46 protein-coding genes and 1 other RNA gene (1 of these 47 only partly in view) are annotated in these 57,671 nt (G+C 34.0%); 45 read left to right on the forward strand and 2 right to left on the reverse strand.

The window, feature by feature from the left end; genetic code table 11:
- From licT to rnpB, 34 genes are all read left to right on the forward strand, one after another.
- A protein-coding gene (gene licT / locus EDD66_RS13385; protein ID WP_123610098.1) for a BglG family transcription antiterminator LicT crosses the window boundary here: on the forward strand, nucleotides 1-480 show its 3' portion. The gene continues 357 nt to the left of window position 1, outside the view; only the last 480 of its 837 coding nucleotides appear in the window; its start codon lies off the left edge, out of view; the stop codon is at nucleotides 478-480.
- Between the two features lie 33 nt (nucleotides 481-513).
- Complete coding sequence (locus tag EDD66_RS13390; protein WP_123610099.1) at nucleotides 514-1,002, forward strand: PTS sugar transporter subunit IIA; 489 nt, start codon at nucleotides 514-516, stop codon at nucleotides 1,000-1,002.
- 66 nt (nucleotides 1,003-1,068) lie between these two features.
- Nucleotides 1,069-1,326 carry an HPr family phosphocarrier protein gene (locus EDD66_RS13395; protein ID WP_123610100.1) on the forward strand — a complete coding sequence of 86 codons (258 nt, stop codon included), beginning with the start codon at nucleotides 1,069-1,071 and terminating at the stop codon, nucleotides 1,324-1,326.
- Nucleotides 1,327-1,386: 60 nt separating this feature from the next.
- Nucleotides 1,387-2,820: an N-acetylglucosamine-specific PTS transporter subunit IIBC gene (gene nagE, locus EDD66_RS13400; protein ID WP_170164354.1), complete on the forward strand. Its 1,434-nt coding sequence runs from the start codon at nucleotides 1,387-1,389 to the stop codon at nucleotides 2,818-2,820.
- Between the two features lie 144 nt (nucleotides 2,821-2,964).
- Complete coding sequence (locus EDD66_RS13405; protein ID WP_123610101.1) at nucleotides 2,965-3,879, forward strand: DUF2935 domain-containing protein; 915 nt, start codon at nucleotides 2,965-2,967, stop codon at nucleotides 3,877-3,879.
- A 311-nt stretch (nucleotides 3,880-4,190) separates the two neighbouring features.
- Nucleotides 4,191-5,111 carry an ABC transporter permease gene (locus EDD66_RS13410; protein WP_123610102.1) on the forward strand — a complete coding sequence of 307 codons (921 nt, stop codon included), beginning with the start codon at nucleotides 4,191-4,193 and terminating at the stop codon, nucleotides 5,109-5,111.
- Nucleotides 5,112-5,128: 17 nt separating this feature from the next.
- Complete coding sequence (locus tag EDD66_RS13415; RefSeq protein WP_408632114.1) at nucleotides 5,129-6,133, forward strand: ABC transporter permease; 1,005 nt, start codon at nucleotides 5,129-5,131, stop codon at nucleotides 6,131-6,133.
- Between the two features lie 17 nt (nucleotides 6,134-6,150).
- Nucleotides 6,151-7,161 carry an ABC transporter ATP-binding protein gene (locus tag EDD66_RS13420; RefSeq protein WP_123610103.1) on the forward strand — a complete coding sequence of 337 codons (1,011 nt, stop codon included), beginning with the start codon at nucleotides 6,151-6,153 and terminating at the stop codon, nucleotides 7,159-7,161.
- Nucleotides 7,161-8,150, forward strand: a complete 990-nt coding sequence (locus tag EDD66_RS13425; RefSeq protein ID WP_123610104.1) for an ABC transporter ATP-binding protein — start codon at nucleotides 7,161-7,163, stop codon at nucleotides 8,148-8,150. Before EDD66_RS13420 ends, EDD66_RS13425 begins: the two co-directional genes overlap by 1 nt.
- Before the next feature lie 122 nt (nucleotides 8,151-8,272).
- Nucleotides 8,273-9,907 carry a peptide ABC transporter substrate-binding protein gene (locus EDD66_RS13430; protein ID WP_123610105.1) on the forward strand — a complete coding sequence of 545 codons (1,635 nt, stop codon included), beginning with the start codon at nucleotides 8,273-8,275 and terminating at the stop codon, nucleotides 9,905-9,907.
- A 171-nt stretch (nucleotides 9,908-10,078) separates the two neighbouring features.
- A complete protein-coding gene (locus EDD66_RS13435) occupies nucleotides 10,079-10,468 on the forward strand; it encodes a bacteriohemerythrin (protein WP_123610106.1) in 390 nt (129 codons plus the stop codon).
- A gap of 220 nt (nucleotides 10,469-10,688) precedes the next feature.
- The gene (locus EDD66_RS13440) at nucleotides 10,689-11,387 is read left to right on the forward strand and encodes a response regulator transcription factor (protein WP_123610107.1); all 699 of its coding nucleotides are present in this window, start codon (nucleotides 10,689-10,691) and stop codon (nucleotides 11,385-11,387) included.
- Nucleotides 11,388-11,406: 19 nt separating this feature from the next.
- Nucleotides 11,407-12,801, forward strand: a complete 1,395-nt coding sequence (locus EDD66_RS13445) for a sensor histidine kinase (protein ID WP_123610108.1) — start codon at nucleotides 11,407-11,409, stop codon at nucleotides 12,799-12,801.
- Nucleotides 12,802-12,907: 106 nt separating this feature from the next.
- Nucleotides 12,908-13,459: a DUF2318 domain-containing protein gene (locus EDD66_RS18715; RefSeq protein WP_243115364.1), complete on the forward strand. Its 552-nt coding sequence runs from the start codon at nucleotides 12,908-12,910 to the stop codon at nucleotides 13,457-13,459.
- Nucleotides 13,460-13,476: 17 nt separating this feature from the next.
- Nucleotides 13,477-14,232 (forward strand): heparan-alpha-glucosaminide N-acetyltransferase, encoded by a 756-nt coding sequence (locus EDD66_RS13455; protein WP_170164355.1) that lies wholly within the window; start codon nucleotides 13,477-13,479, stop codon nucleotides 14,230-14,232.
- Nucleotides 14,233-14,646: 414 nt separating this feature from the next.
- Nucleotides 14,647-15,927, forward strand: coding sequence for an MFS transporter (locus EDD66_RS13460; RefSeq protein ID WP_123610110.1), 1,281 nt, complete (start codon nucleotides 14,647-14,649; stop codon nucleotides 15,925-15,927).
- A gap of 14 nt (nucleotides 15,928-15,941) precedes the next feature.
- Nucleotides 15,942-16,760: a glycerophosphodiester phosphodiesterase family protein gene (locus tag EDD66_RS13465; RefSeq protein WP_123610111.1), complete on the forward strand. Its 819-nt coding sequence runs from the start codon at nucleotides 15,942-15,944 to the stop codon at nucleotides 16,758-16,760.
- Between the two features lie 41 nt (nucleotides 16,761-16,801).
- Entirely contained in the window at nucleotides 16,802-18,190 is a 1,389-nt protein-coding gene (locus EDD66_RS13470) for an MATE family efflux transporter (RefSeq protein WP_330511220.1), read from the forward strand.
- 314 nt (nucleotides 18,191-18,504) lie between these two features.
- On the forward strand, nucleotides 18,505-20,508 hold the full coding sequence (locus tag EDD66_RS13475) for an LTA synthase family protein (protein WP_123610112.1): 2,004 nt from the start codon (nucleotides 18,505-18,507) through the stop codon (nucleotides 20,506-20,508).
- A gap of 282 nt (nucleotides 20,509-20,790) precedes the next feature.
- Complete coding sequence (locus EDD66_RS13480; protein ID WP_123610113.1) at nucleotides 20,791-21,600, forward strand: amino acid ABC transporter substrate-binding protein; 810 nt, start codon at nucleotides 20,791-20,793, stop codon at nucleotides 21,598-21,600.
- Nucleotides 21,601-21,611: 11 nt separating this feature from the next.
- Nucleotides 21,612-22,262 carry an amino acid ABC transporter permease gene (locus tag EDD66_RS13485; protein WP_123610114.1) on the forward strand — a complete coding sequence of 217 codons (651 nt, stop codon included), beginning with the start codon at nucleotides 21,612-21,614 and terminating at the stop codon, nucleotides 22,260-22,262.
- An 11-nt stretch (nucleotides 22,263-22,273) separates the two neighbouring features.
- Nucleotides 22,274-23,038: an amino acid ABC transporter ATP-binding protein gene (locus EDD66_RS13490; protein WP_123610115.1), complete on the forward strand. Its 765-nt coding sequence runs from the start codon at nucleotides 22,274-22,276 to the stop codon at nucleotides 23,036-23,038.
- Nucleotides 23,039-23,186: 148 nt separating this feature from the next.
- The gene (locus EDD66_RS13495) at nucleotides 23,187-23,807 is read left to right on the forward strand and encodes an epoxyqueuosine reductase QueH (protein WP_123610116.1); all 621 of its coding nucleotides are present in this window, start codon (nucleotides 23,187-23,189) and stop codon (nucleotides 23,805-23,807) included.
- A gap of 176 nt (nucleotides 23,808-23,983) precedes the next feature.
- Nucleotides 23,984-24,208 carry a FeoA family protein gene (locus EDD66_RS13500; RefSeq protein ID WP_123610117.1) on the forward strand — a complete coding sequence of 75 codons (225 nt, stop codon included), beginning with the start codon at nucleotides 23,984-23,986 and terminating at the stop codon, nucleotides 24,206-24,208.
- A complete protein-coding gene (gene feoB, locus EDD66_RS13505) occupies nucleotides 24,209-26,203 on the forward strand; it encodes a ferrous iron transport protein B (RefSeq protein ID WP_123610118.1) in 1,995 nt (664 codons plus the stop codon).
- Nucleotides 26,191-26,331: a FeoB-associated Cys-rich membrane protein gene (locus EDD66_RS13510; RefSeq protein WP_123610119.1), complete on the forward strand. Its 141-nt coding sequence runs from the start codon at nucleotides 26,191-26,193 to the stop codon at nucleotides 26,329-26,331. Before feoB ends, EDD66_RS13510 begins: the two co-directional genes overlap by 13 nt.
- 90 nt (nucleotides 26,332-26,421) lie before the next feature.
- On the forward strand, nucleotides 26,422-27,507 hold the full coding sequence (locus EDD66_RS13515; protein ID WP_123610120.1) for a deoxyguanosinetriphosphate triphosphohydrolase: 1,086 nt from the start codon (nucleotides 26,422-26,424) through the stop codon (nucleotides 27,505-27,507).
- 60 nt (nucleotides 27,508-27,567) lie between these two features.
- On the forward strand, nucleotides 27,568-29,343 hold the full coding sequence (dnaG, locus tag EDD66_RS13520) for a DNA primase (RefSeq protein WP_123610121.1): 1,776 nt from the start codon (nucleotides 27,568-27,570) through the stop codon (nucleotides 29,341-29,343).
- Between the two features lie 33 nt (nucleotides 29,344-29,376).
- A complete protein-coding gene (gene rpoD, locus EDD66_RS13525; protein WP_123610122.1) occupies nucleotides 29,377-30,486 on the forward strand; it encodes an RNA polymerase sigma factor RpoD in 1,110 nt (369 codons plus the stop codon).
- 96 nt (nucleotides 30,487-30,582) lie between these two features.
- Nucleotides 30,583-33,705, forward strand: coding sequence for an EAL domain-containing protein (locus EDD66_RS13530; RefSeq protein ID WP_170164356.1), 3,123 nt, complete (start codon nucleotides 30,583-30,585; stop codon nucleotides 33,703-33,705).
- Between the two features lie 127 nt (nucleotides 33,706-33,832).
- The gene (locus EDD66_RS13535; protein WP_123610124.1) at nucleotides 33,833-34,540 is read left to right on the forward strand and encodes a tRNA (adenine(22)-N(1))-methyltransferase; all 708 of its coding nucleotides are present in this window, start codon (nucleotides 33,833-33,835) and stop codon (nucleotides 34,538-34,540) included.
- Complete coding sequence (locus EDD66_RS13540) at nucleotides 34,530-35,324, forward strand: Nif3-like dinuclear metal center hexameric protein (protein WP_123610125.1); 795 nt, start codon at nucleotides 34,530-34,532, stop codon at nucleotides 35,322-35,324. Before EDD66_RS13535 ends, EDD66_RS13540 begins: the two co-directional genes overlap by 11 nt.
- A gap of 81 nt (nucleotides 35,325-35,405) precedes the next feature.
- Nucleotides 35,406-37,070 carry a nucleoside kinase gene (locus tag EDD66_RS13545; protein ID WP_123610126.1) on the forward strand — a complete coding sequence of 555 codons (1,665 nt, stop codon included), beginning with the start codon at nucleotides 35,406-35,408 and terminating at the stop codon, nucleotides 37,068-37,070.
- A 91-nt stretch (nucleotides 37,071-37,161) separates the two neighbouring features.
- Nucleotides 37,162-37,511, forward strand: an RNA gene (rnpB, locus tag EDD66_RS13550) — RNase P RNA component class A.
- 344 nt (nucleotides 37,512-37,855) lie between these two features.
- Here the strand turns inward: rnpB and EDD66_RS13555 are convergent.
- Entirely contained in the window at nucleotides 37,856-40,477 is a 2,622-nt protein-coding gene (locus EDD66_RS13555) for a cation-translocating P-type ATPase (protein WP_123610127.1), read from the reverse strand.
- Nucleotides 40,478-41,211: 734 nt separating this feature from the next.
- On the opposite strand from EDD66_RS13555, the gene gdhA reads away from it, so the two are divergent.
- From gdhA to EDD66_RS13600, 9 genes are all read left to right on the forward strand, one after another.
- Nucleotides 41,212-42,546, forward strand: coding sequence for an NADP-specific glutamate dehydrogenase (gene gdhA / locus EDD66_RS13560; protein WP_123610128.1), 1,335 nt, complete (start codon nucleotides 41,212-41,214; stop codon nucleotides 42,544-42,546).
- Between the two features lie 347 nt (nucleotides 42,547-42,893).
- Nucleotides 42,894-46,670: a chitobiase/beta-hexosaminidase C-terminal domain-containing protein gene (locus tag EDD66_RS13565; RefSeq protein ID WP_170164357.1), complete on the forward strand. Its 3,777-nt coding sequence runs from the start codon at nucleotides 42,894-42,896 to the stop codon at nucleotides 46,668-46,670.
- Nucleotides 46,671-46,951: 281 nt separating this feature from the next.
- A complete protein-coding gene (locus EDD66_RS13570) occupies nucleotides 46,952-47,488 on the forward strand; it encodes a cysteine hydrolase family protein (protein ID WP_123610130.1) in 537 nt (178 codons plus the stop codon).
- Between the two features lie 156 nt (nucleotides 47,489-47,644).
- Nucleotides 47,645-49,723 (forward strand): aminopeptidase, encoded by a 2,079-nt coding sequence (locus tag EDD66_RS13575; protein ID WP_123610160.1) that lies wholly within the window; start codon nucleotides 47,645-47,647, stop codon nucleotides 49,721-49,723.
- 65 nt (nucleotides 49,724-49,788) lie between these two features.
- Nucleotides 49,789-50,916 (forward strand): 5-(carboxyamino)imidazole ribonucleotide synthase, encoded by a 1,128-nt coding sequence (locus tag EDD66_RS13580; protein WP_123610131.1) that lies wholly within the window; start codon nucleotides 49,789-49,791, stop codon nucleotides 50,914-50,916.
- Between the two features lie 61 nt (nucleotides 50,917-50,977).
- Complete coding sequence (purE, locus tag EDD66_RS13585; protein WP_123610161.1) at nucleotides 50,978-51,484, forward strand: 5-(carboxyamino)imidazole ribonucleotide mutase; 507 nt, start codon at nucleotides 50,978-50,980, stop codon at nucleotides 51,482-51,484.
- 274 nt (nucleotides 51,485-51,758) lie between these two features.
- Complete coding sequence (locus EDD66_RS13590; protein WP_123610132.1) at nucleotides 51,759-52,124, forward strand: PadR family transcriptional regulator; 366 nt, start codon at nucleotides 51,759-51,761, stop codon at nucleotides 52,122-52,124.
- Complete coding sequence (locus EDD66_RS13595; RefSeq protein ID WP_123610133.1) at nucleotides 52,105-53,133, forward strand: DUF1700 domain-containing protein; 1,029 nt, start codon at nucleotides 52,105-52,107, stop codon at nucleotides 53,131-53,133. Before EDD66_RS13590 ends, EDD66_RS13595 begins: the two co-directional genes overlap by 20 nt.
- 238 nt (nucleotides 53,134-53,371) lie before the next feature.
- A complete protein-coding gene (locus EDD66_RS13600; RefSeq protein ID WP_123610134.1) occupies nucleotides 53,372-54,625 on the forward strand; it encodes a diaminopimelate decarboxylase family protein in 1,254 nt (417 codons plus the stop codon).
- Nucleotides 54,626-54,690: 65 nt separating this feature from the next.
- Here EDD66_RS13600 and EDD66_RS13605 read toward each other — a convergent pair whose 3' ends face one another.
- Complete coding sequence (locus EDD66_RS13605; protein ID WP_123610135.1) at nucleotides 54,691-55,386, reverse strand: TrmB family transcriptional regulator; 696 nt, start codon at nucleotides 55,384-55,386, stop codon at nucleotides 54,691-54,693.
- 553 nt (nucleotides 55,387-55,939) lie between these two features.
- Here EDD66_RS13605 and EDD66_RS13610 point away from each other — a divergent pair.
- On the forward strand, nucleotides 55,940-56,395 hold the full coding sequence (locus tag EDD66_RS13610; protein WP_123610136.1) for an Lrp/AsnC family transcriptional regulator: 456 nt from the start codon (nucleotides 55,940-55,942) through the stop codon (nucleotides 56,393-56,395).
- A 138-nt stretch (nucleotides 56,396-56,533) separates the two neighbouring features.
- Nucleotides 56,534-57,535 (forward strand): sensor domain-containing diguanylate cyclase, encoded by a 1,002-nt coding sequence (locus EDD66_RS13615; RefSeq protein WP_123610137.1) that lies wholly within the window; start codon nucleotides 56,534-56,536, stop codon nucleotides 57,533-57,535.
- Nucleotides 57,536-57,671 lie beyond the last annotated feature (136 nt).

Here is a 57,671-nt window from a genome sequence, read left to right on the forward strand (position 1 = left end):
TGGGAGGTGAAAAATTTTTATCGCCAGGAATATTTAATTGGTGAGTATGCGGTAGCTTTAATAAGAAAGGAATTGGGTGTGAACCTTCCTGTTGATGAAGTGGCATCTGTTGCTCTGCATATTGTAAATGCCGAATATGATACAGTGATGGGTGAAGCGATTAATATAACAAGGTGTATTCCCGAAATTCTACAGATAGTAAAAGATTACTTTGAAATAGAGCTTGATGAAGAATCCATACATTATGAAAGATTTATCACTCATTTAAAATTCCTCACTCAAAGAATGGTGAAGAAAGAGTTATTAGATAATAAAGATAAAGATTTTAAAGAAATGATTGAAAGATTATATACTGAAGAATATAAATGTGCCCAGAATATTGCAGATTATATTAAAGAGCATTTTGGTCACAATATTACAGAAGAAGAATTAACGTACTTAACAGTACACATAAGGCGAGTTTTATTAGCAGATAATTAAGAGACAATCAAAAGGATTAATTAAGGAGGAACTATGTTTAATAAATTAAAGGAAGCATTTGGACTAGGCAGTAAAAAGAATGTAATTTTAGCACCGGTGGAAGGAGAGGTATGTCCGCTCAGTGAAGTAAGTGATCCTACCTTTGCAACAGGAATTTTAGGAAAAGGAGTTGCTATCAGGCCCAACAGAGGAAGAGTGGTAGCACCTGCAAACGGAGTGGTTACTATAATGTTTGATACAAAACATGCAGTTACTATAACAACGGATACTGGAGCTGAGATTTTAATCCATATTGGGTTAGATACTGTGAACTTAAAAGGAGAGCATTTTAAGTCCTATGTAAAAGCGGATGACAGAGTAAAAGCTGGGGATTTATTGGTAGAGTTTGATATTCCTAAGATCAAGGAAGCAGGATATGAAGTTATTACACCTGTTGTTATCTGTAATTCAGACAATTTTCCGGAATTGCAGACAATCACAGGAAAAGCAGTAAAAGAATTAGATGAAATTATAAATATATAGAAATTTTTTCTAATATTTATATTTTTATATAGTTACAAAAGCATTCTATAATGGAAGGAGGGCAACATGAGAGAAATAAAGTATGTCATCAAGGATGAGATGGGTATCCATGCAAGACCTGCTGGGCTTTTAATTAAAGAAGCTGGTAAATTTACCTGTACCATCAACATCAAGAAGGACACAAAAGAAGTGGATGCAAAACGCATTATAGGAGTTATGGGACTTGGGGTCAAACAAGGAGAAGAAATAACAGTTATTTTTAATGGCCCGGATGAGGAAGAAGCAGCAAAGACGGTCGCAGAATTTTTAAAATCCAATTTATAATTTGGTACTTGCGTGTAGCTACACAAAGGTAGCAGCGCGAAAGAAAGGGGAAGTTTTATTATGATGAAATATCTTCAAAGATTAGGTAAATCTTTAATGTTACCTGTAGCATGTTTACCAGTGGCTGGTATCCTTATGGGTATTGGTTATTGGATCGATCCAACTGGCTGGGGTGCTAACAATGTATTATCTGCATTCTTAATTAAAGCCGGTGGAGCTTTAATCGATAATATGGCAATTCTGTTTGCAATTGGTGTAGCTGTTGGTATGGCGAAAGATAACGATGGAACAGCTGCTCTTGCAGGTCTTGTTTCCTGGTTAATGATTACCACTTTATTATCAAGTGGTGCAGTTGCAATGTTTACAGGACAAGAAGCAGCAGATCCTGCTTTTGGTAAGATCGCAAATCAATTTATTGGTATTCTTTCAGGTCTTATTGGTGCTTCTTGCTACAATAAATTCAAAAATACAAAATTACCGGATGCGTTGGCATTCTTTAGTGGTAAGAGATGTGTAGCAATTGTAACAGCAGGTGCTTCCGTATTAGTAAGTGTTGTTTTATTCTTCGTATGGCCAGTTATTTTCGGCGCATTAGTTTCATTTGGTACAGCGATTACAAGCACAGGAGCAATCGGTGCCGGTATCTACGCATTCTTAAACAGATTATTAATTCCAGTTGGTCTTCACCATGCATTAAATTCAGTATTCTGGTTTGATGTTGCAGGTATTAATGACTTAGGTAACTTCTGGTCAGGTGAAGGTACATTAGGTACAACTGGTATGTATATGGCTGGTTTCTTCCCAGTTATGATGTTTGGTTTACCTGCTGCAGCATTAGCAATGTATCATACTGCAAAATCTAATAAGAAAAAAATCGCAGCAGGTTTATTAGGAGCAGCAGCTTTGTGTTCATTCTTTACAGGTGTTACAGAACCATTAGAATTCGCATTCATGTTCTTAGCTCCTGGACTATACTTAGTACATGCAATTTTAACAGGTATCTCTGTATTTATCGTTGCTTTATTACCAGCCAGAGCAGGTTTTAACTTTAGTGCAGGTCTAGTTGACTTCGTTTTAAGTTTTAAAGCTCCAATGGCTCAAAATCCATTATTATTACTTCCAGTTGGTTTAGGATTTGCAGTTGCTTATTATGGTATTTTCCGTTTTGTAATCACTAAATTTAATCTTAAAACTCCAGGTAGGGAAGATGATGATGTTACTGAAGAAGAATTACATACTACAATTTCTTACAGTGACTATGCACAAGTTGCAGCTACAATTCTAGAAGGCCTTGGTGGTAAAGATAATATTGCTTCCGTTGACAACTGTATTACAAGACTTCGTATTGAAGTAAAAGATTACACAGTGGTAAATGAAAAGAAAATTAAATCTGCAGGTGTAGCCGGCGTTATCAGACCAAGCAGAACCAGTGTTCAAGTTATTGTTGGAACTCAGGTTCAACATGTTGCAGATGAATTAAAGAAATTACTATAATTATATTTTATATGGTTATAAGAGTTTAATATATTTAATAAAGTATAGGAATGAAGGTAAATCCTTTCATTCCTATATTTTTATCTGATGATATCAATAATCAAAAGATTGCATATAGTATAATAAAAAAGTAAAGGATTTGTTATGCAGAAGTATGTTGTTTTGTCATTAGAATTACATTTGTTCTTTGCCAGAATTATGAAAGAACATTCGTTATTCTTAGAAGCAGGCTTTGTACAAAAAGACGAAAACTTCATAAAAGAGGCAGATAACTATAGAAGACAGTTTGAAAAACTTTTGTTTGATGTGGTACAATTAAGTGATGGAATTGTAAGATGCGATATTTTAGATTCAGGTGAAATTGTTACAGAATTTACTTGCAGTACAGAAAAACACACAGAAAAATTATCGGGTATTCCAATCAATACAGAAATTACCAGATTGGAACAGGGACTAAGATGTGAAAGGGTATCCCGTATCACTTCGGATATCACCAGAAGAGTACGAAGGATCAATCGGGAAGCAATCAGGTTATTAGACGGCCTGATCCATTTAAAAGAGGAAATACTACGTAAAGTATTGTCATGTGATATGTACACATTTAATTATCCTCTATTAATAAAACATATAACAAGAGAAGCAAAACTTTATCGTTCCTATATTATAGCATTAGAGAACGGGAAAGATATAGAAAGTCAAAGTATGAAGCAAGTTGAATTGTTCTGGAACCAAATTATGATGGAACATGCATTGTTTATTCGTGGATTGTTAGATCCAACAGAAAACGAACTTATCGATACTTCCAATGAATTTGCAAAAGAATTTGCATGTCTTTTAGAAGCAGCCAAGGACATGACAGATGAAACAATTGAGAGCATCACCAACGAAACCATTCGTAAAACAGTACAGCTGCGTGATTTTAAAGAAGCAGGAACAAAAGGAATTGATTGCTGTGAAATTCAATCAATAATATTACCATTATTAGCAGATCATGTATTAAGAGAAGCAAATCATTATTTAAGATTATTATATTCAGAAAAAAACTATTGTAATAAATAAGATTTATTGTTATAATGGCATAAGTATATTAATAGAATTAATAAATAGCCATAAGGGAGTGGATTTCAATTCCTGTCTTATGGCTTTTTTCATTTCTGCGAGAGTAATTAAGGAAATTGAATAAATAATTTTAATAATTACAAAAATATGTTAGATTTTCCTAAATATATTAATATATCTAATAAATGCCTCTATTGTTACTTATTTATATTGACAAAATTGTAGGAAACAATGTATGATTATAATGGCATTTGTTTAAAGTTGTAAAGTAAACAAGTAGTTTAAAAATGTAAGAAAGTAGGTTGAATTTCATGGCAAAGTACATGATAAAGAGGATTGTTGCGGCCATTTTTACGGTATTTATAGCTGCAACCATTACGTTTTTCTTGATGAAATTAGTTCCAGGTAGCCCGTTCACTTCAGAGAAGACCAATGAGATTGCAGAAGCTGCATTGAATGAAAAGTATGGTTTAGATAAACCAATATACGTTCAATATCAGAAATACATAGGTCAATTATTAAAAGGGGACCTTGGAATTAGCTATAAACTTAGAAAAAATGTGTCGGTAGCAAGAATTATAGAAGATTCATTCCCAATTTCAGCAAAACTGGGAGGATTTGCTATATTGTTTGCTATGGCTTTTGGTATACCATTAGGATGTATCGCTGCACTTCGTAGGAATAAGTGGCAGGATAACGTAATCCGTGTAATGTCAACGGCAGGTATTGCAATACCAGGATTTGTTATTGCGACTACATCGATGTTAATATTTGCACTAAGTTTAAAGTGGCTTCCAACATATGGATTGGATGAACCGGCTAGTTATATCTTACCAGTATTTACATTAGGATTTTACCCAATGTGTTATATTGCAAGATTGCTTCGTTCCAGTATGCTTGAAGCAATGGGACAGGACTATATTAGAACTGCCAAAGCCAAAGGTATGTCAGATTTTGTGGTAACTTTTAAACATGCAATGCGTAATTCGCTGATTCCTGTTATTACATATCTTGGACCACTTGTAGCATATACATTAACAGGTGGATTCGTTGTTGAAAAAGTTTTTAATATACCTGGTTTAGGACGTTATTTTATTAAAGCAATAGATGCCAGGGATTATAATATAATTATGGGTACAACGATTTTCTTAGCAGCTCTTATTATTATTATGAACCTTGTATGTGACATATTATACAAAGTAGTTGATCCAAGAATTAATTTAAATGAATAGAAAGGAGCAAAATCGTGATTTTAAATAATAAAAAATTATTTAGTACTCAAATAGAAGTGACCGCAGATGATTTTGCACCTGCTTCCAATAGAGAAAAAAATGAATTAGTAACCATGGGGGAAAATACCAGTTTTTGGAAGGATGCATGGAGAAGATTAAAACAGAATAAGATAGCAATGGTTTCTTTAGTAATTATTATCCTTATTTTATTATTTGCAATTGTGGGACCATATCTTAGCCCATATAGTTATAGTCAACAAATCAGAGGAGATGAAAATCTTACTCCATGTTTCAAACATCCATTTGGAACGGATAATTTGGGACGTGATTTATTGGTCAGAACTATGATCGGAGCCAGAATTTCACTTCTTATCGGTATTGGAGCAGCATTACTTGTATTAGTGATTGGTTCTATATATGGAGCAATATCAGGACTGCTCGGCGGAACGGCAGATGCAGTTATGATGAGAATCGTGGAAGTTATTTACTCACTTCCGGATATGTTAGTTATTATACTTTTAAGTATTGTATTAAATGATCCATTGACAGCAGCGTTTGACTCTGGGAAAGCCCTCGGAGGATTACAAGTTTTAGGACCTGGTATTATAGCTATGTTCATCGTATACGCTCTTCTTTACTGGGTTGGTATGGCGAGGATTGTACGTGGTCAGGTATTGCAATTAAAAGAGATGGAATATGTAAATGCAGCAAGAGCGTTAGGGTCTAACAATGCAAGATTAATTAAAAAACATTTATTACCAAACTGTGTTGGACAATTAGTTGTAACCACCATGCTTCAAATTCCTTCAGCAATCTTTACAGAAGCATATTTAAGTTTCTTGGGAATTGGTGTAAATAAACCCCTTGCAAGTTTAGGTTCCCTGGCTTCAGATGCTTTAAATGGTATTTCGTCTTATCCATATCGTTTGCTGTTCCCGGCAATTACGATTAGTATTATTATCTTAGCTTTTAACTTATTTGGTGATGGTCTTCGTGATGCACTGGATCCAAAGATGAAATAACGAAGGAGGACATTGTTATGGCAGAATTAAATAATAAATCATTACTTAATGTAAATGATTTCGAAGTGTCTTTCTTTACTTATGCGGGAGAGGTTAAGGCAGTTCGAGGCGTTACTTATGAATTAAAACATGGTGAAGTAATGGGAATCGTAGGAGAGTCAGGTAGTGGTAAATCCGTATCATCCTATGGTTTAATGGGAATTATTCCTGATCCAGGTAAAATTATAGGTGGTTCCATTACTTTTGACGGGAAAGATATAACAACAATGCCAGAGAAAGAAATGGCTCAAATCAGAGGAAAAGACGTAAGTATGATTTTCCAGGATCCAATGACATCCTTAAATCCGGTCTATACGGTAGGAAATCAAATTGATGAATCTTTAAGAAAACATACTGATTTAAATAAGCAACAAAGAGAAGAGAGAATTATTGAATTATTTAAACTTGTTGGTATCAACCAGCCTGAGAAGAGAATGCATCAATATCCCCATGAATTCTCCGGTGGTATGAGACAGCGCGTTATGATTGCAATGGCTTTAGCCTGTAATCCAAAATTATTGATAGCTGATGAGCCTACAACTGCTTTAGATGTTACAATTCAGGCACAGATTATTGAGCTTATGAAGGAATTGAAAGACAAAATTAATATGTCAATCATCTTTATTACTCATGATTTAGGAGTTGTATCTGAGATTTGTGACAAGGTTGCAGTAATGTATGCAGGTAATATAGTAGAAAGTGGAAGTATTGATGATATCTTCTATGATCCAAAACATCCTTATACATGGGGATTATTAAAATCAATTCCAAAACTAAATGCAGAAGAGCATGAACGTTTAATTCCGATTGAAGGTACTCCGGTAGACTTGATTAATCCTCCACAAGGCTGTGCCTTTGCACCTAGATGCGAACATGCTATGAAAATTTGTTTGACCAAGAAACCTCCTCTATGTCATGTTGGAGAGAATCACGATTCTCTTTGCTGGCTGAATGTGAAAGAAGAATTTGATAAGGAGAGTGGGAAGTAATGGCAGAACAATTAAAGAGTGATAACCTGATTGAGATCAAAGGTCTAAAGAAATATTTCCCAATCAAGGAAGGGTTATTTAAAACAAATAATGTAAAAGCAGTAGATGATGTCAGTCTGTTTATAAAAAAAGGTGAAACATTAGGTCTTGTAGGTGAAAGTGGCTGTGGTAAGACAACATTTGGAAGAACCATATTAAGACTGCATGAACCAACAGAAGGTCAGATTATCTATGATGGAAAAGATATTACGAAAGAAGATATGCTGCCATATAGAAGAAAAATGCAGATTATCTTTCAAGATCCATATGCATCTCTAGATCCAAGAATGACCGTTGGCGATATTGTCGGTGAGCCGCTGGACATTCATAAGATGTATAAAACAAAAGAAGAAAGAAAAGAAAAGATTTATAAATTACTTGAAACGGTAGGATTAAATGCAGAACATGCCAATCGATTTGCACACGAGTTCTCTGGCGGACAAAGACAAAGAATTGGGATTGCTAGAGCATTAGCAGTAGAACCTGAATTTATTGTTTGTGATGAACCGGTATCTGCATTAGATGTATCTATTCAGGCACAGGTAGTAAACATGCTGGAAGATTTACAGGCGGAAAAAGGATTTACATACCTTTTTATAGCACATGATTTATCAATTGTAAAACATATCAGTAATCGTATTGGTGTTATGTACCTGGGACATCTGGTAGAATTAACAACAAGTCAGGAATTATACAAAAATCCATTGCATCCATACACTAAAACATTGCTTTCAGCAATTCCGGTTGCGGATCCTAAGACAAGCAGAAGCAGAGAGCGTATTGTCTTAAATGGAGATATACCAAGTCCATTAAATCCACCTAGTGGATGTACTTTTAGGACCAGGTGTCCGTATGCGACGGACATTTGTGCGAAGGAAAAACCAATATTTAGGGAATATGGCACTGAGCATTATGTAGCCTGTCATAATCTTGAAAATATTAATAATTAATAGAATGTTCTTTTTAAATGTGATTTAAAATTTCAATATAAGGTTATCTTATATAATAGAAATTATTAAATAAAATTAGAGCTTCTTAAATTAGGAAGACTCAATAAAAAAGGAGGAAGATTATGAAAAAGACAAACGTAACAAAACGTCTTGCCGTGTTAATGTTATTAGTAATGGTCATTACTACAGCTTTAACTGCATGTGGCGGCAAAAAAGAAGAGGGAGCTTCTGGCGACAAATTAGAACTTAATGTACATGTTGGCCCAGAGCCAAATACAATTGATCCTGCATTAAATACTGCTGTTGATGGTGGTACTTTAATCAATCATGCATTTGAAGGATTAATGAAATTAAATGATAAAGGTGAAGTAGTAAATGGTCAGGCAGCTGATGTAAAAATAAGTGATGATCAATTAGTATATACCTTTACTCTTCGTGATGACGCGAAATGGTCTGATGGAGAAGCCGTGAAAGCTTCAGACTTTGAATATGCCTGGAGAAGAGCAGTAGATCCTGCTACAGCATCTGAATATAACTATATGCTTGGACCAGTTTTAAATGCATATGAAGTTATGGCTGGTGAAAAAGATCCTAGCGAGTTAGGTGTGAAAGCAGTTGATGAAAAAACATTTGAAGTTACATTAGCAACACCTACAACTTATTTCTTAGAAATCGCAGCATTCCCAACAACTTACCCGGTAAGAGAGGATATTGTCAGTGCTAACCCAGATACTTGGGCTACAGAACCAGAAACTTATATCGGAAATGGACCATATGTATTAGATACTTGGGAACACCAGGCTAAAATGGTATTTGTAAAAAATGAAAACTATTATGATGTATCTAAATTAGGTCCAGATGCAATTAATTTTGTATTAATGGATGATCAAAATACAATTCTTACAGCATTCAAGAACAATGAAATTGTATTTGGTGATGATCTTCCAAGTGAAAATATCGAAGCTATGACAGATAATGGCCTATATATTGAAGGACAATTAGGAACTTATTTCTTATGTCTTAATGTAGAAAAAGAAGAATTTAAAGATGTGAAAGTTCGTCAGGCACTTGCATTAGCTCTTGATAGAAATTATATTGTTGAATCAGTAGCTAAGGGTGGCCAACAACCAGCAGATACATTTGTTGCAACAGGTCTTTCTGATACTGATATTGAAAAAGAATTCCATGATACTGCAGAACCTTGGTATGATGTAAATGATTACGAAGGTAATGTAGCAAAAGCAAAACAACTTCTTGCAGAAGCTGGTTATGCTGATGGAAAAGGTTTCCCAACAATCGAATTAATGGCTAATCCAGGTCATGAAAATATTATGGAAGCTGTACAAAATATGTGGGCTGAAAACTTAGGACTTAATGTAACAATTTCTTCTCAAGACTGGAATGTATTTATTGATACAAGAAAAGAAGGAAATTATCAAGTTGCTCGTCATGGTTGGTTAGCAGATTACAATGATCCTATTTCATTCCTTGATATGTGGGTAACAGGCGGTGGAAATAATGATGCTCAATGGTCTAATGCAGAATATGATGCATTAATTAAGACTGTTCAAACATCTACAGATAGAGAAGTGAGATATCAGGCAATGCATGATGCTGAAAAAATCTTGGGTGAAGAAATGCCAATCATCCCTATCTATTACTATACTGATCTTTACTTAAAATCAGATAAGTTAGAAGGATTCTATACATCACCACTTGGATTTAAATTCTTTATGTATTCATCATTAGCTGAATAATAATATAGTATTATATATAGGAAGGTCCTTTGCGAAAGCAAAGGGCCTTTTTAATAGGAATAATATAGGAATCTCTTGCATTCGTTTGGTAAATAGTGTAGAATTAACACACAAATGTCAGAGAGTGAAATAAACGGATATGTTTAATACGAATGAAGGGAGAAATAAGATATGTTTGAAATGAAAGATGAGTTTTTAACAGGAATTGAGTTAATTGATGATGAGCACAGAGAATTGTTTCGAATCGCTCAAACTGCCATGGATTTGTATCAGGATGAATATGTGGCAGATAAATATGACCATATTATTGAAATTCTTAAAGAATTAAAAGCTTATGCTATAAAGCATTTTGCTGATGAAGAGGCTTATATGGAGAGTATCCAGTATAAGAGATTATTTACCCAGAAAATAGAGCATAATGCGTTTGTTGAAAAATTGAATGAATTTGACCTTGATAAGATTGATGAAAATCAGGAGGGTGCTATTTTAGATTTATTAAACTTTTTAAATGATTGGTTAGTAAATCACATTCTTGAAAAAGACAAGCTTATTTCACAGTAAATTAATTAAGTGCTAATATATAGAAAGATGTGTTAATATATACGATAAAAATCGGAAAACTTGTGTATAATGTTTTCCGATTTTTTATATCTCTTCATATTATCTTCATAATTTTCTGGTAGGATGGAATAAAGAGATATATTAATTATAGATAATATATTAATGCAGATCAAAATTCAAAAATAACGGATTTGCTTATGTAAAAATTTGTGAGGGACTTATGAGTGATAAAAAACAGAAAATATTGATTGTGGATGATGAACAAAAAATAGTAGAGGCAGTAAAGGCTTACCTGGAAAATAGTAATTATGAGGTGATCACAGCATCAGATGGAGAGGATGCTCTAATACAATTTGAAAAATATTATCCGGATTTAGTAATACTTGATCTTATGTTACCTAAGATTTCAGGGGAAGAGGTATGCAGAATGATTCGTAGAAAATCCCGGGTACCAATTATAATGCTTACAGCCAAAGTAAACGAAGATGATAAAATAACTGGTTTTCACATTGGGGCAGATGATTACCTGACAAAACCCTTTAGCCCAAGAGAGCTGGTCGTAAGAGTTCAGAGTCTGCTTCGCCGCTGCTCAGAGGGAATTTCACCATTATTTAGTATAATGAACTGGAATAATGATGATTTAATCATTGATTTAACAAAATTAAAGGTCCAAAAGAGTGGTAAGGAAATTAACTTAACTCCAAATGAGTTTAGAATATTATCTGTATTAGTAAAGTATCCCAATAAAGTATTTACAAGGGATGAGTTAATTGAAGTTGCACTGGGATTTGATTTTGAAGGATTTGAGAGAACAATAGATTCCCATATCAAGAATTTAAGAAGTAAGATTGAGGATAATAGTTCTAATCCCAAATATATAGTAACTGTGAGAGGAATTGGCTATAAATTTGAAGGATAGGGAATTTAGGAGGAATACCATGAAGATAAGCCTGAAAGTAAAGCTGACAATTTCATACGTTTTAATCTCATTATTCCTGGTATTCTCTCTTTTATTTGCGGCCAGGTATATGATTAATAATCAATTTGAATATTACGTGAAGAAAAATCAAAATGAAAATGCAAGGCTTATTTCAGAACAGGTAGTAAAGGCATTTAAACAGGCAGAAGGGATTCCTTCCAATGAAACTTTGATAAATATCGGTGATATGGCATTGGAAAAGGGATTTATACTTCGAATCTATAATACTTCTGGGAATATGATCTGGTGCATGGATCTGGTAGACAATGCAAGCTGCGGTACGATGCTTCATAATATAGAAAATAATATGAAGAGTATATATCCTAATTTTGATGGGAAATATGTTGAGACGAACTTTTTAATTAAAGATAGTGAAACCGTATTAGGAACTATTAATTTAGGACATTATGGCCCATTTTATTTTGGTGACAGTGAAGTGCAGTTTCTAAAAATCATGAATCAGGTGTTTTTATTTGGTGCCATAGCTGCATTGTTCATCGCCATATGTTTGGGCTTTTTAATGGCAAGTAGAATAACAAGGCCAATTCATAGAATAATTGATCAGACACATGAAATGGAACAGGGAAAATATAAACATCTGATAGATATATCAACCAATACATTGGAACTATCAACGATGATTCAAAGTGTAAATAGTCTAGCCACGACCTTGGAACGTCAAAGTATCATAAGAAAAAATTTAGCTAGAAATTACGCCCATGAAATAAGAACTCCATTAGCTTCCCTTAGGTCCAATCTGGAGGCTATGATTGATGGAATCTGGGAGCCAACAAAAGAAAGACTGGAAAGCTGTAACGAAGAAATTTTACGGCTCACCAGAATGATTGGTGATATTGACAAATTGGTTGCAATTGAAGATGAGAATTTAATTTTAACCAAGGAAAAGTTTGATTTATTGGAATTGATTCACCAGATAACTATGAATTTTGATTCTTTATTATTAGAGAAAAAGATTGATTTAATAATTCTTGGCAAATCAAGTATGATATATGCAGATAAGGATAAGATAGGCCAGGTGCTGATAAATCTTATTTCTAATGGAATTAAATATTCCAATGATTATGGAAAAATAATCATTCAGATTAATCAGGATAAAGAGAAAACAGAACTTATTATAGAAGATACGGGAATAGGGATGGCACAAGAGGAACTCCCATTGATTTTTGAACATCTGTATCGAACAGATAAATCACGTTCCAGTTCTACTGGCGGCAGTGGGATTGGTTTAGCAGTAGTAAAAGCAATTATAGATGCTCATAATGGTAAAATTTCTGTCACGAGTGTACTGGGAAAAGGAAGCACTTTTCTTGTAAGCCTTCCAAATAATTTTTAAATCTCCATAATAAATTCATAATTATAATCTATAGTAAAATAAGGCTGAAAGAAATCTGTCAACTTTGAGTTATGTTCACAAAAATAATTAATAAAGGGAGATAATTATGGAGAAAAAATCAAGAAATAAGAAGAATAATAATTTAATGTATGCTGCAATGGGGATTGCACTGATAGCTGTACTTGTTAATTTTTTACCTGATAAAAATAAGAAACCTGATCCTAAAAGTGTTGTATCAGATAATAGTATTCAAAATCCTGTTGACAATGTAGTTAAAGTGACATTAAATGAAGATGGGAATATGGCCATACCTCTTTCTGACATAACAGAAGATGCTACTTTTTATAGTTATGATAATGATGGACTTAATATGGAAGTAATTGCAATTAAGGCATCTGATGGTTCTATTAGAACTGCATTTAATACATGTCAGGTCTGTTTTGGATCTGGACTTGCATATTATGAGCAGGAGGGGGATAAGCTGGTTTGTCAAAACTGTGGGAATCAATTTACTGCGGATGAGGTAGAGTTAATAAAAGGTGGATGCAACCCTGTTCCTATCAATGAAGATGTAAAAGATATTACAGATTCAGAAATTCTAATCTCAAAGGCATTTTTAGATGAAAATAAAGTTATATTCGAAAATTGGAAGAGATAATAATAGGTGGTATGAACATGGGAGACGGTTATAAAAAAAGAGTACATCTGATTGATGAAATTCGAGGAATATTAATAATATATGTGGTTTTATATCACTTGCTTTATGATGTATCCCAAATATTCTGGGTAGGAAGCATTGATTGGATGTATAGCCCATGGATGAACATACTTCGCAATACAATGACAGGAACACTGATTGTAATATCAGGTATATCCTGTGAATTTTCAAGGAATAATGGAAAGCGTGGATTAAAGATATTTGGAATTGGAATGATTCTTACTGTAATAACGGCACTCTTTATACCATCAGAATTGATTGTATTTGGAATCCTTCATTTCTTTGGTATATCCATATTGATATATACTCTCTTAAGATATATATTAGCAAAAGTTCCTATATTGCCAGGTATCATAGGATCAATATATTTATATTTTTCAACATATCATCTTTATGAGGGGTATATTGGGATAATAGCTAAAATACCAGTAACCTTGCCGGAACAGATTAAGAATTATAAAATTTTTTATCCCATCGGTTTTCCGGTGGAGGGAGTATACTCAGCAGATTATTATCCATTAATTCCGTGGATTTTCCTTTTATTTGCGGGTACTTTTCTGGGACGATATATTAGGAGAGGTAATTTGCCGGCAATAGCTTATAAGGAACATTCTAAGTCACTTTCTGTTATTGGAAGGCATACCTTATTCATTTATTTAATTCATCAACCTCTGATTTATGGAATATTATATATATTATATAACATTAAGTGAAACTTAAAAGTTAACTTATACAATATAAGAAGATCTATGCTCTCCTCAAAAAGTACATTATTGAGAGAATATAGATCTTCTTATATTATTCATAATCAGGTAATTGCGAAACTAATAAATATTCTAAATTTGTGATACAACTCATACAAATTCCTCCGCTCCAACGCTCCATCCGCTTAACTTCCGCTCCGGAATTGTATTTTTTGTATCACAAATAACCAAAGTTTTAGAATTTCGCAATTGACTAATTGTTCATAATGGCTTTCTGATCTCTTTGACAGATAAGTTTAATTAAAATTCATCTATGACTTAAACCATGGATGAATTAAGTTTTACTTTATGATATACTGCTTTTATAAGCAATTTCATTTGCTTGTAAATGGTTAAAAAATTATAGGTTGGAGGAGTATAGGGATGAAGCTAAATTATACACGTACTTTTTTTATGGGTCTTGCATTTCTATCAATTTGTGCATTTTGGCAGCTATATGATAATGTTATTCCACTAATTCTAAAGAATACTTTCGGATTGAAAGAGACGGTAACCGGTACGGTAATGGCACTGGATAATGTTCTAGCTATATTCCTGCTTCCTATCTTTGGAGCACTCAGTGACAAAACTAATACTTCATTGGGAAAGCGAACTCCTTTCATTATTATAGGAACATTAATTTCTGTCATATTTATGATAATTCTTCCGGTTGCAGATAAAGGGAATAACTTTATATTGTTTGTTGGGGCCCTGTTTATCTTATTAATTGGAATGGGATCTTATCGTTCTCCGGCAGTAGCATTAATGCCTGATTTAACTCCTAAACCATTAAGAAGTAAAGCAAATGCAATCATTAACCTAATGGGAGCAGCAGGTGGTATCTATACACTTATCATGATTAAATTATTAGTGAATAATGAAGTGCGTCCGGATTATCTGCCGGTGTACATATCCATTGGATTATTAATGGTAACAGCAGTGATAGTCCTTGTTTTAACAATCAGGGAAAAGAAGCTGCTTAGTGAAATGGCATTAAGTGATTCAGATAATATTGAAAAAATAGAAGAATTGGATAATGATGAAAATCAGGATTTAAACGCTGATGTGAAAAAAAGCTTAATTTTATTATTGCTATCCATATTTTTGTGGTTCACTGCATATAATGCAGTTACAACAGCATTTTCCAGATATGCAGGAGAAGTCTGGGGCTTACATGGTGGAAGCTATGCAAATAACTTATTGGTGGCCACAGGAGCCGCTATTATATCATATATTCCAATAGGCATTATTTCCAGCAGGATTGGAAGGAAAAAGACAATATTAACAGGTATTATATTAATCACCATATCTTACATAGCCGGTAGTTTATTTACCAATTATTCTCCATTGATCAATATTGTATTTGCTCTTACAGGAATTGGCTGGGCATCGATTAATGTCAATTCCTATCCAATGGTGGTGGAGATGAGTAAGGGGGCTGATGTTGGAAAATATACAGGTTTGTATTATACCTTTTCCATGGCAGCTCAAACTGTCACACCAATACTTTCCGGATTCTTTTTAGAACACATCTCCTATAGAACCTTATTTCCTTATGCGGTGGTTTTCTCCGTAATGTCTTTTTCTACTATGTTTTTTGTAAAACATGGGGATGTAAAACCCATAAAGAAAACGGTTTTAGAAAATTTTGATATTGACGATTGACATGGAGGTTAAGTATGATTTTTTATTTTATTGGAGGGTTCATAGTAATTGTTATTCTTTATTTATTAGCAATTATGCCGCGAATGCTGAATAGACCGGATATTGCGCCCTTTAAGGGGCAATATTATGCACATAGGGGATTCCATGATAATTTCTCCGATGCTCCTGAAAACTCTTTAAAAGCTTTTGAATTGGCAGCGATAAAAGGATATGGGATAGAGCTGGATGTTCAATTGACAAAAGACAGAATACCAGTTGTATTCCACGACTATTCATTAAAGCGGGTTTGTGGGGTGAATAAAAAGGTGAAAGAATTAACATATGAGGAATTAAAAGAATTAAAATTATTTCGATCAAAGGAAAGAATTCCTCTTCTAAGAGAGGCACTTGATTTAATTCATGGAAGGGTGCCGCTTATTATTGAATTAAAGATTCCATATAATCCAAAGGATACTTGTGAGAAAACAGATGAAATTTTAAGGAAATACAGAGGAGTTTATTGTATTGAATCTTTTAATCCTCTGGGATTAATATGGTATAAAAAGAAGCATCCTAATATATTAAGAGGGCAACTATCTACGGATTATTTTAAGGACAAAGAAAAAGGGAATAAGTTTCAATTTTTTCTCCTGCAGAATTTATTATTAAATTTCCTTGCGAAGCCTGACTTTATAGCGTATCATTATATTCACGGTAAAAAATTATCATTTTGGATATGTACTAAAGTTTATAAAGCACATGCTTTTGCATGGACGATTAAATCCCAGGAGGCTTTAGTAGAAAGTCAAAAAAATTTCAAATATTTTATCTTTGATAGTTTTATACCAGAATAATCGGACATAAGATCCCACGAACAGGTAGGAGAAAGAACTATATGATAACAATATCAAAACGAATGAAGACTATAGCAGAGGATAAGGCTTTTATTCATAAAACAATCGCAATTACAATTCCAGTTGCTTTACAAGGGTTATTAAATACAACATTAAATTTAGTTGATACAGTAATGATTGGACAATTAGGAGAGACAACAATATCCGGGGTAGGATTAGCAAATAAGGTGTTTTTTGTGTTTTCCCTATTACTATTTGGAGTTGTTAGCGGCTCCAGCATCCTGACCGCACAATATTGGGGAAAAAGAGATATCGCCAACATCAGAAGAGTATTAGGTATGTCGCTTCTAATAGGTGTTGGTGCTTCCTTTCTTTTTTTAATACCGGCCATTATTTCACCAACGGCAGTGATGAGAATATTTACTCCGGATACAAATACAATAGAGATCGGTGCTTCTTATTTACTCATTGTTGCAATTAGTTATCCATTGACCGCAATTACGAATGCATATGTAACGCTGCTTCGTGGAGTGAATGAAGTTAAGACTCCGGTGATAATTACCATAATAGCTATTTTTGTAAATGTAATTCTTAATTACATATTAATCTTTGGTAAATTTGGAGCGCCGGAATTAGGTGCAGCAGGAGCTGCTCTTGCAACCTTAATTGCCAGAATTGTTGAAACCTCTGCTTTATTATTTATTGTATACAGGAAAAAGGGAGCAGCTGCGGCACATCCCAAAGAAATGTTTACATTTAATAATGAATTTATTAAAAAATATTTCACTACGGTATCACCAGTCATTGCCAATGAATTTATGTGGGGCTTAGGAGTGACAATTTATTCACTAGTATATGGAAGAATGGGTGATGCAGCAGTGGCTTCCATTACGATTACGCAGACAGTAGAACAGGTATTAATGGTAATTTTCCAGGGAATCAGTGCTGCAACTGCAGTTATATTAGGAAATGAAATGGGTGCCAATGAATTAAAAAGAGCAGATAGATATGCTTCCAATTTTATTTTCTTACAATTTACTTTTACTTTGATCATGATGGTTGTTTGCTTTGTAATACGCTGGCCAGTCATCGGAATCTTCTCGGTAAGTGATGAAGTTGCAGTTGCAATTAGCAGGTGTTTTCTTGCGTTTATATTGTATATGCCTTTTAAAATGTTCAACTATGTTAATATTGTTGGAATTTTAAGAAGTGGTGGAGATACGAAATTCGCTTTGTTCTTAGATTGTTCCGGAGTGTGGATCATAGGGATACCATTAGCATTCCTTGGTGGATTATTTTTTGATTTACCAATTTACTATGTTTATGGTTTAGTAATGCTAGAAGAAATATATAAATTCTTTTTAGGCTTATGGCGTTATAAACAGAAAAAATGGTTACGAAATCTTGTAAATATTAGTTCAGAAGTTTGATAGCAATTAGTTTATAGTCCCGCCATAAGCTCAATTTTTCTGTATGACTGAACTGTATAAAAATTGTCAGAAATTCTTAATATTTTTACTATTTACTTCGATAATTAAAAGTGCTATATTATATCATTGATAACTACAATATAAAGTGAAACTTAATTCAGATGTGGTTAAAACCACATCTGAATTTTAGCTGAACTTATCCAGGATCTAGCAACGGTAATTCTCTCATTTCTAAAGTGGAAGGATTATAGTTGGTAATCGTGAGATGAATATTAAAAGAGGCTTGAAACAATAATAAAGTTAGGTGAGTTGAGATGATACAGAAGAAAACGAGCGAGATATTTAAGAAGATTATATTCTGCCAATTGACAATTAATATATTGATAGCATTCATGATTAATTTTATCATGGAGATATGTGGAAGAAAGACGTTCTCAGCCAGCATTTTATATATGACAGATCATACAAAAGTATTTCTCTATAATATGACTCTGATTTTTCTTTCATTATGTTTTGTATTTTTAGTAAAAAGAAGGACCTTTGCTATTGTTGTAATATCAACATTTTGGTTGGCAATCGGGATTACCAATGGTATTATGCTGGGATATCGTGTAACTCCATTTACAGTAGTTGATTTTACATTAATAGGATCAGCTTTTACAATCATGGGGAAATATCTATCACTTTCCCAGCAGATTCTTCTTTATATATCTGTAATTATTGTATTATCATTATTTGTATTTGTCTTTATCGTTGCACCAAAACATAAAGAAAAGATTAAGCTGAGACGGAATCTTGTCATGGTTATTTTATGTGTCGTTGGTTTTTATTTCTTAACAAAATCCGCATTGGCATCCGGCATGTTATCAAGATATTTTGGCAATATTGCACTTGCATATAAACAATATGGAGTTCCTTATTGTTTCACTGTAACCTTTGTTGACAGAGGTATTAATATGCCCCCGGATTATAGTAATTATGCAGTACAAAAGGCTGCAACAAAAAAATTGAAAGATGCAAAGGCACCTTTGGCAATCAAAGAAGGCACAAAAACAAGAACGCCAAATATAATTTATGTTCAGTTAGAATCATTCTTTGATCCGGATCTAGTGAAAGGTATCTCATTATCGGAAGATCCAATACCTAATTTCAGAAAATTAAAGGAAGAGTATACATCCGGTTACCTTAGCGTACCTGTTGTGGGTGCGGGAACTTGTAATACAGAGTTTGAAGTAATTACTGGAATGAATATGGACTTTTTTGGACCAGGAGAATACCCTTATAAAAGTATCATGAAAGAAACTACATGTGAGAGTGTTGCATATGATCTGAAAGACCTGGGATACAAGGCACATGCAATACACAATAATAATGGTAATTTCTATGGAAGAAATAAGGTGTTTTCAAGACTTGGATTTGAATCATTTACATCCATTGAATATATGAAAAATGTTACTATGAATCCAATCGGCTGGGCGAAAGATGATGTGCTGACAGAAGAAATTACTAAAATATTAGATAAAACGGAAGAAAAAGATTTGATCTATACAATTTCAGTCCAGGGGCATGGCAATTACCCTGACACTATTGTAGATGAGAACCAGACGATTACAGTCTCTGGAATTGATAACGAAGGTGAAAAGCATGCCTTTGAATATTATGTAAATCAGATACATGAAATGGATCAATTTATTGCAGATCTGGTAAATCAATTATCTAATTATAAAGAAGATACAGTTCTAGTTTTGTATGGAGATCATTTACCAAGTTTGGGAATCGATCAGAAAGACTTAGAGAGCAAGTCCATATATAAGACAGAATATATTATATGGAATAATTTCGACTTACCGAAGGAAGATAGAAATCTCCAGGCATATCAGTTAAGTGCATCTATTTTTAGTAAATTAGGAATTGATAATGGAACATTGATTAAATATCACCAAAGAAATATGGGTTCTAAGAAATATAATAAGAATCTAAAAATATTACAATATGATATGCTTTATGGAAAAAGATATGTTTATGGTCAGACCAATCCATTTGAACGTACCGATATAAAAATGGGAATTGATGATATTGTAATAACTTTAGTGGAGCAGGATGGAGAGAATGTAAAAGTTCATGGAAAGAATTTTACCACTTATAGTTCTATTTATGTGGATGGTAAATTAGTTGAGTCAGAATTTGTGGATAACTCTACTATCCAAGTTCCTGAATATACATTGGAGGATAATGCTAAAGTAACAGTAAGCCAGCTTGGTAACAGGCAAAGTGTATTAAGTACAAGTGGACAATATGTATACTTTGTATCAAGATAGTATAAAAAGGTGATCAATATGGGTGGATAACTCATATTGATCACCTTTTTCTTTGTATGAAACCCCGTATTTTCCATCATTCACATAAAATAATGGGATAGAATTTGTATTGACATAGATATGGTTCGTATGTTAGTATATCAATGGCTAGTTTAGCATGGTAAATTGATAACAAGACAGAGTGAATGAGATAAAGATAGTCTTTCCACTTTGACTTGAGATTCAAATGAGCATGTAAGCATGGGCACTTGAACTATGTTAACAAAAATGGAGGAAATGATTATGAAAAAAATGACCAAAATATCAGTATTGATTTTAATGATGGCTATACTACTAATGGGATGTGGTAAGAGTGATGCCAATAAAGCAGATACCTCTTTACAGGATATAAAGGACAAAGGAAGCTTAGTATTAGGGTTAGATGATGCATTTCCACCAATGGGATTTAAGAATGATGACCAGGAAATCGTTGGTTTTGATATTGATGTGGCAAAAGAAGTAGCCAATAGAATTGGAGTGGAATTAGAGCTCACTCCAATTAGCTGGGATGCAAAAGAACAAGAATTGGCAACAAAGCATATTGATTGTATTTGGAATGGCTTTACAAAGAACGCTGACAGAGAATCAAAGATGGCCCTTAGTATTCCTTATATGAAGAATACACAAGTGGCTATAGTCTTAACAGATAGTGGAATCAATACATTAGAGGATCTTGCCGGCAAAACAGTAGTGCTTCAAAATGCTTCAACAGCATCAGATGCAATGGATCAAAATGAAGAATTCAAGAATTCTTTAAAAGAATTGATTAAAGTAGATGATAATGTTCAGGCACTTATGGACCTTAAAGTAGGTGGTTCTGATGCAGTCGTGATGGATGAAGTGGTTGCTCGCTATTATGTGGAAAAAGAGCAGGGTACATATAAAGTTCTTGATACTACTCTTTCTGAAGAAGAGTATGTAATCGGCTTTAGAAAAGGTGAGAATGCTTTAACAGAAGAAGTAAATAAACATTTAAAAGATATGGCAAAAGAAGGATTATTAGCCGAAATCAGTGAAAAATGGGTTGGAAAAGACCTTACAATTGTAGAATAAGAGGGTAAGATATGTCACCAGAGGCAATATTAAAATTATTACAATATATGATTACAGCATCGGCTATGGTGGGTAAAATTTTCTTTTTAACATTACTGTTTTCCCTTCCCCTGGGATTGCTGGCTTGTTTTGGAAGGATGTCAAAGTGGGCGATTATAAGAGAACCTGTGAAATTATATTTGCTTATTATGAGAGGTACTCCCCTTATTTTACAACTATTCTTCTTCTTTTACTTTCCTTATTATGTGATTGGAACGACTCTTCCAAGGTTCCATGCAGCAATACTGACATGTTCCATTAATTATGCTGCATATTTTGCAGAAATTTACCGTGGTGGTATTGAATCCATGCCAAAAGGACAATATGAGGCAGCTAAAGTACTTGGATTTAATAAAAGCCAGACCTTTATAAAGATTATTCTACCGCAAGTTATCAAAAGAATTTTACCTCCTATGGGAAATGAGTTTATGACTTTAGTGAAAGATACAGCACTGGTATCTGTAATAGGAGTTGCAGAATTATACCAATTAGCCACAGATACTATGTCACAATCTGCTTCTACCATGCCATTAGTAATGGCTGGTGCGTTCTATCTTGCAATGAATATTATTGTGTCCAAAGGTTTTGAATTTGCAGAAAAGAAGATGAGTTATTATCGATAGGAGGCAGCAAAATGAGTGTGTTAAGCGTAAAGAATTTACAAAAAAGTTTTGATAACCTCCGGGTATTAAAAGATATCTCACTTTCAGTCACCAGTGGAGAGATTGTCTCTATCATAGGGTCTTCCGGTTCTGGCAAATCCACGTTACTTCGCTGTTTGAACCGGCTTGAATTAATTGACTCTGGAGAGATTACTGTTGATGGGGATACTATGGTATCTACCGAAAATGATAAAGTAAAATATGCAGAATCACCTGTATTAAAGCAAATAAGAATGAAAACGGGACTGGTTTTCCAGAATTTTAATTTGTTCCCACATTATAATGTATTAAGAAATATTACAGAAGCACCTATTCATGTAGCCGGAATCTCCAGAACAGAAGCAGAAGCGAAGGCATATGAGCTGCTGGACAAATTAGGTCTAACCGACAAAGCAGAGAGTTTTCCATATCAGCTATCGGGAGGACAATCCCAAAGAGTATCTATCGCAAGGGCATTAGCATTAAATCCTAAGATACTTTTCTTTGATGAACCGACCTCAGCCCTGGATCCGGAATTAACAGGAGAAGTTTTGAAAGTAATACGTTCCTTAAAAAGCCTTAATATGACTATGGTGATCGTAACCCATGAAATGTCATTTGCCAGAGAGATTTCTAACCGTATGATTTTTATGGACGAGGGAGTTATTGTTGAAGATACGACTCCAGAAGAATTATTTAACTCAGCAAATGAAAGAACAAAAGCTTTTTTAGGTAAATTTCATGATGTAATAAATTGAAAATTAGTATATAATGATTAGGGTATCACTTATAGTAAGTATGGGTGATACCCTAATTACCCGTTAAAAATATTATAGGATTAGAGTGTCAAATACTATTTGTTATGAGAGACTTTGATACAGTAATCATTTGTTAGAAGGAATCAAAATGAATATAAATTATCAAAAAGAATTGGATAAATTGATTGAAGGACTGGAAAAGAGCGGAACAGTTCCGACTCTGCTATTGCATAGCTGTTGTGCACCATGCAGCAGCTATTGCATAGAGTACTTGTCCAACTATTTTCATATTACTATTTTCTATTATAATCCTAATATATCTCCAAAGGAGGAGTATGATAGAAGGGTAGAAGAACAAAAGATGCTTATCCGGAAAATGAATACCAAATATCCGGTAAAATTTATGGAAGGAATATATGAACCGGATAAATTTTACGCTATGGCTAAGGGCAAGGAACAGTTACCAGAAGGGGGAGAACGTTGTTATTCCTGTTATAAACTTCGATTGGAAGAAGCAGCTAAAATAGCTGAAGAATTACAGTTTGATTATTTTACAACGAGCCTGTCTATTAGTCCGATGAAGGATGCAGCAAAGTTAAACGGGATTGGAGATGAATTATCTGTAATTTATAAAGTTTCCTATCTCAATTCGGATTTTAAAAAGAAAAATGGATATAAACGTTCCGTTGAACTATCAAAGGAATATGATCTATATCGTCAGGATTTTTGTGGATGCGTATATTCAAGACGTGATAGAAGGAATTCTTAAAGAGATTAAAATAAAGACATATTGTTGATCTTATATGCCAGAGGCGGACAGAGGTGTACGTTTATGATATATGAAATCAATAATATGTCTTTCATTATTGACAGTGATATTTTCCTGTCGTATAATGTTAGAAGGTAATGATAATTATTATCAATTAGACAAAGGACGGAATGAATATGACACTCTTAAAAGGTACGGTTGGAAATACATATACGGTAAAAGAAATTGATTTGGAACAAATAACCAAAAGGAGACTTGAGGCATTAGGGTTAACGGATGGTACGAAGGTTACGATTCTTAACAAGAAAGAGAATGGCTCAATAATCTTTAAGGTAAGAGGTACCAGATTAGCAATAGGAAGACAGATTGCAGATTCTATAGCCCTTAAGGAGGAATTATAGATGTCTGATGAATTACGTATAGGCTTTGTAGGTAATCCCAACTGTGGTAAAACAACGCTTTTTAATGCATATACGGGAGCTAAATTAAAGGTTGCAAATTGGCCAGGTGTTACGGTGGAACGTAAAGAAGGAGCAGCAAGATATCATAATCATATTTATAAATTAATAGATACCCCGGGTATCTATAGTTTAACTTCCTACTCTATTGAAGAAAAGGTCACCAGAAAGTTCATTCTGGAAGAAGGGGTAGATGTTATCATTAATATTGTTGATGCATCATCTCTAGAGAGAAATCTCTACCTTACACTTCAACTGATCGAGTTAGGCAAACCGGTGATTATGGCTTTAAATATGATGGATATTGTAGAGGAAAGAGGGATGGAGATTGATCTTCACAGACTTCCTGAAATGTTAGGTATTCCTGTTATTCCAGTGTCTGCAAGAAAAAAGAGTGGATTGGATATCCTAATGCATGCGGCTTCCCATCATGTGAAAGAGCATCATAAAGAATATGTAGTAGTTTATAATGATGAGATAGAAGAAAAAATTAATACCATTTCTTTAAGAATAAAAGAGAAATTTAAAGATATGGAAAATGTTCGCTGGCATGCTATTAAGTTCTTAGAATATGATGAAGAGGTCATGAAGAAGTATCCAATGGATCTATCCGATATTATTGATAGAAGTTATGAAACAGATATTATTAATCAGAAATATGACTTTATCGAAGAAATAATTGATGAAGTCCTGGTTAACAAAGCTACGAAAGAAGAGAAAACAGACAAGATAGATAAAATCCTGACAAACCGTTTCCTTGGTATTCCAATTTTCCTTGGAATTATGGCTTTTGTATTCTACTTAACATTTACGGTGGGGGATTTCTTAAAAGGAGGTTTTGATATTGCTCTTGGGCTTATATCAGACACCGTATCAAATGGTTTGAGCATGATAAATGCCAGTCAATTTGTTACATCTTTGATTATTGATGGTATTATAGCAGGTGTTGGTGGAATTTTATCATTTCTCCCAAATATATTTATATTATTTCTTGCTTTGGCTATCCTGGAAGACAGTGGTTATATGTCACGGGTGGCATATGTGATGGATGGGATCATGGGTAAGATCGGGCTGTCTGGGAAAGCCTTCATTCCCATGTTATTGGGCTTTGGTTGTAGCGTGCCGGCTATTATGGCTTCCAGAACATTAGAAAATGAAAGAGACCGAAGAAAGACAATTCTAATCACACCATTTATGTCATGCAGTGCAAAACTTCCAATTTATGTACTGTTTTCCCAGATGTTCTTTGGGGCTCATGCCATGATGGCAGCTTATTCCATGTATCTCATTGGTCTGATAATGGCTATCATGGTAGCTTTTATCATGAGTAAAATTGGTGAAAAAAAGGAGAATATCTCTTTATTGATAGAACTGCCGGAATATAAAGCACCAAATGCCAGAAGTATTGGGATCTATGTTTGGGAAAAAGTGAAAGATTATTTGATCAAAGCAGGTACTACCATCTTTATAGCATCCATTGCTGTTTGGTTCATACTCAATATTGGCATGACTGGGCTGGTAGATAATATGGGAGATAGTTTTGGTGCCATGATTGGTAAATTATTAGTACCAATTCTTAAACCAGCGGGACTTGGCTTGTGGCAGATAGGAGTTGCTTTAATCTCTGGATTTGCTGCAAAAGAAGTTGTAGTATCAAGCATTAGTGTATTATATGGAATTAATAATGTAACAAGTATTTCCGGTATGAACAGCCTGTTGGAACTTCTGGCTAATGATGGATTTACAGCATTAAATGCATATGCCCTTATGATATTTTCCCTTCTTTATACTCCTTGCTTAGCGGCTGTAGCTACTATGAAGAAAGAGTTAAAGTCAGCAAAATGGACGGCATTTGGAATTGTATTCCCATTAGTGGTTGCATGGCTGATTACAACTCTAATTTATCAGATTGGGGGATTTATATTATGGCAGAAATAATCATTGTTGTTCTGATTGTACTTTATACAGGATTTATAATATATAAAAAAGCAAAAGATATGAAAAAGGGAAAGTTCTGTAATTGTGGTCGTGATGATTGTCCATCCGCTACAAAATGCCGAAAATAATAACATAAAAAATAAAAAAAGGAAATAGCCTGTCTGTGTGTAATAAGATAATAACAGCAGGCTATTTTTTTAGGGAAGTGGGGGATAAGGATGAATAACAAAGATAGACAGGCTATCATTAATGAACTCAATAAAATTGAAGAAATTATTGATGAAGAAAAAGGATTAAGTCTTAGGGAAAAGCAAGAGTTGAGAGAACATCAGAATTATTGTATATACGCCTCTTTTAGTGACAATTCCTTAGGCAGGGATGTCTATGAATCTCCTTGTGATATTCGTCCCATTTACCAAAGAGATCGTGACAGGATTTTGCATTGTAAATCGTTTCGCAGGTTAAAACATAAGACCCAGGTATTTCTTGCACCAGAAGGAGATCATTACAGGACAAGATTAACTCATACTTTAGAAGTGTCTCAGAATGCAAGAACGATAGCCAGAGCACTGCGTTTAAATGAAGATTTAACCGAAGCAATTGCTCTGGGTCATGATTTAGGGCATACGCCTTTTGGACATGCTGGAGAGCGTGCATTAAATAGTATATGTTCTGAAGGATTTGAGCATCATAAACAAAGTATAAGAGTTGTAGAATTTTTGGAGAAACATGGAGAAGGACTGAATCTAACAAAAGAAGTCAGAGATGGGATATTGAATCATCAGACGGTTGGAAAGCCAAATACCTTAGAAGGAAAGATTGTTCGCTTGTCTGATAAAATAGCATATATTAATCATGATATCGATGACGCAATTCGTGGACATATTATTACCGAAGAAGAGATACCAAAAGAATATACGGATGTATTAGGTCACAGTCCAAGAGAAAGACTGGATACATTAATTCATGACATTGTCATTCAAAGCGAGGGTAAAAATGAAATCAGCATGTCTCCTGAAATTGAGAAAGCGATGCTGAACCTAAGAAAATTCATGTTTACAAGTGTATATAGTAATCCAAGAGCAAAAGGCCAGGAAAAGAAAGCAGAGAATTTATTGATACAGTTATTTGAACATTATAAGCATCATATAGAGTTACTACCAGAAGAATATATACATTTAATTGATAAAAAAGGGGAATCTTTAGAGAGAGTCGTATGTGATTATATAGCAGGAATGACAGACCGCTATGCAATTGCCAAGTATAAAGAAATTGTAATACCATCCTCTTGGAGTATATATTAAGATATTCTATTATTTATTATCAACAGCATTAGGTAACTTTTAGGTTACGGGGGATTAAAAATGTTTTATTCAGAAGATTTAGTGGAAGAAATCAGACAAAGAAATGATATCGTAGATGTGATATCCAGTTATATAAAGCTACAAAAAAAAGGAAGCAATCATATGGGCTTATGCCCTTTTCATAGTGAAAAATCTCCCTCGTTTTCCGTAAGTCAGTCAAAGCAGATGTATCATTGCTTTGGTTGCGGCGTTGGAGGGAATACCTTTACTTTTATCATGGAATATGAGAACTACACTTTTGTGGAAGCACTAAAATTTTTGGCAGGCAGGGCCGGGATACAGCTTCCAGAAGAAGAGTATTCTATTGAAGCAAGAAGACAGGCGGATTTAAAAAGTAAATTATTAGATATTAATAAAGAAGCAGCAAAATATTTCTATTATCAATTAAAAACCCCAGGAGGAAAAATTGCTTTAGATTATTTACAAAACAGACAATTATCAGAAGAAACAATAAAGCAGTTTGGACTTGGATATTCCAATAAATTTAGTGATGACTTATATCGGTACCTTAGAGGATTAGGCTATGATGATTCTACGTTAAAAGAATCAGGACTTATTACTATGGACGAGAAAAAGGGTGTTTTTGATAAATTCTGGAATCGTGTCATGTTTCCAATCATGGATGTGAATAATAAAGTCATCGGTTTTGGCGGCCGTGTAATGGGAGATGGATTACCCAAATATTTAAATTCTCCAGAAACAAAATTATTTGATAAAAGCCGTAATTTGTATGGGTTAAATTTTGCAAGGATTTCCAGAAAGAAGAATATTCTCATCTGTGAAGGATATATGGATGTAATCGCTCTCCATCAGGCTGGATTTACTAATGCTGTGGCATCTCTTGGAACAGCATTTACCGGTTTACAGGCAAACCTGTTAAAACGCTATACGGATGAGGTACTTATTACTTATGATAGTGATGAAGCCGGAACCAAAGCTGCCCTTCGTGCGATTCCAATACTTAAAGCAGCAGGGTTATCTACAAAAGTAATTGACATGAGACCATATAAAGACCCGGATGAATTTATAAAGGCATTGGGGGCAGAAGAATTTCAAAAGAGAATTGAGGAGGCAAGGAACAGTTTCTATTTTGAAATAGATGTATTAGAGAAGAACTATGATTTATCTGATCCAGAGCATAAAACAAAATTCTATAATGAAATTGGGAAAAAATTATTAGTATTTACAGAAGAAATTGAAAGAAATAATTATATAGAAGCGATTGCAAACCGTTATAATATTGGATTTGATAATTTAAGAAAATTAGTAAACCGCTATGGGGCCAGATTGATCGCCGGTGAAATAATAGAGAATAATGAGACTTTTGATGTGAGGAAGAAGAAAAGATATCCAGAAGACAGCGTAAAAGAATCTATGAAGATACTCCTTACATGGATAACCAGTGATTTAAATTTATTTTCAAAAGTGAAGTCTGTTATTACACCAAATGATTTTTTGGATCCATTATACTATAAAGTTGCGGATATGTTATATAAACAGTTTGAAAATACAGGAACAGTTACCCCTGCTAAGATTATAAATCAATTTGAAAGTAAAGAAGAGCAGAATGAAGTGGCATCTTTATTTAATTCTGGTTTCCGTGAAGAAATAAGTTTACCTGATAAGGAAAAAGCATTAAATGAGACAATACTTCGTATTAAGAAATACAGTTTAGATGACGCAAGCAAGAATGTAAAGGATCTAAATGAATTACAGCAGATTATTAAGGAACAGGCCAAGTTACAGAAATTGCATATTTCTTTAAAGGATGGATAAAATATTAAGAGATTAGGAAAAGGATGGATTGCTATGGACGAAAATATGCTAAAGTTTTCCGAAAAATTAGGTGAATTGCTGATTTATGCCAGGAAGAGGAAAAATGTTCTAGAACTTCAGGAAATTAATGATTTTTTTGGAGATGTTGATTTAGATATTGGGCAATATGAAAAAATATATGAATATCTGGAAACTAATGGTGTGGATGTACTTCATATTCCAGAGGATGAAGATGATGTAGATGAAGATATTATCTTAGATGAAGAGGAAGAAGATTTAGAATCCATTGATCTTTCTGTTCCAGAAGGGATTAGCATTGAAGATCCTGTTAGGATGTATTTAAAAGAGATTGGTAAAGTACCTCTTTTAAGTGCTGAAGAAGAAATTGTCCTGGCAAGAAGGATGGAAGAGGGAGATATTGATGCTAAGAAGAAATTAGCAGAAGCGAACTTACGACTCGTTGTAAGTATAGCAAAACGTTATGTTGGACGTGGTATGTTATTCCTTGATCTAATTCAGGAAGGCAATTTAGGTTTAATTAAAGCAGTAGAGAAATTTGATTATGGGAAAGGTTTTAAATTCAGTACCTATGCTACCTGGTGGATTAGACAAGCAATCACAAGAGCGATTGCTGACCAAGCCCGTACGATACGTATTCCTGTCCATATGGTTGAAACGATTAATAAATTAATTCGTGTACAGAGACAACTATTGCAGGAATTAGGCAGGGAACCATTCCCTGAAGAAATTGCAGAAGAGATGAATATGCCTGTGGAACGTGTAAGAGAAATACAAAAAATATCACAGGAACCAGTATCTCTTGAAACTCCTATTGGAGAAGAAGAAGATAGTCATCTTGGTGACTTTATACAGGATGATAATATACCATTGCCTGCGGAAGCTGCTGCATTTACTTTGTTAAAAGAACAACTGGTAGATGTTCTAGGAACTTTAACAGACAGAGAACAAAAAGTACTTCGTCTAAGATTTGGACTGGACGATGGCAGAGCACGCACTCTCGAGGAAGTTGGTAAGGAATTTCAGGTAACAAGAGAAAGAATTCGTCAAATTGAAGCCAAAGCCCTTAGAAAACTTAGACATCCAAGTCGGAGCCGTAAATTAAAGGATTATTTGGAACCATAAAAAATAGAAATCTTGTTCCTTTATCTTTAGTTATGATTTATAGCATTAGATGTACTAGCATGAGAAAGCGTTATAATGTATATAGGGAGAGGTTCTATGATAGATAATTTTGAATTGGAAAGTGAACGGTATAAGATAGCAGCAATGCTATCAGAATGTGTTCTTTTTGAATATCATATTACATCAAAAACATTATATAAATTTGACAGCTATGGAGAGATACTAAAGGATTTTGATGTTATAAGGAATTTTAGATATAATGAAAAATTGCTTTCAATGATTCATGAAGAAGATCTGGATCGTTTCTATGAATTTTGTAATGAGTTAGATATGGGTGTAGACAGACTGAAACTTGATATAAGATTTATAGATGATAACAATGCATATCAATGGTTACAAATAAAAGGCCATACTTTATTTGATGAACATAATAATCCATTAAAAGTAATTGGCAAAATATCTAATATAGATGTACAAAAAAAAGAAAAAGAAAAATTAAAAGAACGATCTGAAAGAGATCCATTAACAACCCTTTATAATAAAGAAACCACAGAACGACTTGTAAATAAGTTTTTGAAAATTGAGGGTTTAGATTATCAAGGTATCTTATTATTAATTGATTTTGATAATTTCAAGGGGATTAATGACAATTTGGGACATTTATTTGGAGACTCTGTATTAAGGGATGTTTCTTCTCAACTCCGTAAAGTATTTCGCAGCACAGATGTAATTGGTCGTGTTGGAGGAGATGAATTTGTTGTTTATATTAGCGGGAAATGCTATAGTGAAACAATAATTCAAAAAACGGAAGAGATACAAAGAATTTTTGATAGAATATACACGGACAGGGATAAGAAATTAGTGACTTCATGCAGCATTGGTATTGCTTTAGCACCAAAACATGGAACCAACTATAAGGAATTGTTTAAACGGGCTGATATCGCACTATATCAGGCGAAGAACAGTGGGAAAGCCTGTTATCAAATATTTGATGAAAGAGAAACCAATATCAGTATATTGAATAGTAAAAAACTGTTTAATAATTATGAAACAAGAGATGAGCATATTGTAACAGAAGTTCATAATATGAACGAATCCGCAATTCCTTTTTTTAATTTATTATATTTTTCGGAAGATTTTAAGGGTACAATGCGTTTGGTACTGTCAATGATAGGACAGGAGTATAAATTAAGCCGTATTTATGTGGCAGAACTGTCGGAAGGTAATTGTCTTGAATATACTTATGAATGGTCCTTAGAGAATATATTAAGTTCGAAGGTGATAAGTGAACCTATCTATCCATATGAATTTGAAGGGTATGAAGAGTTATTTAATGAAGATGGTGTATTCTATAGTAATGATATATCCAATATAAAATATCAGTCAGAACCCACATATGAGTATTTGTCAAAGAAAAAAGTGAAATCTGTGCTTCATTGCTCTATTTTGGAAGAAGGACAATTCAGAGGAATTGTTGGATGTGAAATATGTGAAAAGATACATACATGGAAGAAAAAAGAACTTGATAATTTAATCACTATATCTAGAATCATTGGCTCTTTTGTAATTGGTTTTCATAAAAAAGAACAATTAAATGAAAATAAAATAGTATTGAAAGAGATATCCAAAAATCAGAATCTTCTTTCTTATGTAGTACAACCTAATACCTTTGAATTAATGACAGTAAATGAAAGCACAACAGAAATATATCCCAATGCCAGGAAGGGAGATATCTGTTATGAAATATTTACTGATGAAGGTAAACCCTGCGAAAACTGCCCAATTTTAGGATTGTCAAATGGCAAAGAGAGAAATGCAGTTGATTTTTATAATCGAAAGAAGAATCTTAGATTAAAGTCTACTGCAACAAAAATTAAAATAGGTGGACAAGAAGGTATTTTGATTTGTGCAGCAGAAGTGACAGATATCATTGAGACAATTCAAGGAAAGGATGATTTAACCGGGCTTCCTTCTTTATCAAGATTTGAAAAAGAGGCAAATCAATTATTATCTGAGAAAACAAAATATGCTTTATTGACCATTGATATTGATAAATTTAAGAATATTAACAGCACATTAGGATATCAGGAGGGGAATCGTATGTTGATCACTCTTGTTGATATCATATCATCAAGATTAAGGCCAGGGGAATTATTCTGTCGTTCCTATGCGGATAAATTTATTATGATGTTAGAATATGATAGTTATAATAATGTATTATCCAGAGCAAATCGAATTTTTAATAATGCAATTAATTATTTACAGGCGAGATATAGTGACTTACATGTAGTTATTGCAGGGGGAATGTATATTATAGATCATGAAGACCATGAAATTGCTGCTGCGATTGATAAAGCCAATATTGCTAGAAAATCAATTAAAGGTTCCCACCGAAGTATTCTTGCAAATTATGATGATAAGATTCATAGGAAAGTGATGCAGGAAAAGCAGGTAGAAAGCAGGATGGTCGCAGCTCTGAACAATAAGGAATTTGTGGTTTATTTCCAACCCAAAATCGATCTTAGAACGAATAAAATTGTAGGAGCTGAGGCTTTAGTACGTTGGAAAATCAGTGAAGATAATGTGATCCCGCCAAATGAATTTATACCTATTTTTGAAAAGAACGGGTTTATTAATCAAGTTGATTTTTATGTTTATGAAAGTGTATTTGCAAAAATGCGTGAATGGGCAAGGCAAGGTCATAAGATGATTCCAATCTCAGTAAATATTTCCAGAGCTCATATTAGTGAAAAAGAATTCGTGACAAAAATGAAAAACCTTATAAATCGATATAATATTCCACCAGAAATGGTAGAATTAGAGATTACAGAGGGTATCTTCCTAAGTGATAAGGCACCGCTAATTGAAGTTCTTAATAATCTTAAGAAAATTGGATTTCATTTATCAATTGACGATTTTGGATCTGGTTATTCCTCTCTTAATTTATTAAGGCATTTAAAGATGGATGTTTTAAAATTAGATAAAGATTTCTTTGATCAGGATAAGATATCAACAAAAGAGAGTATAGTTCTTGCCAATGTAATTAAAATGTCTAAAGAGTTAGGTATGGTTGTACTATCAGAAGGCGTTGAAACAAAAGAACAGGCAGAATATCTGGCTTCTATTGGATGTGACTTGGCCCAGGGATATTATTTTGCCAGACCTATGCCTGTGGATGAGTTTGAAAAATTTATATATGATTTATCTAATGACAGGTAGCTGTAACGCTCCGATTTTTAAATTGAGAGATAACAGCTGTCATGTTCCTGGATAAATTCAACGAAAATCAGATGTGGTTAGAACCGAATCTGAATTAAGTTTCACTTTATAAGAATGGAGATTTATTATGCAGTTATCCTATCGTTTAAAAGTAGTAGCAGACATGGTGAGTAAGGGGAACAGGGTGGCTGATATTGGTTGTGATCATGCTTATGTGTCTATATATTTAGTGGAGAATAAGATTGCATCCAGAGTAATTGCCTTAGATGTGAATAAGGGGCCTTTAAAGAAAGCCAGAGAGAATATTGTTCATTATGGTCTGGAAGAATTAATTGAGACAAGATTATCGGATGGAGCAAAGCAGATCCAGCCGGATGAAGTGGATACCTTACTTATAGCAGGAATGGGCGGGGCATTAATGGTTAAAATATTAACGGATAGTAAAAAAGTGGTTGATTCCTGTCAGGAATTAATCCTCCAGCCCCAATCTGAAATCTTTTTAGTTCGAAGACTTCTGGAAGGGATTGGATTCCAAATTGTGGATGAAGATATGCTTATTGATGAGAATAAATACTATACAGTAATAAAGGCAAGAAAAGCAAGTGGTTTGAGCCAAGATGCATATGAGAAGGAGATACACTACCGCTTTGGTAAGGTTCTTTTAGAAAAACGGAATCTCATATTAAAACAATTTTTGCAAGAAGGTCTTAAAGTGGATAATGAATTGATAAAAGAACTTAATAATAGTGATTCCCTTAAGGCAAAAGAAAGAATTGATGAAATTATAAAAGATATAGAATATATTAAAGAAGGTTTAGAATATTATGAAATGTAAAGATATCATTAGAATCATAGAAGAACTGGCACCTCCGAAACTAGCCAAAGATTGGGATAATGTGGGCCTATTAGTTGGTGATAAGGAGAAAGATATCAAGACCATTATGATAGCACTTGATCCTACACAGGATGTAATTAAACAAGGGATCGATGGGGATGTGGATATGTTGATTACTCATCACCCTTTGATTTACTCACCAATGAAGCGAATTACTTATGATAACTTTATTGGTAGGAGAATCATTGATTTAATCCGAAGTGATATGGCATATTATGCAATGCATACGAATTTTGATGCAACAGCTATGGCAGAGGAAGCAGCAGAGAGATTAAAATTATCAAATTTAAAAATCCTTGAATTAGAAGAACAAGATATGGAATTTGGTATAGGACGTATAGGAACCCTAGAAGAAACTATGACGTTGGAACAATGTGCCCTTTTTGTGAAAGAGAAGTTCCACACAGAGTATGTACGCATTGTGGGAGAGAAGCAGAAAGAAGTATCAAGGGTTGCAATTAGTCCAGGAGCAGGGAAAAGTTTAATAAAACCGGCATTAATGAATAAGGTGGATGTTTTGATTGCAGGAGATATTGATCATCATAGTGCAATAGATGCAGCAGAACAAGGATTGTGTATTATAGATGCAGGGCATTTTGGAACAGAACACATCATGACACAGTATATGAATCAATATTTAAGTGACTATATAGCCAGTCATTTTACCAGGGAAACTGTTAAGATATTATCTGCTTATGAAAAAAGCCCATTTTCAATTTGTTAGAAATTGATATTATCAGATAGATTATAGAATGTTAAGCTTTGGATATTCTATATGGATAGAGATATTTATAAGGAGGCCTGAATGGAAGAAAACGTAAAAGTAGTGATTAATGGAGTTAAAAAAGAATATAAAAAAGGAATTACTTTTCTGGAGATTAGTAAAGAATATCAAGATGATCATGCAGATGATATTATTTTAGCAGTGCAAAATCATAGGTTAAGGGAACTGTTTAAATCAGTAGATTTTGATTGTGAGATAAGTTTTATGACAACTTCAGATGATGCCGGGCATAAAACTTATGTACGTGGTATGACTTTAGTTATGTTAAAGGCTTTTTATGATGTCTTGGGAAGAGAAAATATCAGTAATATATTAGTAGAATATTCTTTAGGACCTGGATTATACTGCGACTATAAAGGGAAAGTTCCACTTACGGAAGAAGTCATTCAAAAAGTGAAAGACAGAATGGATGAATTGATTGATAATGATTTACCATTCCTAAAGAAAAGTATAGGCACCAATGATGCAATTAAATTATTCGAAAATTATGGAATGTACGATAAACAAAAGTTATTTAAATACAGGCGTGTATCTAAGGCAAATATATATACTTTAGGCAAATTCCAAGACTATTTCTATGGTTATATGCCACCCAGTACGGGAATGCTAAAACACTATGATTTATTTTTATATGGAGATGGATTCATTCTATTATTGCCTACAAAAAAGAAACCAAATGAATTGGGAGAATTTAAACCACAGGCTAAATTATTTCAAACATTAAAACAATCAAATAATTGGGGAAAACTGATGGAAATTGAAACGGTTGGAGCACTCAATGATGTGATTGCCAGAGGGGAAATCAGTGATCTGATCCTGGTTCAGGAAGCTTTTCACGAGAAGATGATCGCTGATATTGCTTCTCAAATTAAAAATGCAGGTAATAAAAAATTTATTATGATCGCAGGTCCGTCCTCCTCGGGTAAGACCACATTCTCTCATAGGTTGTCTATCCAATTAAAAACCCTTGGGTTGAAACCTCATCCCATTGCAGTAGATAATTATTTTGTGAATAGGGATCAGACCCCATTAGATGAAAATGGCAGCCCTAATTATGAATCTCTTCATGCTATTGATTTAGCAGGCTTTAATAAGGATATGACAGATTTATTAAATAAAAAGACAGTTGATATCCCATATTATAATTTTAAAACAGGAAAAAGAGAATACAAAGGAAATTATATGACTTTGGGGGATGATGACATCCTTGTAATTGAAGGGATTCATGGGTTAAATGATGAATTATCTTATTCACTGCCAAGAGAAAGCAAATTTAAAATTTATATTAGTGCCCTTACCCAAATTAATATTGATGAACATAACCGCATTCCTTCCACGGATGGCAGACTGATTCGAAGAATTGTAAGAGATGCCAGAACCAGAGGAACTTCAGCAAAAGAAACTATAGCTATGTGGCCGTCTGTTCGAAGAGGAGAAGAACAAAATATCTTTCCTTTTCAGGAAGATGCAGATGTAATGTTTAACTCTGCACTTATTTATGAACTGGCTATTTTAAAACAATATATTGAACCGGCACTTTTTGGAATTGATAGGGAAGCCCCAGAATATATAGAAGCAAAACGGATTTTAAAATTTTTAGATTATTTCATTGGGGTAAGCAGTGAAGAAATCCCTAAAAATTCAATTCTAAGAGAATTTGTTGGTGGAAGCTGCTTTAAAGTTTGATATTTAAATTGTCATTTAGTTTTAAGGTTTGAGTTAACTTCCAGTGAAAAACCGTTTACAAGTATAAAAAAAGATGTTAGAATATCCGATGTGAGTAGCACAGATGGTCGCGCCTATAAGTACCGAAAGGTCATAGGTGAGGAAAGTCCGAGCTTCATAGGGCAGGGTGCCGGATAACGTCCGGTGGAGGCGACTCCAAGGCTAGTGCAATAGAAATATACCGCCAGTTATACTGGTAAGGGTGGAATGGTGGAGTAAGAGCCCACCGCCTTCTTGGTAACAAGAAGGGCATATGTAAACCCCACTCCGAAGCAAGACCGAATTTAAAGCGATACGGCTGCCCGTCGTGCTTTAGGGTAGGTCGCTAGAGCCTAATGGCAACATTAGGACCAGATAGATGATCATCTAATACAGAACTCGGCTTATAGTGTTGCTCATATTAAGTAGAAATTAAGGTAAGGCTCAATTATGACGCCTTGCCTTTTTAATTTGTTGAAAGCTGGGGTTAGACCAAATAGTATTTCATGTTTTTCGTCAGCTCCACAGTCCAACCTGATTTGTGCGTGACTATGAGACAAAAAAATATCTCCTATTCACGTACAAATCAGGTCGTACAATGTATCTGAACGAAAAACATTTGAAATTACTATTTAGTTTACCCCAGCTTTTCTATGTGATGTGGCAAGGCTGATTATTATACTTATTTTATACAATTATCTAATTTATACTCAATCTTTTACTGGTATAACAGCTATTCTTAGGTCATAAGGGAAACTATTAATGGATTATGATAATTTTAATCGAATATACTTTACCGTTTGAATGATAATTAAATTACATAAAGATAATCCGTATACTATGAATAATAATCCTTTTGTTAATGTTGTTACCTCAAAAATTGGTTGTAGTATTGGTAATAATAAAACTGTATTTAGTAATAAGAAGCCTATTAAGAATGCACCGCACAGGTATTTGTTATTAAAGAAACGTTTTGTGAAAAGGATAGGTTCTTTTGTCTTGGAGTTAAAGCCATGCACTAATCTGCCCAGACACATTGTACCAAAAGCCATGGTACTTCCAAGTGTTACGCTGCCCTGTGAAAGACCTATATGATATGCAATCAGTGTAGTAGTACAAATGATAGCCCCCTCTAATAAAATATCAAAAAGAAAATCTTTTGTTAAGATAGATTCATTCTTAGATCTGGGTTTGTCTGTCATTACATCAGGATTATGTGCTTCTAACCCAAGGGCTATGGCAGGCATACTATCCGTGAGTAAATTTATAAATAGTAAATGGACCGGTACAAATGGTACAGGTAAAGCCAGGAAAGAAGCATATAATACGGTTAAGATTGCAGCAGTATTACCTGATAATAAAAATTTAATAGCATTTTTTATATTCGTATATATGTTTCTTCCGTTTTCAATCGCTTTTATTATAGTAGCAAAATTATCATCTGTTAAAATCATGGAAGCAGCATCTTTGGCTACTTCGCTGCCGGTTATACCCATAGCGACACCAATATCCGCCTGTTTTAAGGCAGGAGCGTCATTTACACCATCACCTGTCATTGCAACAATGTTTCCTTTTTCCTGCCATGCCCGTACAATTCTAATTTTGTGCTCTGGTGACACTCTGGCATATACAGATATTTTTTCTACATAATCTCGTAATTCAATATCAGATAAGTTATCTAACGCAGTGCCATCCACTGCTTCTTCATCATCAGATAGAATACCGATTTGTTTGGCAATTGCAGCAGCAGTTATTTTGTGATCCCCTGTTATCATAATTGGTCGGATCCCAGCTTTTATACAATCAGAAACGGCCTGTCTGGATTCTTCTCTTGGAGGATCCATCATTGCAATAAGGCCAAGATAGGTAAAGTCATATTCACTTTCTTCACTAATGTCAGAATAGGAAGTGATTTCTTTGTAAGCGAAAGCTAAGACCCTAAGACCTTCTTTGGAAAAAATCATATTCTGGCTTTCGATGTCTGATAAATCTTCTGCTGTAATTAGTGCAGTACCGGAATTTGTTGCAATTGTTGTTATACGCTTACTTAATACATCTACGGCACCTTTTGTTATAATGTAAAATCTTCCATCTATTTTGTGTACTGTAGACATTAACTTTCTATCAGAATCAAATGGAACTTCTGCTAATCTTGGATATTCTTTTCGAACGTCTATGGCATGATAACCATATTTATCTGCAAAGTTAAGGAGTGCGAGTTCTGTGGGATCACCGATTTCACGTTTTTCCTGCCCATCCTCTGTTTTATTCATTGCGTCACTACATAATAAACTGAATTTGAGTAATCTTAGTTGAAGCGGATGATTTGTATTAAATTGTTCCGGTTCTATTATTTCATGATTAACACAGTATTTTTTTACAGTCATTTTGTTCTGTGTCAGCGTTCCGGTTTTATCGGAACATACAATAGATACACTTCCAAGGCCTTCAACTGCGTGTAATTTACGTATAATTGCATTTTCATTTGCCATTTTTCTTGTTCCAAAAGAAAGTACAATTGTTACGATAGAACTTAGCGCTTCTGGAATTGCAGCAACAGCTAACGCAACAGCAAACATGAAGGAATCTACGATTGCATCTCCACGAAAAATGTTTATACCGAATAATAAAGTACAAATAATAAGAATGATAACAGAAAGTTTTTTGCCAAATTGATCTAAATTCACTTGAAGTGGTGTTTTTTTCTCAGAGGTATTTTTTAATAATGCAGCTACTTTTCCTATTTCAGTATTCATACCTATTTCAGTTACAACGAAACTACCACGGCCGTAGGTAACAAAGCATCCTGCGAATACCATGTTTTTGCGGTCACCCACTCCAACTTCTTCTAAAAGAGTGATATCTTCTTTTTCTGAACTGACACTTTCTCCTGTTAATGCACTTTCATTCACCTGTAAACTTGCATTTTCTATAATTCTTCCATCAGCACAAACAAAATCTCCGGCATCCAGTATCACCATATCTCCAACGGTTACTTCTTTAGATGGGAGTTCTTTCATAGTTCCATCCCGTATTACTTTAGCTGTGGGAGAAGATAAATCTTTTAAACTATTAAGGGAATTTTCCGCTTTTATATGCTGCACAGTGCCTAAGACAGCATTCAGGATTATAACAAGGGCAATGACGAGAGTGCTCTCAAGATCCCCCAGGAATGCAGAGATGGTTGCTGCAAGTATAAGAATAATAACAAGGAAATCTTTAAATTGATCTAGAAATACTAAAAAAGGACTCTTTCGTTTTCCTTCAATTAATTCATTTAAGCCATATTTGCTTAATCGTTCTTTCACATCTGTCTCGTTAAGACCTTGAATGTTCGTTTCCAGTTCCTTTAGTAAGATTTCTTTTGATTTAGTATAAGTATGGTTCATATGTTCCTCCTATGCCTGGCAATAAAGGAAAGCTTTTATGCAATTGTTTGTAAAAAGTGAGAGAAATATTCAGAGGATAACTGATATGCACTATCACATTTCATAAATAAACACGCAAAAAAAGCGAGTGCCTTTATTGCAATAAATTAGTTGCAATAAAAGTCTCGCTTCATTAAATACAAACCGGATATTCTATAAATATATTTAAGAATCTTCGTATTGACGATTTTGTATTACATCTGTTTAGATGTAAGCTACTCCCTTTTATTTCAAAACATAATATTGTGTTATGTTTTTATAAATTAAATGATTATTTGAAATTCATTCAATTAAGTGTTCTTATTGTATATGGAGAAAAGGATGTTTGTCAAGATAAATCTAAAAATAGTTATTAAAGAGGTGTAAATTCTTATGGGGATTCATATTTTCACAAAGAGGGATTTACCATTATACATTTCGGTTCCCCTTGTGGATAGAATAGATTAATAAACAAAATAAAGTTTTGACATGTTAATACGTTAAAATATTAAATTTTTCTTGCATTTTTATTATTTTGTATTATAATAAATTTGAAAAGGCAAAGGCGTCATTTTTGTGTGTTTTTTATGCAAAAAAATGATGCTTTTTTATATGTTTTATACATTTACATGAATAATACACCTTTTCTTGGCTGGAATTACGCAAATTCCACCAAAAGTTGATTAATGCGAAAATACAAGATAAGGAGATTAATTATGGGATATGTTGATGAAGTAATTGATTTAGTCGTGAAAAAGAATTCAAGTGAACCTGAATTCATCCAAGCAGTAAAAGAAGTACTAGAATCTTTAAGACCTGTTATTGATGCCAATGAAGAAACTTATAGAAGAGAAGCTTTACTTGAAAGATTAGTGGAGCCAGACAGATTATTTAAATTTAAAGTACCTTGGGTTGATGACAAAGGTAATGTTCAGGTAAACATAGGATACAGGGTACAATTTAATAATGCAATTGGACCATACAAAGGTGGCTTACGTTTCCATCCATCAGTATATACTGGTATTATTAAATTTTTAGGATTTGAACAAATCTTTAAGAATTCACTTACCGGATTACCAATCGGTGGTGGTAAAGGTGGTTCTGATTTTGATCCTAAGGGTAAATCTGATCGAGAAGTTATGGCATTCTGTCAAAGCTTTATTACAGAACTTTATAAATACATTGGTGCAGATGTTGATGTTCCAGCCGGTGATATAGGTGTTGGTGGAAGAGAAATCGGTTATATGTATGGCCAATACAAGAAGATTACCGGTCTATATGAAGGTGTACTTACAGGAAAAGGATTAACATATGGTGGTTCTTTAGCAAGAACGGAAGCAACTGGTTATGGTTTATTATATCTTACTGAAGAAATGTTAAAATGTAATAACAATGACATTAAAGGTAAAGTGGTAGCAATTTCCGGCTCTGGTAATGTAGCAATCTATGCAACTCAAAAAGCACATCAACTTGGTGCTAAGGTTGTGACATTAAGCGATTCTAATGGTTGGATATATGATCCGGAAGGAATTGATGTAGCTGCAGTGAAAGAAATCAAAGAAGTAAAACGCGGTAGAATTAAAGATTACTTAAATTATAGACCAAATGCAAAATACACAGAAGGTAAAGGCGTATGGAGCGTAAAATGTGATATTGCACTTCCATGTGCAACACAAAATGAATTAGATCTTGATGATGCAAAACAATTAGTGGCAAATGGGTGTTTCGCAGTTGCGGAAGGAGCTAATATGCCAACAACTCTGGAAGCAACAGAATATTTACAAAAGAATGGTGTATTATTTGCACCAGGTAAAGCTGCTAATGCTGGTGGTGTCGCTACTTCTGCTCTCGAAATGACACAGAACAGCGAAAGACTTAGCTGGACATTTGAAGAAGTTGATGCTAAATTACAGCAGATCATGGTTAACATCTTCCATAATCTTTCAGATGCAGCTGATCGTTATAATGTTCCTGGCAACTATGTTACAGGTGCTAATATTGCAGGCTTTGAGAAAGTAGCAACAGCTATGACAGCTCAGGGTATCTGGTAATTAATCAATTAATTTAATAAAGAATTTAGAAGACCCATTCATATTTTAAAAAAATATGAATGGGTCTTTTGTCTTGAAAAAGAATTATGCTAAAAAAAGAAGAAGTAAATAAAATAATCGCACTTGATTGACAAAATATGTAAGAACATAATAAAATAGAAAACATTTGCATCAAATAGAAAGGGAATGTATTAACAGCAACTAGTATATAATGAGGCGGTGATGTAAGCTATATAATTAAAAGTGAGTATTATAAGATTTTAGCACCAGGATGGACATAACTATTAGCGAATACAATGTTTTACATATTGGTACAAGTTTCATCAGAGAGTAAGGAGGATAATAATATGATAAAAAGCAAACGTAGAATAATGTCAATTCTATTAATAGTTGCAATGATAATGAACATATTTTTCTATTGCGTGCCAGGAAAGGCAGAAACGGTTGATCCAATAAAGATAGAGGCAGAAGATTATTCGGATATGAGTAATGTACAAACAGAGGCATGTTCAGATGGAGGTCTAAATGTTGGTTACATAGATGAAGGGGACTGGATGGATTATATAGTGAATATCCCAATGGCAGGAACCTATAGCATTGAATTTAATGTATCTAGCCCATATTCATCAACTAAACTTCAATTTTTGCAAGGCGCAACAGAATTAACAAAAGTAGAAATCCCAAATACAGGGGGATGGCAAAATTGGAATACAATTAATGCTTCAGTACACTTAAATTCTGGAACTCAGACCTTACGCATAAGAGGGGCTACCAATGGATGGAATATTAACTGGTTTCGGTTAATCTTATTAAATCCAGATTCTACTCAAAAAGAGGTAGATGTGCAGGTTACTGGACCATATGTTCAATATCTTGAGATGTCCCTTAGCCCAGGGGACTTAAATGGAGCAACTACACTAAAATCACAAAATACTACGATTAATCAAACTATGAGATATAACGTTGGTGATACGGTAACAATAGGTGTCTACTATATGGTAGATAAGAAAACGGTAGAATTTCGTACTAGGGATGCCAGCGGTAATGGGGTAAAAAGTAATCCGTTAACCTTTACAGTTCATAAAGATACAGTGATAAATGTAGATGTTACAGATGCTCAAGCAGTGGAAACTCCAATATTTACACCGAATGGTGGAAATTATAGTACACCACAAAATATTACAATAAGTTGTACCACAGAAGGAGCAACCATTAAATATACCACAGATGGCTCTATACCAACGGTTGCATCCCAAACATATACAGGAGCAATCAATGTGACAAAAACAACCACTATCAAAGCTATTGCAATGAAGGAAGGATTGTCAGATTCAGCCGTGGCAACGGCAATCTACAACATTGGTTCAGAATTTGAAAATTATGCATTGAATAAGTCAGGAAGGGCATCTTCGGGGAATCCAAATCTTGCTTTTGACAACGATAGCGGAACACGTTGGGAGTCTGATTTCTCAGATCCTCAATGGATCTATGTTGACCTTGGGCAAAACAGGTTAGTAGGTCAGATAAAATTCAATTGGGAAACAGCAAGTGGAAAAGAATATGCAATACAGGTTTCTACAGATGCTAATGAATGGAAAGAGGTATATAAACAGTCAAATGGTAAGGGAGGAGTAGAGAATATCTCCTTTAATGGTGTTACAGCAAGGTATGTAAGAATGTATGGTACTATCAGAAATACACCATATGGATATTCTTTGTTTGACTTTGAGGTGTATGCTCCAACAGCTCCTAAGTTAGAAAAACCTACATTTACAGTGGAACCTGGGGATTATAAAACTCAACAAAGAGTGGGTATTCAATGTGAATCAGGTGCAACTATAAAATATACCATAGATGGATCAATACCTACAGAAACCTCTCCAACTTATACAGAGCCTATTCTTGTGACAAAATCAACTGAAATAAAGGCTATTGCCATAAAAGCAGGGATGAGAAACTCTGAAATAGCAAGTGGAAAATATAATATTATATCTTTGAAAGTGCTCTCGCCTATTAACGGCAGGATGATAACTGATACACGAACACCTGCCTTAACTTGGGAATCAAAGGAAGGGGCGGTAAAATACGAAGTATGGATTAATAAGACTCAAACAGATTATGATTGGACTGTATCAGGAAATCTTTTAGACAGATATACCAAGGTTACAGAAGTAACTGATACCAAATGTGTTGCACCATCATTAGTGGATAGATGGACATACAAATGGTATGTTGTGGCGGTTGATGCCTCTGGAAATAAGATGCCATCCAACATTGGTCAATTCAGTATTTATCTCCCATATTTAGAACAAGTAGATGATGGTATCAATATTGTAAATGGCTGCCGTGATTTAAACAAAAATGGTACAATTGAACCTTATGAAGATTGGCATAATACAGTGGATACACGTATCAATGATCTTATGTCAAGAATGACAAATGAAGAAAAAATAAATCAAATGTTTTTCTCAGCCGAGGACATTGCCAACTTCAATACAATGGCTGGCTATGTTTTTTCCTATGGAACTGAAAACTTTATCAGAGATGCCCAATTAAAAGTAGCAAGACAATCCAGGCTTGGTATCCCAGTTAGTTTTACTGGTGATAAAATTCATGGTTGGAAGACAGTTTTTCCAACTCAACTTGGTTTGGCAGCAACTAGAAATCTTGGTCTAACTTATCAATGTGGAGATCTTCAGCGCAGAGAACAAAAGGCATTCGGATTTACCGGTACTCTTTCCCCTTTAGCAGAAGTTGATACGAAGGTACTTTACCCTCGCTTTCAAGAAGGGTGTGGTGAAAATGCAGATTATGCAGCAGCAATGGTGCGGGCAATGGTTGCTGGAATGCAAGGAGGTCCGGAGTTAAATCCCAAATCAATCTTGATTACGGTGAAACATTGGCCTAGCCAAGGCGCTGGTGGTGAAGGAGCACTAACTTATGATAGTACAACGATTAAATACCATATGAAGACTTGGTATGCAGCAATGGATGCAAATTGCAGTTCTATTATGCCAGGATATAGTTCAGCTCCATACTTAGATCCTACTGGAGAGGGTGCAGGATCTAGTAAGCCAACTCTTGATTATTTAAGAAATGTAATTGGATTTAAAGGTGTAATTATGACTGATTGGCTGGCAGCAGATACCAATACTTCTGTGAAATGTATCAGTGCAGGTAGTGATGTAATGGGAGGAGCTCCATCTACGGGAACGGATTTCAATGCGTTAATTAATTCCGTTGGTTGGGATAGAATTAATGAAGCTGTACGAGCAATACTGAATACAAAAATTAGAATGGGAATGTTGGAGAACCCATATGGGGATCCAGATTATCCGACTACTATATGGCATAGCCCTCAGAGTCAGGAAATTGTAAATGAAGCGGCACGTCAATCCCTCACACTTTTAAAAAATAACGGTATTCTTCCATTGAAGGTTAACAGTGGTGATACTCTTGTGGTAGCAGGCCCAAGAGCTACTAGTGATGATCGCGCCACTGATAATATTGCAAATGTTATATGGCAATCAATTTACCATGATAATACCCAGGCAAAATCTTATTATCAAGGAATTAAGGATAGAGCAGGTTCAGGTGTGAACGTTGTACTTAATAATGCTGGTACAGCAAAAGCAGCAGTAGTTGTTATTGGTGAAAAGAGCTACACTCATGGTACTGAATGGGCTGATAAAAGGTTAACTTTTCCTGATGATCAAGTTGCAGTGATAGATGATTTTAATAGACGTGGAATACCAGTGATAGCTGTCATTGTAATGCCAAGGCCTTATGTTTTAACAGACATATTGGATAAGTGCTCTGCTGTAATAGTGGCTTATAGGCCAGGAAATGGGGGAGGACTGGCTACATCACAATTAATATTTGGAGATTACCTGCCTAAAGGAAAGTTACCATTCCAGCTTCCAAGGTCTGTGAATCAAGTAGGAACGGATAGTATCTCAAATATGCTTGAACAATGGGATTTACCGTATGATCTTGGAGCTACGGCTTCTGAACGTGAAGAAATAAGAAACTATATTGCGAATGATCTACCAGTGCCGACAACCTACGGAAATCCACTATTCCCATATGGCTACGGATTGCAGAATTTTACACCGTCAGATTAAGTTTTACTTGATAATTTAATAAGATATTATTGATTGGCTGTTCTGGAAGTTAAGATTTCTTAATAACCAGAACAGCTTTTTATTGAATTTTTCTAATAAATACAATTAAAGTTTTTAACTTTTAGAGATGTCACGTTTATGGTATAATATGAACACTTAGCGAGGTATTTTCCAGCTTAGTGAGAATATATACCTAGCCATTTAATGAGGTGTTTTCGAATTTAGTGGCTATGGTATAATGTTTTATTTATTACTATGATTATCATTTTTGAGGTGAGAATATGGAAGATACAGCGTTATTAGTCATAGATATGCAAAACGCTTTAGTTCAAGACAATCCTTATAATATTAATAGTGTCCTAAAGAATATAGAACATATTATTACTCTATGCAGAGATAATTCATTGGAAGTTATCTATATCCGCCATGATGGCGGGGCTGATGATGAACTGGAATATGGTACAAAAGGATGGCAGATTGATAAGACCCTGAGGCCTATGGGCGATGAGAAAATATTCGAGAAAAAATTTAATAGTGCTTTTAAAGAAACAAAATTAAAAGAGTATCTGGAATCAAAGAATATTAAAAGACTTATTATAACTGGAATGCAGACAGAATACTGTATGGATACATCAATCAAAGTTGCATTTGAATACGGTTATGAAATAATTATTCCCAAAGAAACGAATACTACATATGATAATCAATTTTTAACAGGACAAGAACTATATGAATTTTATAATGACAAGATATGGGATGGAAGATATGCCCAGATAATGACAATAGAAGAACTGGAAAGAAAAATAAAAAGTAGATAATACATCTAAAATAATCAGTTAAAATATGGTATACTCTTAATATTAGATAATTGGTTGACCAGATTAGATATCATGGGAAATCTTTTATTTTAAAATTGGAAGAGATGAAAGGAAGTGAAACTTAGTGGGTTCTAAAATGTGCTCACTAAATTAGTTATGGATTATAAAATATTGTTTAAAGAACAGAACGAAGAGATAAAAGAACGTTATGAACTTGCCATGAACCGTGTTGCTGATATTATAAATGAGGATAGTGTAAAAGAACCTTTCAAAGATTATTTTGAAAAAGTGGCCTCCTTTATTCTACAGATAAAAGAGCTTGTAGAAATGGTTGAAAGCAGCCAGTTAGCCAAGAAATCAATGAATGAACTAAAAGTTTTAAATGAAAGCCTTTATGAAGATATTATTTTAGAAAATTACAATGTAAGTTATGCTAATCCAGAATATTCGATGAAGACATTAGGAGAGAAATATGCTAAATTATTGTCTTTTTTATATGCTGAGATTCGTGGAATGATTCCATATGCATATGAAAGCAGATTATTTGATATTACCATCTATCTGGAATTGTTTGTTGAAATATATAATTATTTTGAAGAAGAAAACGAACATACTTACAAAGATGTAAAATCTGCAATCTATTATTTTGTAAGTGATTATAGTGAGATTACTGTAAAATATCGTATAAGAGAAGCTCTTGATCCTGAGCTGAGTTTTGCGACAGATATTATTATGAATGAAGATTTAACAGATTTAAGATATCTTTATTCCTTCGGTGAATATATTACGGAAAATGAAATTGCTATTGCGACTTATCTTAATAATCTTGACGAGAGTGCAATTGAAGCAATGGCAAAAACTTATGTAGAGGGTTTTAGGAAAGGATTTGAACTTGCCAGGATCGATCTTAGTAAAAAAACGACGGTTAATATTCGATATTCGGTGGGGTTTGAACGAATCGTCCGTGTAGCTATTAAAGAATTTGAAAGGCTGAATTTAAAGCCAGTCATATATCGTGCAGCAGTGGCCAGTATTCATAAGAATCAACATCATAAGATCGGTTATTATTCAACAAGTCCAAATAAACAGTATGATTATGATCATAGATTTGATGATGCAATTTACCTTGATAAAGCATTTACAGAACAAAAGTTAGTTTATTTGCGTAAAGCTTATGATGAATATAAGGAACTTGCTAAGGGATATGCAGGACCGGCTGTTATGGAGACATTTGGTGAGAGACCATTTGCGCCAATTAACAAACCAGAGGCTGCAAAGTTAGAGGATAAACAACAGAAATTAGCCGTAAATTATCGTAGAGATGCAAGCTTGATTATTGAAGACTATATAAAGAGCAGTGAATATAGTTTTACGATCATTGCATATCCAATTCCTGAAATTGGAGAGTACTTTGAAGAAATCTTTAACGAAACAGTAAAGATTAATACATTAGATTATCAAATGTATAAAGAGATTCAGCAGTCCATTATCGACGCATTGGATCAGGGAGAATACGTTCATATTTTAGGAAGTGGTAAAAATATGACAGATATTAAAGTAAAGCTCCATGAACTGCAGAACCCAGAGAAGGAATCAAATTTTGAGAATTGTCTTGCAGATGTAAACATACCTGTAGGGGAAGTATTTACTTCTCCAATGTTAACTGGTACCAATGGCATATTACATGTAAGTAAAGTATATTTAAATGAACTGGAATATAAAGAATTATATTTAACTTTTGAAGATGGCAAGATAAAAGAGTATACCTGCGGTAATTTTGGGGATGAAGAAGCAAATAGGAACTTTGTAAAAGAAAATCTAATGTATAACCGGGATACACTGCCACTTGGAGAATTTGCAATTGGTACCAATACTACGGCATATGTTATGGCAAGAAAATATGATATTGCTGATAAATTACCGATCCTTATTGCAGAAAAAACAGGTCCCCATTTTGCGGTAGGAGATACTTGTTATCGAATGAGTGAAGAAAATAAAATTTATAACCCGGATGGAAAAGAAATCGTAGCAAAGGATAATGAATGCTCCATTCTCAGAAAAACAGAGATTGAAAAAGCATATTTTAACTGTCATACAGATATTACCATACCTTATGATGAGCTTGGAGAAATCTCAGTATATAATCATAATGGAGATAAAACCGTGATTATTAAAGATGGAAAATTTGTGTTAACAGGAACTGAGAGATTGAATGAAGTATTTGAAAATGCCTAAATTATAAGATACTTGATTGATGGAATACAAAGGAAAAGAATGAAAGCAACAGCAGGAGGGACAATATGACTAAGATAGGTATCGTAGGTGGCGGACAACTTGGTAAGATGATGATTCTTGATGGAAAAAGGTTGGATCCTTATTTTGTGATATTGGATCCAGTCAAGAATTGTCCTGCAGATAGTATTGCTGACGAACATATCATTGCAGGATTTGATGATTTGGAAGCAATCAAGGAATTAGCAGAAAAAGTTGATGTAGTTACCTTTGAATTTGAACATATCAATGTAAAAGCACTTCAAATTTTAGAGGCCAATGGTCATAAGGTATATCCATCAAGTGAAACTTTACTTCATATTCAAAATAAATATGAACAGAATATCTGGCTTCAAAAGCATGAAATTGCTATTCCTGATTTTGCAGAGGTGAAGAATATTTCTGATATTGAACAGGCAGGGGAGAGGTTTGGGTATCCGATGATTCTTAAAACCTGCACCGGAGGATATGATGGTAAAGGAAATGCAGTTATTAAAACAAAAGAGGATGTTACAAAAGCATTTGAAGCTTTGGGCAGAGGTAAATTACCTTTGATGGTTGAAGAATTTATTGCATTTGAGAAAGAAGTATCTGTACTGGTATGTCGCAGTACCAGCGGCGAAATCAGAGTATTTCCGGTAGCAGAGAATATTCATGTAAATAGTATCTTAGATGAAACTATAGTACCAGCCAGTATTAAAGAATCAACCAGAAATGAGGCTATGAAGGTTGCCCAAAAAGCAATTGAAGCATTTAGCGGCTATGGAATGTTTTGTATTGAACTATTTATAACAAAAGATGGACATGTTCTGGTAAATGAGATTGCGCCCAGACCTCACAATTCAGGACATTATACCATTGAAGGCTGCTATACCTCTCAATACGAGAATCATATCAGAGCAATCCTTGGATTGCCGCTTGGAGATACCAGCTTAATTCGCCCTACGGCAATGAAGAATCTAATTGGAAAAACCAATGGAGATGCTGTTGTAAAAGGTGTGGAAGAAGCATATCAGAATGAGCATGTAAAAATCCATATCTACGGTAAGGAGAAAGTAGCTATTGGAAGAAAAATGGGCCATATTACCGCAACTGCATATACCACTCAGGAAGCATTGGAAGCAGTACGTTATGCCTATTCAAGAATTTCTTTTTAGAGTATTTTCTCCATAGAATTTGAATAAACAAAGAAGTTGATAAATGAAAGGCAGGATAAGAATGGGTAAAGTTGGAATAATTATGGGAAGTGATTCAGATCTTCCGGTAATGAGCAATGCAGCTAAGATATTGGATGAGCTGGGGGTGAACTATGAATTAACAATTGTATCTGCCCACAGAACTCCGGACAGACTATATGAATATGCAAAAACTGCAGAAGAACGTGGCATTGATATAATTATAGCAGGAGCTGGCGGAGCTGCTCATCTTCCGGGAATGACAGCAGCCATGACAGTTCTACCAGTAATCGGGGTACCGGTTCAAACCAAGGCTCTTGGGGGGATTGATTCTCTTTATTCAATCTGTCAGATGCCGCCGGGAATTCCGGTTGCAACGGTTGCGATTAATGGGGCTTTAAATGCCGGACTTCTGGCGGCAAAAATTCTAGGGGTGACAGACTTAAGCTTACGTGAAAGAATTAAGAAATATGAGGATAACCTTAATGAAACCGTTCTTGAGAAAGCAAAGAGACTTGAAGAGATTGGTTATGAAGAATATTTAAAATAAAGTCTCGAATGTTTATCTTTATTATTTTTGTTAATGTGATTCAAGTGGATATGATTGTATATACATTTGAGTCTGAGATCAAGATAGAAAGATTTATTTTTAATTTAATAGTTCAGGGAGAAGAATATAAGCAGATGATATATTCTTCTCCCTGAACTATTTTTTACTCCATTGTATAAGGGAAATAGCAAATTAATATTATTTTAAAATTAATATTAATTTATATTGACAATACTGTGTGACACACATTATAATATGATAAAGAGGTGATAATGTGAGTGAACGAGATGAACTGTTAGGTGGTTTGATTTTAGAATTAAGGCGTGGAACAATTGTGCTCAGTGTTTTAAGTCAGATGGAAAATCCAATGTACGGATATGCATTAGTACAAAACTTAAGTGATAAGAAGATAACAGTAGAGGCAAATACATTATATCCATTGTTAAGGCGTTTGGAGAAGCAAGGATTATTAAAAAGTGAATGGGAAACCAGTGGTACCAAGCCCAGAAAATATTATGTAAGAACTCAGTTAGGTGCAGAAGTGTATCAGGAACTTAAGAAACATTGGGAGAACATTGTAGATAGTATGAACAAATTATTGAATGGGGAGGTAGAAATGAATGAAACAATCGAAAAGTAATAATGAAGTTGATAAGAATGATATCATAGCAAGGTATGTATATGCGGTTACAAAGGATTTGCCGGCAAATTCAAGAAATGATATTGAGGAAGAATTAAAGACTCTGATTTATGATATGTTAGAAGAACATGTCGGAGACAAAGAGCCTGCAAAGAAAGATATTGAGTTAGTCTTAAAAGAGTTAGGTCATCCAAGGGAATTATCTGAGAAATATATGGACCATAAAAAATATTTAATAGGACCCCAATATTTTCATTTGTATATCATGGTGCTGAAAATTGTTATATTTGCAGTGGTCCTAGGTATGACAATTGCGTCTATTGTTGAGGGTTTTACCGCAAATCAAGGGAATCCATGGAATTATTTCGCCCATTGGATAGGAGGTCTTATATCAGGAATATCATCGGCCTGTGTATGGGTTACCTTTATTTTTGCTTTTATAGAATATAGAGGGATTAAATTAGATGAGATTACAGATGATTGGATTATTAATGAACTGCCGGAAGTTCCCAGCAAGAAAGCAAGTATTCCCAAAGGGGTACCCATCAGTGGAATTATATTTACAATATTCGTTGCCATTTTATTTACCTTTGCGCCACAGCTCATGGGAGTGATTCGGATTGGAGAAATAACTACTACAATTCCGGTTTTTAACTTAGTAGTTTTAGAGAAAGTGCTCCCTTTATTTCTTATTTGCTTTGGGCTGGGCATTTTGAGAGAAATTATTAAATTAATCGAAGGAAGATATACTACAAGGGTAGCAGTCGCGACAATATCACTAGATATTATTTCTTTGATTCTTACGATTATTATCTTTTCAAGGCATGAAATTTGGAATCCTAATTTTGTAGCTCAGATAACCTCCCTTTATGGTTTTGGAGCCGACATTTCTATACAATCAATCTGGAATAACTTTACAAATTTTTTTGTAGGAGTTTTTGCACTTGCCTTCTTTATTGATAGTATTGATACATTGTATCGAAGCTATCGTTATGGTGTATCTAAGTAGAAATACTATGATCCTTAAATTTGTAAAAGCCTGATTTCACAGAGAGATGGATGAATTTTTCATCCATCTCTCTATTTTTTATATTAGCTCATAAAATTTCTATCGTTAAAAAAATATTTGATACTTATTGATAGTATATCTTAATAGGAACACTATTTTGTGAAAATCTATTGACATGCCTTTGAAATTATGATATATTGTCGAAACAATAGGACGTATTAAATAAGGAGTGACTAATATGGAAAAGAAAACATTCGTAACTTTAGAACAAGTTAGGGATATGGTTAAAAAATATCCAACACCTTTTCACCTATATGATGAAAAAGGAATTCGTGAGAATGTCCGTAAATTAAAACAGGCATTTTCCTGGAATAAAGGATATAAAGAGTATTTTGCAATTAAAGCCACACCAAATCCATATATAATGCAAATTTTAAAAGAAGAAGGAGTAGGAGCAGATTGCTCTTCTTATACAGAGTTATTGTTATCAGAGGCAGTTGGATTAGTAGGAGATGATATTATGTTTTCCTCCAATGTGACCCCAAGAGAAGATTTTGAATTGGCGGTAAAATTAGGATCGATCATTAACTTTGATGACATTACTCACATTGATTTCTTTGAAAAAATTGCAGATTTTCCAGAAACTATAAGTTGCAGATATAATCCTGGTGGTGATTTTATACTTGAAAATCAGATTATGGATTCACCACAAGAAGCAAAATATGGTTTTACCCGTGAACAATTAAGAGAAGGGTTTTTAAAATTAAAAGAAAAAGGGGTAAAACATTTTGGGATTCACGCATTTTTGGCCAGTAATACAGTAACAGAAGAGTATTATCCTGCATTGGCAAAGATTCTTTTTGAAACAGCAGTAGAGTTAAAAGAAGAGACGGGTGTTCATATTGCATTTATAAATTTATCTGGAGGAGTCGGAATCCCATATAGACCAGAGGAAGAACCAAATGATATTTTGGCAATCGGAGAAGGTGTAAGACAGGCATTTGAAGAAGTATTAGTACCAGCTGGTATGAGTGATGTTGCAATATATACCGAGCTTGGAAGATTTGTATTAGCTCCATATGGCTGTTTAGTAACTCAGGCAATTCATGAAAAACATACCTATAAAGAATATATTGGATTGGATGCATGTGCAGCTAATTTAATGAGACCCGCTATGTATGGCTCTTATCATCATATTACAGTTTTAGGAAAAGAAGATAAGCCTCTTGATTATAAGTATGATGTAACAGGTGGATTATGTGAAAATAATGATAAATTTGCAATTAATCGTATGCTGCCTAAGATTGATATGGGAGATTACCTTGTGATTCATGATACAGGAGCTCATGGTTTCTCTATGGGTTACAATTACAATGGGAAATTAAGATCTGCTGAGGTTTTATTAAAGGAAAATGGAGAAACTCAGTTAATAAGACGTGCAGAAACACCAGAAGATTATTTTATTACATTAGATTTAGAAAATTTTAAATAAGGTTGATATTAAAATTAAGGATATAGAAAAAGGTCTGCTTATTTTAAGCAGATCTTTTTTCTATACTAGTTTGTTTTAGTAAGTTCTATCAGTGTAATTTCATTTTGAAGCATTTCTTTGAATATGTTGACAAGATTACGATTTTTAGAATAAAGGCAGGTAGAATCCTGCATTTCTTCTATTTCTCCTGTTAATACTTTAATAGAGTCAACAATTAACCGGATCTGATTTGTGATATTCTTTGTATAATATATAATTGCACCATCTAAGTTGTAAGGTTGGTCTGTTAATATCACCACTTTGATATTTCGATTAATTAAGGTTATTAGATCCTCTTCAATAAGTTTTAATATATCCATGGGAACGGAAGTATAAATACGGTACTCTGCTTCTAATAACATATTTTTCAGTTTGTTTAAAATATGCTGGTCTCCTTTAATTGTTATATAGCCATCCGTTTCTTTTTTTCTGGCAGGAAGTTTTAGTATTATTTCTTTTTGTATCATCTCTAATTTTCGAATGAAATTACTACTGAATTCTTCAAATTTCACAGGAGTATATTTAGTAACAGTTCCTTCCATAGCATAGGCAGCCCCTTTATCTACCAGACCAGCCAGGGCAGTGTAGGTATTTGATCTGGAGATTCCCGTTAATTTAGCAACTTCATATCCAGTTAATTCACCATCTGTTTGTAAGGTTATATAAATGGTTGCTTCCTGTCTTGTAAGTCCAAAGGCGGTTAATTGTTCAATTAATTCCATAAAAGGCCTCTTTTCTATAAATTTAATATTAAAAACTAATATCACCATTTGGGAACACTATGCTATAATTTAAGAAGTTTGTCAAGTACAAATTGCCCTTAGTGTGCAAGCACCCACGTGCAATTTGAGCATTAAGTTCTCGCTACAGTTCAGCCATAAGCTCGATTTCGCTATGCTACATCTCGCTTGGGCAGAGCGCCATATAGAAAGTATTATACAAACTGCCCTTAGTGTGCAAGCACCCACGTGCAGTTTGGGTATTAAGTTCTCGCTACAGTTCAGCCATAAGCTCGATTTCGCTATGCTACATCTCGCTTGGGCAGAGCGCCATATAGAAAGTATTGTACAAATTGCTCTTAGTGTGCAAGCACCCACGTACAATTTGTACAATACTTTCTGCATGGCTGAACTGTAACAAAGTGATTGACATTTGTAGCTTAAAAGTGTATACTACGTAAAATATATGTGAGCAGAGAAGCTACAAACTTTTAGACGTTTGTAGCTCTTTTGCTATATAGGCTATCGTACATAATAATTAAAGGGGGATATTGTCATGGATAATATTGATAAGCAGATTGTTACTATTTTACAGGAGAATGCAAGAACTCCACTAAAGGTGATTGCGGGAAAAGTTTTTTTATCATCACCTGCTGTTTCAGCACGTATTGAACGCTTAGAGAAAGAGGGAATCATTACCGGATATCATGCTGCTGTTAATCCGTTAAAGCTTGGTTATCATATTACTGCATTTATTAACCTTGAGATGGAGCCTGTGCAGAAATCAGAATTTTATCCATTTGTAGATGAATGCCCCCATGTGATTGAATGTAATTGTGTTACCGGGCATTACTCTATGCTTCTAAAAGTTGCTTTCCCGAATACAATTGAACTAGATACTTTTATCGGACAGTTGCAAAAATTTGGCAGAACGAGCACTCAGATTGTATTTTCAACTTCTGTAGAACATAGAGGAATTAATGTTAATATAGAAGAAGACAAAAATCGATAAAAAGTGACATTTGATAACTTTATTATTACAATCTAATTGAAAAAAATCCCTTTTTGGTATATAATTAACATAACAAGATGTTTAGAATAACAGAGGCATATGTTATTTCTTCTCTTTCATAGTTAGAGTGGAGGAAAAATGAAACTAAATTGGTTAAAAAGGTCTCATAATTTATTTCATACCAATGACAGGAAAAGCATTTATACTAAGGAGCTGCAAAGGGATGCTCTACTATTAGATATAATTATGAATGGTTCGGATGATACAATATACTTTAAAGATAAGAATTTAAAGTTTATATTAAATAGTAAAGCCCATGCGATCCAGTTTGGTTTTGAGAATCCGAAAGAATTGGTGGGGAAAAGTGATTTTGATTTTTTTCCTGAAGAATTTGCAATAGAATCTTTTAAAGATGAACAAAGAATCATGAAAACAGGTAAACCTTTAATAGGAAAACTTGAAAAGTGGATCAGAAAAGATGGGGAGATCGTATGGTTTCATGCATCTAAATATCCTTTATATGATGAAAGCGGTGAAATCATGGGAATCTGGGGGACTTCAAGAGACATTACTTCATTGAAGTTTGCTCAGGATGAGCTTGCACGCTTAAATAAGGAACTGGAGAAAGCAAACTTAAAACTGCAGAAGAAATCCTATGTAGATGGGCTATCGGAATTATTTAATCAAAGATGTTTTTACGAAGTGCTGGAAGAAACCATTAACATCTATTCTAATAAACATGATACTGATAATACTTTTTGCATTATGTTAATTGATATAGATTATTTTAAATTAATTAATGATTCTTTTGGTCATCTTATTGGTGATAAAGCAATTAAATTTATAGCTGACATTATTCATGAAAACACCAGAAGCAGCGATTCATGCTTCCGCTGGGGTGGAGATGAATTCGCGATAATATTATTAGATACGGATTTAGAAGAAGGCAAAAACATGGCGGATAGGCTATGTCAAAAGATTGAAGCAAGTAATTTTAAAGTGAATGATGTTGACTTTAAGATTACGGTGAGTATTGGAGTATCCTGTCACTCAGATGAGAAGGACTTAAGTAATTTGTTGCGAAAAGCAGATGAAAGATTGTATATATCAAAACATCAGGGGAGAAATCAAGTAAATTAAAAAGGCACCATTAGGTGCTTTTTTAATATAATAAACACAACTAATATATAAGGGAGATAATATTAATTAAGCTTATAAATTATATTAGAAATAAATAGAAGCAATTTTAAGACAAAAACTTTGAGATATGATAAAA

It is taken from the genome of Mobilisporobacter senegalensis, assembly GCF_003752155.1.
In the GTDB taxonomy this organism is placed as follows: Bacteria; Bacillota; Clostridia; order Lachnospirales; family Lachnospiraceae; genus Mobilisporobacter; species Mobilisporobacter senegalensis.

Coding starts and splice junctions, on each gene's coding strand:
- purE (WP_123610161.1), top strand. CDS start 50,978: ATGGGTAAAGTTGGAATAATTATGGGAAGTGATTCAGATCTTCCGGTA.
- EDD66_RS13460 (WP_123610110.1), top strand. CDS start 14,647: ATGAAGCTAAATTATACACGTACTTTTTTTATGGGTCTTGCATTTCTA.
- EDD66_RS13470 (WP_330511220.1), top strand. CDS start 16,802: ATGATAACAATATCAAAACGAATGAAGACTATAGCAGAGGATAAGGCT.
- EDD66_RS13570 (WP_123610130.1), top strand. CDS start 46,952: ATGGAAGATACAGCGTTATTAGTCATAGATATGCAAAACGCTTTAGTT.
- EDD66_RS13600 (WP_123610134.1), top strand. CDS start 53,372: ATGGAAAAGAAAACATTCGTAACTTTAGAACAAGTTAGGGATATGGTT.
- EDD66_RS13425 (WP_123610104.1), top strand. CDS start 7,161: ATGGCAGAACAATTAAAGAGTGATAACCTGATTGAGATCAAAGGTCTA.
- EDD66_RS13435 (WP_123610106.1), top strand. CDS start 10,079: ATGTTTGAAATGAAAGATGAGTTTTTAACAGGAATTGAGTTAATTGAT.
- EDD66_RS13545 (WP_123610126.1), top strand. CDS start 35,406: ATGGAAGAAAACGTAAAAGTAGTGATTAATGGAGTTAAAAAAGAATAT.
- EDD66_RS13455 (WP_170164355.1), top strand. CDS start 13,477: ATGGGAGACGGTTATAAAAAAAGAGTACATCTGATTGATGAAATTCGA.
- EDD66_RS13440 (WP_123610107.1), top strand. CDS start 10,689: ATGAGTGATAAAAAACAGAAAATATTGATTGTGGATGATGAACAAAAA.
- EDD66_RS13485 (WP_123610114.1), top strand. CDS start 21,612: ATGTCACCAGAGGCAATATTAAAATTATTACAATATATGATTACAGCA.
- EDD66_RS13495 (WP_123610116.1), top strand. CDS start 23,187: ATGAATATAAATTATCAAAAAGAATTGGATAAATTGATTGAAGGACTG.
- EDD66_RS13465 (WP_123610111.1), top strand. CDS start 15,942: ATGATTTTTTATTTTATTGGAGGGTTCATAGTAATTGTTATTCTTTAT.
- EDD66_RS13475 (WP_123610112.1), top strand. CDS start 18,505: ATGATACAGAAGAAAACGAGCGAGATATTTAAGAAGATTATATTCTGC.
- EDD66_RS13500 (WP_123610117.1), top strand. CDS start 23,984: ATGACACTCTTAAAAGGTACGGTTGGAAATACATATACGGTAAAAGAA.
- rpoD (WP_123610122.1), top strand. CDS start 29,377: ATGGACGAAAATATGCTAAAGTTTTCCGAAAAATTAGGTGAATTGCTG.
- EDD66_RS13410 (WP_123610102.1), top strand. CDS start 4,191: ATGGCAAAGTACATGATAAAGAGGATTGTTGCGGCCATTTTTACGGTA.
- EDD66_RS13510 (WP_123610119.1), top strand. CDS start 26,191: ATGGCAGAAATAATCATTGTTGTTCTGATTGTACTTTATACAGGATTT.
- EDD66_RS13515 (WP_123610120.1), top strand. CDS start 26,422: ATGAATAACAAAGATAGACAGGCTATCATTAATGAACTCAATAAAATT.
- EDD66_RS13535 (WP_123610124.1), top strand. CDS start 33,833: ATGCAGTTATCCTATCGTTTAAAAGTAGTAGCAGACATGGTGAGTAAG.
- EDD66_RS13615 (WP_123610137.1), top strand. CDS start 56,534: ATGAAACTAAATTGGTTAAAAAGGTCTCATAATTTATTTCATACCAAT.
- EDD66_RS13405 (WP_123610101.1), top strand. CDS start 2,965: ATGCAGAAGTATGTTGTTTTGTCATTAGAATTACATTTGTTCTTTGCC.
- EDD66_RS13595 (WP_123610133.1), top strand. CDS start 52,105: ATGAAACAATCGAAAAGTAATAATGAAGTTGATAAGAATGATATCATA.
- EDD66_RS13420 (WP_123610103.1), top strand. CDS start 6,151: ATGGCAGAATTAAATAATAAATCATTACTTAATGTAAATGATTTCGAA.
- EDD66_RS13580 (WP_123610131.1), top strand. CDS start 49,789: ATGACTAAGATAGGTATCGTAGGTGGCGGACAACTTGGTAAGATGATG.
- EDD66_RS13390 (WP_123610099.1), top strand. CDS start 514: ATGTTTAATAAATTAAAGGAAGCATTTGGACTAGGCAGTAAAAAGAAT.
- EDD66_RS13530 (WP_170164356.1), top strand. CDS start 30,583: ATGATAGATAATTTTGAATTGGAAAGTGAACGGTATAAGATAGCAGCA.
- EDD66_RS13445 (WP_123610108.1), top strand. CDS start 11,407: ATGAAGATAAGCCTGAAAGTAAAGCTGACAATTTCATACGTTTTAATC.
- EDD66_RS13610 (WP_123610136.1), top strand. CDS start 55,940: ATGGATAATATTGATAAGCAGATTGTTACTATTTTACAGGAGAATGCA.
- feoB (WP_123610118.1), top strand. CDS start 24,209: ATGTCTGATGAATTACGTATAGGCTTTGTAGGTAATCCCAACTGTGGT.
- gdhA (WP_123610128.1), top strand. CDS start 41,212: ATGGGATATGTTGATGAAGTAATTGATTTAGTCGTGAAAAAGAATTCA.
- dnaG (WP_123610121.1), top strand. CDS start 27,568: ATGTTTTATTCAGAAGATTTAGTGGAAGAAATCAGACAAAGAAATGAT.
- EDD66_RS13555 (WP_123610127.1), bottom strand. CDS start 40,477: ATGAACCATACTTATACTAAATCAAAAGAAATCTTACTAAAGGAACTG.
- EDD66_RS13395 (WP_123610100.1), top strand. CDS start 1,069: ATGAGAGAAATAAAGTATGTCATCAAGGATGAGATGGGTATCCATGCA.
- nagE (WP_170164354.1), top strand. CDS start 1,387: ATGATGAAATATCTTCAAAGATTAGGTAAATCTTTAATGTTACCTGTA.
- EDD66_RS13565 (WP_170164357.1), top strand. CDS start 42,894: ATGATAAAAAGCAAACGTAGAATAATGTCAATTCTATTAATAGTTGCA.
- EDD66_RS13605 (WP_123610135.1), bottom strand. CDS start 55,386: ATGGAATTAATTGAACAATTAACCGCCTTTGGACTTACAAGACAGGAA.
- EDD66_RS13540 (WP_123610125.1), top strand. CDS start 34,530: ATGAAATGTAAAGATATCATTAGAATCATAGAAGAACTGGCACCTCCG.
- EDD66_RS18715 (WP_243115364.1), top strand. CDS start 12,908: ATGGAGAAAAAATCAAGAAATAAGAAGAATAATAATTTAATGTATGCT.
- EDD66_RS13480 (WP_123610113.1), top strand. CDS start 20,791: ATGAAAAAAATGACCAAAATATCAGTATTGATTTTAATGATGGCTATA.
- EDD66_RS13575 (WP_123610160.1), top strand. CDS start 47,645: ATGGATTATAAAATATTGTTTAAAGAACAGAACGAAGAGATAAAAGAA.
- EDD66_RS13490 (WP_123610115.1), top strand. CDS start 22,274: ATGAGTGTGTTAAGCGTAAAGAATTTACAAAAAAGTTTTGATAACCTC.
- EDD66_RS13430 (WP_123610105.1), top strand. CDS start 8,273: ATGAAAAAGACAAACGTAACAAAACGTCTTGCCGTGTTAATGTTATTA.